This window comes from Microcoleus harperi Pol14_C6, assembly GCF_036701295.1.
GTDB lineage: Bacteria > Cyanobacteriota > Cyanobacteriia > Cyanobacteriales > Microcoleaceae > Microcoleus.
The window spans coordinates 1-57,671 of the sequence record NZ_JAUBQN010000001.1 but is presented as its reverse complement, the minus strand read 5'-3'; the positions used below and the strand labels follow the sequence as shown (position 1 = coordinate 57,671).

Annotated in this window: 46 protein-coding genes and 1 tRNA gene (1 of these 47 running past the window's edge); 22 read left to right on the top strand and 25 right to left on the bottom strand. The window is 44.9% G+C overall.

Annotated elements, in window-relative coordinates:
• Both QUA27_RS00230 and QUA27_RS00225 read left to right on the top strand, forming a co-directional pair.
• A protein-coding gene (locus QUA27_RS00230; protein ID WP_333065579.1) for a DUF5331 domain-containing protein crosses the window boundary here: on the top strand, window positions 1–585 show its 3' end. Its footprint begins 840 nt before the window's first position; 585 of the gene's 1,425 nt are visible here — the last part of the coding sequence; its start codon lies beyond the left edge, outside the window; the stop codon is at window positions 583–585.
• A 476-nt stretch (window positions 586–1,061) separates the two neighbouring features.
• Entirely contained in the window at window positions 1,062–2,471 is a 1,410-nt protein-coding gene (locus tag QUA27_RS00225) for a ferredoxin:protochlorophyllide reductase (ATP-dependent) subunit N (RefSeq protein WP_333065577.1), read from the top strand.
• A 98-nt stretch (window positions 2,472–2,569) separates the two neighbouring features.
• Here the strand turns inward: QUA27_RS00225 and QUA27_RS00220 are convergent, their stop codons facing one another.
• Both QUA27_RS00220 and QUA27_RS00215 read right to left on the bottom strand, forming a co-directional pair.
• Entirely contained in the window at window positions 2,570–4,453 is a 1,884-nt protein-coding gene (locus tag QUA27_RS00220) for an AIPR family protein (RefSeq protein ID WP_333065574.1), read from the bottom strand.
• Window positions 4,454–4,678: 225 nt separating this feature from the next.
• Window positions 4,679–4,840, bottom strand: coding sequence for a hypothetical protein (locus tag QUA27_RS00215; RefSeq protein WP_333065573.1), 162 nt, complete (start codon window positions 4,838–4,840; stop codon window positions 4,679–4,681).
• On the opposite strand from QUA27_RS00215, the gene QUA27_RS00210 reads away from it, so the two are divergent.
• From QUA27_RS00210 to QUA27_RS00190, 5 genes are all read left to right on the top strand, one after another.
• Complete coding sequence (locus QUA27_RS00210; protein WP_333065571.1) at window positions 4,839–5,894, top strand: hypothetical protein; 1,056 nt, start codon at window positions 4,839–4,841, stop codon at window positions 5,892–5,894. The genes QUA27_RS00215 and QUA27_RS00210 overlap by 2 nt on opposite strands.
• Before the next feature lie 814 nt (window positions 5,895–6,708).
• A complete protein-coding gene (locus QUA27_RS00205; protein WP_015178535.1) occupies window positions 6,709–7,377 on the top strand; it encodes a DUF3318 domain-containing protein in 669 nt (222 codons plus the stop codon).
• A gap of 396 nt (window positions 7,378–7,773) precedes the next feature.
• Complete coding sequence (locus QUA27_RS00200) at window positions 7,774–8,775, top strand: sugar transferase (protein ID WP_333065569.1); 1,002 nt, start codon at window positions 7,774–7,776, stop codon at window positions 8,773–8,775.
• Between the two features lie 547 nt (window positions 8,776–9,322).
• Window positions 9,323–9,760 (top strand): ATP-binding protein, encoded by a 438-nt coding sequence (locus QUA27_RS00195; protein WP_333065568.1) that lies wholly within the window; start codon window positions 9,323–9,325, stop codon window positions 9,758–9,760.
• Between the two features lie 161 nt (window positions 9,761–9,921).
• Complete coding sequence (locus QUA27_RS00190) at window positions 9,922–11,190, top strand: WcaI family glycosyltransferase (protein WP_333065566.1); 1,269 nt, start codon at window positions 9,922–9,924, stop codon at window positions 11,188–11,190.
• Between the two features lie 180 nt (window positions 11,191–11,370).
• Here QUA27_RS00190 and QUA27_RS00185 read toward each other — a convergent pair whose 3' ends face one another.
• The 3 genes from QUA27_RS00185 to QUA27_RS00175 all read right to left on the bottom strand — a co-directional run bounded on the left by QUA27_RS00185 (window position 11,371) and on the right by QUA27_RS00175 (window position 13,907).
• The gene (locus tag QUA27_RS00185) at window positions 11,371–11,562 is read right to left on the bottom strand and encodes a hypothetical protein (protein WP_333065564.1); all 192 of its coding nucleotides are present in this window, start codon (window positions 11,560–11,562) and stop codon (window positions 11,371–11,373) included.
• A 4-nt stretch (window positions 11,563–11,566) separates the two neighbouring features.
• A complete protein-coding gene (locus QUA27_RS00180; RefSeq protein ID WP_333065562.1) occupies window positions 11,567–12,460 on the bottom strand; it encodes a DMT family transporter in 894 nt (297 codons plus the stop codon).
• Window positions 12,461–12,584: 124 nt separating this feature from the next.
• Window positions 12,585–13,907 carry a Na+/H+ antiporter NhaC family protein gene (locus QUA27_RS00175; protein WP_333065560.1) on the bottom strand — a complete coding sequence of 441 codons (1,323 nt, stop codon included), beginning with the start codon at window positions 13,905–13,907 and terminating at the stop codon, window positions 12,585–12,587.
• Window positions 13,908–14,212: 305 nt separating this feature from the next.
• On the opposite strand from QUA27_RS00175, the gene yqeK reads away from it, so the two are divergent.
• The 5 genes from yqeK to QUA27_RS00150 all read left to right on the top strand — a co-directional run bounded on the left by yqeK (window position 14,213) and on the right by QUA27_RS00150 (window position 17,247).
• The gene (gene yqeK, locus QUA27_RS00170) at window positions 14,213–14,848 is read left to right on the top strand and encodes a bis(5'-nucleosyl)-tetraphosphatase (symmetrical) YqeK (RefSeq protein WP_333065558.1); all 636 of its coding nucleotides are present in this window, start codon (window positions 14,213–14,215) and stop codon (window positions 14,846–14,848) included.
• Window positions 14,849–14,986: 138 nt separating this feature from the next.
• Window positions 14,987–15,406, top strand: a complete 420-nt coding sequence (rsfS, locus tag QUA27_RS00165; RefSeq protein WP_333065557.1) for a ribosome silencing factor — start codon at window positions 14,987–14,989, stop codon at window positions 15,404–15,406.
• 2 nt (window positions 15,407–15,408) lie between these two features.
• Window positions 15,409–15,918 carry a CGLD27 family protein gene (locus QUA27_RS00160; protein ID WP_333065555.1) on the top strand — a complete coding sequence of 170 codons (510 nt, stop codon included), beginning with the start codon at window positions 15,409–15,411 and terminating at the stop codon, window positions 15,916–15,918.
• 180 nt (window positions 15,919–16,098) lie between these two features.
• Window positions 16,099–17,052 (top strand): asparaginase, encoded by a 954-nt coding sequence (locus QUA27_RS00155; RefSeq protein ID WP_333065553.1) that lies wholly within the window; start codon window positions 16,099–16,101, stop codon window positions 17,050–17,052.
• A 118-nt stretch (window positions 17,053–17,170) separates the two neighbouring features.
• A tRNA-Met gene (locus QUA27_RS00150) sits at window positions 17,171–17,247 on the top strand.
• Between the two features lie 26 nt (window positions 17,248–17,273).
• Here the strand turns inward: QUA27_RS00150 and QUA27_RS00145 are convergent.
• From QUA27_RS00145 to QUA27_RS00125, 5 genes are all read right to left on the bottom strand, one after another.
• The gene (locus tag QUA27_RS00145; protein ID WP_333065551.1) at window positions 17,274–17,489 is read right to left on the bottom strand and encodes a hypothetical protein; all 216 of its coding nucleotides are present in this window, start codon (window positions 17,487–17,489) and stop codon (window positions 17,274–17,276) included.
• 172 nt (window positions 17,490–17,661) lie between these two features.
• A complete protein-coding gene (locus tag QUA27_RS00140) occupies window positions 17,662–17,850 on the bottom strand; it encodes a DUF2949 domain-containing protein (RefSeq protein WP_015178546.1) in 189 nt (62 codons plus the stop codon).
• A gap of 86 nt (window positions 17,851–17,936) precedes the next feature.
• Window positions 17,937–18,071 carry a hypothetical protein gene (locus QUA27_RS00135; protein WP_333065549.1) on the bottom strand — a complete coding sequence of 45 codons (135 nt, stop codon included), beginning with the start codon at window positions 18,069–18,071 and terminating at the stop codon, window positions 17,937–17,939.
• Window positions 18,072–18,080: 9 nt separating this feature from the next.
• Window positions 18,081–18,464 carry a hypothetical protein gene (locus QUA27_RS00130; RefSeq protein WP_333065548.1) on the bottom strand — a complete coding sequence of 128 codons (384 nt, stop codon included), beginning with the start codon at window positions 18,462–18,464 and terminating at the stop codon, window positions 18,081–18,083.
• A 432-nt stretch (window positions 18,465–18,896) separates the two neighbouring features.
• Entirely contained in the window at window positions 18,897–19,091 is a 195-nt protein-coding gene (locus QUA27_RS00125) for a hypothetical protein (RefSeq protein WP_333065547.1), read from the bottom strand.
• Window positions 19,092–19,142: 51 nt separating this feature from the next.
• Between QUA27_RS00125 and QUA27_RS00120 the strand changes: the two genes are divergently transcribed.
• Complete coding sequence (locus tag QUA27_RS00120) at window positions 19,143–22,052, top strand: PAS domain S-box protein (protein WP_333065546.1); 2,910 nt, start codon at window positions 19,143–19,145, stop codon at window positions 22,050–22,052.
• A gap of 123 nt (window positions 22,053–22,175) precedes the next feature.
• Here the strand turns inward: QUA27_RS00120 and QUA27_RS00115 are convergent, their stop codons facing one another.
• Entirely contained in the window at window positions 22,176–22,766 is a 591-nt protein-coding gene (locus QUA27_RS00115; protein WP_333065543.1) for a rhomboid family intramembrane serine protease, read from the bottom strand.
• A 470-nt stretch (window positions 22,767–23,236) separates the two neighbouring features.
• Here QUA27_RS00115 and QUA27_RS00110 point away from each other — a divergent pair, with 470 nt between their 5' ends.
• Together QUA27_RS00110 and QUA27_RS00105 are read left to right on the top strand one after the other, a co-directional pair.
• A complete protein-coding gene (locus QUA27_RS00110; RefSeq protein ID WP_333048531.1) occupies window positions 23,237–23,614 on the top strand; it encodes a Mo-dependent nitrogenase C-terminal domain-containing protein in 378 nt (125 codons plus the stop codon).
• Window positions 23,615–24,346: 732 nt separating this feature from the next.
• Window positions 24,347–25,171, top strand: coding sequence for an SGNH/GDSL hydrolase family protein (locus QUA27_RS00105; RefSeq protein ID WP_333065542.1), 825 nt, complete (start codon window positions 24,347–24,349; stop codon window positions 25,169–25,171).
• Window position 25,172: 1 nt separating this feature from the next.
• On the opposite strand, the gene QUA27_RS00100 is transcribed toward QUA27_RS00105, so the two are convergent.
• The 5 genes from QUA27_RS00100 to QUA27_RS00080 form a co-directional block, all read right to left on the bottom strand.
• A complete protein-coding gene (locus QUA27_RS00100; RefSeq protein WP_333065541.1) occupies window positions 25,173–25,322 on the bottom strand; it encodes a hypothetical protein in 150 nt (49 codons plus the stop codon).
• 7 nt (window positions 25,323–25,329) lie between these two features.
• A complete protein-coding gene (locus QUA27_RS00095; RefSeq protein ID WP_333065538.1) occupies window positions 25,330–25,788 on the bottom strand; it encodes a hypothetical protein in 459 nt (152 codons plus the stop codon).
• Window positions 25,789–26,674: 886 nt separating this feature from the next.
• Complete coding sequence (locus QUA27_RS00090) at window positions 26,675–27,418, bottom strand: hypothetical protein (protein WP_333065536.1); 744 nt, start codon at window positions 27,416–27,418, stop codon at window positions 26,675–26,677.
• A 91-nt stretch (window positions 27,419–27,509) separates the two neighbouring features.
• Entirely contained in the window at window positions 27,510–29,036 is a 1,527-nt protein-coding gene (gene bchB / locus QUA27_RS00085; RefSeq protein WP_333065535.1) for a ferredoxin:protochlorophyllide reductase (ATP-dependent) subunit B, read from the bottom strand.
• Window positions 29,037–29,463: 427 nt separating this feature from the next.
• Entirely contained in the window at window positions 29,464–29,634 is a 171-nt protein-coding gene (locus QUA27_RS00080) for a hypothetical protein (RefSeq protein WP_333065534.1), read from the bottom strand.
• A gap of 320 nt (window positions 29,635–29,954) precedes the next feature.
• Here QUA27_RS00080 and QUA27_RS00075 point away from each other — a divergent pair, with 320 nt between their 5' ends.
• Window positions 29,955–35,468, top strand: a complete 5,514-nt coding sequence (locus QUA27_RS00075; protein WP_333065533.1) for a trifunctional serine/threonine-protein kinase/ATP-binding protein/sensor histidine kinase — start codon at window positions 29,955–29,957, stop codon at window positions 35,466–35,468.
• 372 nt (window positions 35,469–35,840) lie between these two features.
• The gene (locus QUA27_RS00070) at window positions 35,841–37,973 is read left to right on the top strand and encodes a sensor histidine kinase (RefSeq protein WP_333065532.1); all 2,133 of its coding nucleotides are present in this window, start codon (window positions 35,841–35,843) and stop codon (window positions 37,971–37,973) included.
• A 316-nt stretch (window positions 37,974–38,289) separates the two neighbouring features.
• Here QUA27_RS00070 and QUA27_RS00065 read toward each other — a convergent pair whose 3' ends face one another.
• Window positions 38,290–39,501 (bottom strand): acetate/propionate family kinase, encoded by a 1,212-nt coding sequence (locus QUA27_RS00065; RefSeq protein WP_333065531.1) that lies wholly within the window; start codon window positions 39,499–39,501, stop codon window positions 38,290–38,292.
• A 230-nt stretch (window positions 39,502–39,731) separates the two neighbouring features.
• Between QUA27_RS00065 and psaK the strand changes: the two genes are divergently transcribed.
• Window positions 39,732–39,992, top strand: a complete 261-nt coding sequence (psaK, locus tag QUA27_RS00060; RefSeq protein ID WP_333065530.1) for a photosystem I reaction center subunit PsaK — start codon at window positions 39,732–39,734, stop codon at window positions 39,990–39,992.
• 45 nt (window positions 39,993–40,037) lie between these two features.
• Here psaK and QUA27_RS00055 read toward each other — a convergent pair whose 3' ends face one another.
• Both QUA27_RS00055 and QUA27_RS00050 read right to left on the bottom strand, forming a co-directional pair.
• Window positions 40,038–40,676 (bottom strand): histidine phosphatase family protein, encoded by a 639-nt coding sequence (locus QUA27_RS00055; RefSeq protein WP_333065528.1) that lies wholly within the window; start codon window positions 40,674–40,676, stop codon window positions 40,038–40,040.
• A 220-nt stretch (window positions 40,677–40,896) separates the two neighbouring features.
• Window positions 40,897–41,100: a hypothetical protein gene (locus tag QUA27_RS00050; RefSeq protein ID WP_333065526.1), complete on the bottom strand. Its 204-nt coding sequence runs from the start codon at window positions 41,098–41,100 to the stop codon at window positions 40,897–40,899.
• A gap of 416 nt (window positions 41,101–41,516) precedes the next feature.
• Between QUA27_RS00050 and QUA27_RS00045 the strand changes: the two genes are divergently transcribed.
• Both QUA27_RS00045 and QUA27_RS00040 read left to right on the top strand, forming a co-directional pair.
• A complete protein-coding gene (locus QUA27_RS00045) occupies window positions 41,517–41,654 on the top strand; it encodes a hypothetical protein (RefSeq protein ID WP_333065525.1) in 138 nt (45 codons plus the stop codon).
• A gap of 791 nt (window positions 41,655–42,445) precedes the next feature.
• Window positions 42,446–43,537: a sensor domain-containing diguanylate cyclase gene (locus QUA27_RS00040; RefSeq protein WP_333065524.1), complete on the top strand. Its 1,092-nt coding sequence runs from the start codon at window positions 42,446–42,448 to the stop codon at window positions 43,535–43,537.
• Between the two features lie 986 nt (window positions 43,538–44,523).
• Here QUA27_RS00040 and QUA27_RS00035 read toward each other — a convergent pair.
• The 5 genes from QUA27_RS00035 to topA all read right to left on the bottom strand — a co-directional run bounded on the left by QUA27_RS00035 (window position 44,524) and on the right by topA (window position 53,135).
• The gene (locus QUA27_RS00035) at window positions 44,524–46,998 is read right to left on the bottom strand and encodes a phosphoketolase family protein (protein WP_333065523.1); all 2,475 of its coding nucleotides are present in this window, start codon (window positions 46,996–46,998) and stop codon (window positions 44,524–44,526) included.
• A gap of 473 nt (window positions 46,999–47,471) precedes the next feature.
• The gene (locus QUA27_RS00030; RefSeq protein ID WP_333065522.1) at window positions 47,472–47,906 is read right to left on the bottom strand and encodes a hypothetical protein; all 435 of its coding nucleotides are present in this window, start codon (window positions 47,904–47,906) and stop codon (window positions 47,472–47,474) included.
• Window positions 47,907–47,913: 7 nt separating this feature from the next.
• Complete coding sequence (locus QUA27_RS00025; protein ID WP_333065521.1) at window positions 47,914–49,203, bottom strand: AAA family ATPase; 1,290 nt, start codon at window positions 49,201–49,203, stop codon at window positions 47,914–47,916.
• Between the two features lie 535 nt (window positions 49,204–49,738).
• Window positions 49,739–49,999, bottom strand: coding sequence for a hypothetical protein (locus QUA27_RS00020; protein WP_333065519.1), 261 nt, complete (start codon window positions 49,997–49,999; stop codon window positions 49,739–49,741).
• A gap of 409 nt (window positions 50,000–50,408) precedes the next feature.
• On the bottom strand, window positions 50,409–53,135 hold the full coding sequence (topA, locus tag QUA27_RS00015) for a type I DNA topoisomerase (protein ID WP_333065517.1): 2,727 nt from the start codon (window positions 53,133–53,135) through the stop codon (window positions 50,409–50,411).
• Between the two features lie 399 nt (window positions 53,136–53,534).
• On the opposite strand from topA, the gene QUA27_RS00010 reads away from it, so the two are divergent.
• Window positions 53,535–54,293, top strand: coding sequence for a VOC family protein (locus QUA27_RS00010; RefSeq protein ID WP_333065515.1), 759 nt, complete (start codon window positions 53,535–53,537; stop codon window positions 54,291–54,293).
• A gap of 314 nt (window positions 54,294–54,607) precedes the next feature.
• Here the strand turns inward: QUA27_RS00010 and QUA27_RS27255 are convergent, their stop codons facing one another.
• On the bottom strand, window positions 54,608–54,847 hold the full coding sequence (locus tag QUA27_RS27255; RefSeq protein ID WP_445251458.1) for a transposase: 240 nt from the start codon (window positions 54,845–54,847) through the stop codon (window positions 54,608–54,610).
• A gap of 434 nt (window positions 54,848–55,281) precedes the next feature.
• Here QUA27_RS27255 and QUA27_RS00005 point away from each other — a divergent pair.
• Window positions 55,282–57,671: ATP-binding protein (locus tag QUA27_RS00005; RefSeq protein WP_333065514.1), on the top strand; the 2,390-nt coding region annotated here is incomplete at its 3' end.

Sequence of the window (57,671 nt, the reverse complement as noted above, 5' to 3'; positions counted from 1 at the left end):
ATGGGCGACGATGAGGAAGACGCCATATCTGACTTTGATATGGGCGACGATGAGGAAGACGCCGTATCTGACTTTGATATGGGCGACGATGAGGAAGACGCCGTATCTGACTTTGATATGGGCGATGATGACGAGGAAGAAGAAGCCTTAGCTTTGGGCGGTCTCGGCCTCGGCGATGATGACGAGGAAGAAGAAGCCTCGGCTTTGGGCGGTCTCGACCTCGGCGATGACGAGGAAGAAGAAGCCTCACAATTTGGGACTTTGACCTCTGGGGATCTCGAATCGGGAATATCCGATCCGTTTGGGGAAGAAGATGCAGAGTTTGTCGCCGAAGAAATACCTGATCCGTTTGGGACAGCGACCTCAGATGACCTAGACATGGATCTGGGTGACTTGGACGATGACGGTATTGACGATTTCTCTGTATCTGATGACGATGACCTCGACGATCTCGGACTCGACGATCTGGGGGAAGCAACTACCGGAGATCCCGATGAAGATGATTTAGATGCTCTAGGTCTCGGCGATTTGGATTCCGACGATGAGGATGAAGAAATTTCGGGCTTTTTGTCGGATTTTAAGTGAGGTTGTGGCGATCGCCCGCATCTCTTCTAGTCTTGAATTTTGCCGCTCTATTTGTGAGTTGTGAGTTGCGAGTTGTTAATTTTTTATTAGCTCCAACTCACAACTGCCAAAAGGCTTTTTTCCTTAGCGATTTGAAGTAAACTAAATCCCTGCTGTGAGGGATTGTATGCCCTCGCGCAGAATTTTTTAGCTCAAATTTTGGATGCTGCGGCTGCGGAAATATTGAGTTTGTTGCATCTATTTTTCAGAGGAATTAGCCCAAAATCAGGTATTTCTATTTATTGTTCGCTGCTTCAGCGCGATCGCAAAAAACAGATTTTTTTCGCTCCTGTGCCTGTTCGCGTTTGAGAGGGAAAACAACCTATTTCTATAGTCCGCGAGAGCAACGAGGCGATCGCAAAAAACAGGTATTTCCTCGCTTAGCGAGCCTGTCCTGTTCCAGACTAAAAACAATTTAAAGGGAGAAGATTTGAGATATGACTGCTATTACTACTAATGAACCGGAAGCTTTAAACTTTGAATGTGAAACAGGCAATTATCACACCTTTTGTCCGATTAGCTGCGTAGCTTGGCTTTATCAAAAAATTGAAGATAGCTTTTTCTTGGTAATCGGTACTAAGACTTGCGGCTATTTCTTGCAAAACGCAATGGGCGTGATGATTTTTGCTGAGCCTCGCTATGCGATGGCTGAGTTGGAAGAGGGCGATATTTCCGCTCAGTTAAACGATTATGATGAGTTGAAGCGGCTGTGCTTGCAAATTAAGCGCGATCGTAACCCGAGTGTAATTGTTTGGATCGGCACTTGCACCACCGAAATCATCAAAATGGATTTGGAAGGGTTAGCGCCGAAGCTGGAAGCTGAAATTGGCATTCCCATCGTCACAGCGCGCGCTAACGGCTTGGATTACGCTTTTACTCAAGGGGAAGATACTGTTTTGGCAGCGATGGCTGCTAAATGCCCTGACAAAGCTCCTGTTGTAGAAGCTCAGAAGCAAGAAAGAAATGCTATCTCTCAACTGCTGAATTTCGGGAAGAAAAAAGAGGAAGTTGCAGCAGATGAATCGGAATATGTCAAGCACACACCGCTGGTACTTTTCGGTTCTTTGCCCGATCCGGTTGTTACTCAGCTAACTCTAGAATTGAAGAAGCAAGGAATCAAAGTTTCCGGTTGGCTTCCTTCCAAGCGCTACACTGAATTGCCAGTCTTGGAAGAAGGTTATTATGTATCGGGTATGAATCCGTTCTTGTCGCGCACAGCTTCTACGTTGATGCGCCGCCGCAAGTGTAAGCTAATTGGTGCGCCATTCCCGATCGGCCCAGACGGAACTCGCGCTTGGATTGAGAAGATTTGCTCAGTGTTAGGAATTGAACCAAAAGGTTTGGACGAACGGGAAGCGCAAATTTGGGCTGGTTTGGAAGATTACCTGCAAATAATTCGCGGCAAATCTGTCTTCTTTATGGGCGACAATTTGCTGGAGATTTCTTTAGCACGTTTCTTGATTCGCTGCGGCATGACTTGTCCGGAAATTGGCATTCCTTACATGGACAAGCGCTATCAGGCAGCTGAATTGGCGTTGTTAGAAAAAACTTGTCACGAGATGGGAGTTCCTACTCCTCGGATTGTGGAGAAACCAGACAATTACAATCAGCTTCAGCGGATTTACGAGCAGAATATTGATTTGGTGATTACTGGTATGGCTCACGCTAATCCTTTGGAAGCGCGGGGGATTAATACTAAGTGGTCTGTTGAGTTTACTTTTGCTCAGATTCACGGCTTTGGTAATGCGCGGGATATTTTGGAGTTGGTGACTCGTCCGCTGCGCCGGAATAATTCGCTGAAGGATTTGGGTTGGGGTGATTTGGTGAAGAAAGAAGCGAAGGTTTAATCGTTTTTAGGAAGAGAGTAAGGTGGGCGTTGCTCACCTTATTTTTTTAGGAACCGCTGATCTAGACAAATTAACGCAGATGAACGCGGATTAGTTATTTATTTTATTGCTGCTAAAATCAAATCAAAATGTGATTCCTGACCGCCTATGCTTCGTTTCATAACTCTTTGGTGAAGTGCTAACAAATCTATCAATATAGGTGAAGATTCTTTATTTTTGCCTAGCTTTTCCCATCGCATATAACCTTTGACATCCTTAGAGTTGTTTAAAACGTCAGGCTCGTTGTCCACTGACTCTTGTTTGCCTGGTGTCATATACTCATCTATGAGTTGTATTGCTGTCTCAAATAGTCCATTACAAGCTAAATTATTATGAGGATCGAAAAGCTTCAGGAATGCTTGTGTAACAAGTACATTGGTTATTTTAATCTGTGCATCAATCATTACAGATTTGAGGAGTTCAATCACAACCATGTAAAATAAGAAACGAGTAAAGCGACGACTATGTATCCCCTCGCGTCCAAATTTATATTTTTCAGTGGCAGTTTTTTGCAATAGATATGCTGCATACAAATCATCAACTCCAAATGGGACTGTACCGTCTTCTTTTTGCATGATTTTTTTAAAAATCTCTCCATCTGGCAAAAAGGGTGGATTTGTACCAAAAGCTAGTCCTGCTTCTTTAAGCCAACCAGCACCATACACTTTGAAGAGGTCAAAAGCATTGGCCCACTCCTTAAACTGAGGATAAGTAGGATTTTGCCTTTGCAAAGCTTTTCGCGAATCCCAACCACCACGCTGTATTTCTAGAAATAGGTTGTATTCCTCCGCTATCTTCTTTGCCCAAGTACGAAAATCCGATGTCAAGGTAATAAAGTCTTTTTCGTTAACAGCATTTTGACTATTTGTATAGCGTGTGATATCATTTAATAGTTTTTCATTTTCAGCATCTACTTTAACAACCTTCATAATAATTACTCCTTGCTCTAGTTTTTGATGCCATTCAGTTAGTTCTTTACTAGGAACACCAGTACCACCTGACTCAAGTTTTTTAAATAAAACATCCCAAATTGTTTTAGTTGTTTGACAGCCGTTGACGACATAAGGTTCAACCAACTCAAAACCTTTCCTAAGCTTTTTAAAATCTTTAACAACAATCGTAACCCCGTTGTTATATAAACCAAAATTTTCTGGTTCTTGCTCTAGCGTCTCTTTTATGGCTTTATTAACCTTTCTTCGAGCCCCTAAAAAACGGCGTACATTCTTTTCATATAGCTGATCCAAGTCACCTGTTTGGTCGCGGTATGCTTTCATAAAGTCATACAACTCCCTGAGTTTTACTGCACCTACAAGTAACTTATCTCCCCTGGCATCTTGCGCCTTTACTGAAAGTTTGATTCTGGTAGCACGCTTATTTAATATGCGCTGGTGAATAGTGGCTATCGACACTGATTCAACATCAAATATTCCTCCGAGTCGGCTTATTCCCATTGCCCGAACATCATTAATTGCCCGTTTTTCTTCCTCATTTAATGGTTCTTGTGTTGCAAAAATTACTATTAGTTTATCGCGTTCTGATGCTTTTAATTTAAAGTTAATTAACCGCTCTAATAAATCTTGAGCTAGAGAAGAAAGATTATTTCGTTGCTCATCAACTGTCTCAATTATTTTTTCAGCTTCTATTAATAGGGTTCCTGTACCAGCAAATGCTTTGCCATATTTGCTTTGCACTAAATACCAAGTGTCTCCCTCTTCTGTGCCTTCATCGACACTTTCACCTCGATTAAGATATGCAATATCAATTCCGCCGTCTCCGCTGCCATCACAATAAACAATATCATCAGAAGATTCATCTACGTCTAACCACTGAGTAATCAACTTTCTAGCAAAACGCTTTCCTATTTCGACCGTAGAAGGATTTCCTTCGATTACCTCCGTAAGCCACTGTGTACGAAAAGTTTCAAAGTCAACACTTTCGTTCATAATAAATATTTCATTGTGGTATAAAAGCATAATACAGTAGTTGGCGGTCAAAAGCAATATAGGAATATACCTAAGTTTGAACAGCGTAGTAGCATAATTATCGAGAGAGTTAGCGAGCGTCTATCCATTTGCGAGAGCGCTATTTTATTTTACCAACCACTTCAAGACCAGAGGATGCAGAGGACGGGTGGGATAGCTGGAAATCCGATAGGTTGAAACCTATCGCTACACAAACTCTCGACCGCCTGCGCGGGCTAGATATTGAGATCGCTCGCGCTTTTTCTCTCCGCAGCAGAGAATCTCAGGCCACAGGCCCGTAAAACGATCGCAAGTACGATCGCCTATAATCGAAACTAGCCCAACTCTCATCAGTTGAGAAACCGCCATGAGTCAAGACAAGGAAAAAATTAGCTATTCAGAGAAAACAGAACGTCTCAGAGTTATCGGTCAGTTTATCAAAACTGTGACACCGATGATTTGGACGATCGTAATTTTAGTAGTCATCATTCCCCTATTAGGTAACTTTCTAATTTCCCAATCACTAACAAATACGGGAACCACAGCCGTTGTAGTCTCGCCCCCACACGATTTTAGCAAAGTCAACCAAGACATTAAAAACGCTATCCAACAATCCCATACAACAGCCGAAACTTTCGCATCTAAAGAATTGGACAAATGGGAAACCGAAGTAATCGCACGAGTAGACAATAGCTTCCTCGATTGGTACTTCGATTACTTCAATCAAAAAAAGATGGAGTTTACCGTACCTTTTAATTTCGTAAAATCTGCCGTACTCAACAGATTTGATATGACAGCAGCATCTCGTGCTGTTTCCGAAAAATTAACCGAAGACTTTCAAAGAGAATTTGCTAACCGCGTGCTGGTGCCAAAAAATGCTCAACTGCGCTTTCAATTAATCACTCAAGATACTGCTAATTTGTACATAGCCGAAGTTAGCAAGAATGTGAAAGTAGTTCAAAACAATTATAATATACCGCAAGTACATTGGGACAAATATCTGAACGATATTGCCACCACAATTAGCGACAAAGGAAACGTCTCGAATTTATCATTAAAAGTATTAGTTGGTGGCAGTGGCTACTTAGTTGCTAAACCATTAATTTTGGGAGTAGCAGCTAAAGTGGGTAGTAAAGTTACCGCAAAAGTTGCCAGCAAAGCCGCCGCCAAAGTTGCCACAAAAACAGGCGGTACAGTTGCTAGTCAGTTGGGAGTAAGTTTAATCGACCCGATTGTCGGCATCGGGATTATCATCTGGGATTTGTGGGATTACAATCACACAGTCAAAGTAGAAAGACCGATTTTGCGGGAACATATTGTAGAATACTTGAAAGATGTTAAAAAGTCCCTGCTCACAAATCCTGAAAGTGGAATCATGGCAGCAATTTATCAGTTAGAAAGCGGTCTTCTCAAGTCACTTTAAATTTGCCGTTGCTTAATACAGGTATGAGTTGAAGAGAGCGGAATTGCCATAAGCCAAGTTTGGTGAGTTTTGTAAGTTCCGAAAAAAGTTGGTTCATACCGTTAATCAGCAACGTAAAAAAAAGATAAGATAGAGGAACAACTAGAAGAGTGGCAAGATTTAATCGCCTATAAAGATCTCATAAAACGGCATAAAGCGCAAGCTATTTAACTCAGCTCACAATGATTTGGTTATAGATAAATATAAAAACATGAGAAATTTCAACAAGTTTTATTGCCCAAACTCACAGAAAAGACTTAGCCGGGATGTCGGAATTAAAGTTAAAATATCACGGCTAAACAGCTCTCCACAACCCCTCGACTTCCTATCTCAATCAGCAGCTTAAATATATCAGAACTAGAAAGATATTTGAGGTAGAATGATGATGTAATATTTAAATCCTAGTCAAGTTACTATCGAATATTGAAAGCTGTTAATTAACCTTGCATAAAGCCAAGGTATAAAAATCGAGAAAACAGTAATAAGTTATTCACAAAAAACGCTGTTTTTGCCAAAAAAATTGTCAAAGCCGAAGCCAGAAATAGCAGTAGGATAACTGGTACTTTATGGCTTAGATGATTGTCAGTCCGCCGCTCAAATACTCCAACGGAAATGATCGAGCAGGCAGTTGCGATCGCCCCCTGAGACTAAAATCAAGTAAATTTGCAAGTATTGGTCGATCGACCCCCGTTACTCGACTAGATTTTGATTAAAGGTTTGCTATACTCCAGAAATAGACATATATTAACCTTTGGAAAATCAATAGGCCGGAGCTATGACATCCTATGCAACCTCTACAGCAAGAGCCGAGATGAGTGAGATCCGGCGCTTGAAAAACATACTGCCCCCAGAACTCCAAAGTTGGGTAACAGTAGAAAAAACAATAGAAGTTAATCCTACCCTGATCCGCAGCGAAGAAATAGGCAAAGACCAGGTAGAAATCCAAATAGACCTGATCCGCTGGGAACAGCTAGCAATGGATCAGCGGAACCTCCTATTTTGGCACGAAGTCGCCAGAATCCAAAACGACACCATCCCCAGAGACGGTTGGGAAATGGCAGCCCTCGCCATTGGTTTAGGCGGCGCTGTCGGCGAACTTTGGGTGCAAGACGGCTTGCTGCTGTTACTAGCCCTATCCTTGTGCGGTGTCTCCGGCTGGAGACTTTACCAAAAAAACAACGGCGAGAAAAGTTTAAAAGAAGCAGTAGACGCCGACGAAAAAGCCCTCGCCCTCGCCACCCGCTTCGGCTACACACTCCCAAATGCCTACAAAAGCCTCGGCAGCGCCTTAAAAACCTTAATCGAGCAAACCTCCAAAAAACAGCAGCGGGCTAAATACGAAGCTCGTCTCCAGGCCCTCAAACGCAACGCAGCCAAAGCCAAAGCCAAAGTCAAACCCATCACCCGCGAAACCTCCCAGTCAGAAAACGTCTACAATTCTTAACCTCATCCCCCGACGCTGGTTACGGGGGTTTTCCAGTTAACCGTTAACTGTTGACTTGTGGGTTAGCTGTTAACTGTTAACTGCGATGGCTATCTGGTGCAAGACAGCTACGAAAATTATTAACGACAAGATTAATCGGCCTGAATCCACAAAAATCTTGATTCCGATGTCAAAGTTTGCCCGCGACTGCGTTCAAAAATCTTTGGGTCAAAACTGGCGCTGGTAGACTTAAGTCTATTTTTGCCTTTGATATCATTCTCGGCGGGCGAGTTTGCAGGCGTTTTTGTAAAGTTTGTATAAAGCTACCCTTTTGTTAACCATAATATTTGGTAAAGGTGGAGCTGCTAGGACAGAATAGGCTAAAGACATCAGCTTGAAATTTGAAACCAGGACTTCATGGTCAGTCAAACCCCAGAGGCAGATTTTCGGGTAACGTACTCGGACGAGATTCCCTCAGTTCACATACCCGTGCGCTTGAGCGTACTTGAAGCTGTAAACTTCAAGACAACCTGCCAGCAACTTTTTTCGGAAAGCACCACCGTTCCCAGCAAGATTGTCCTAGACTTCAGTCAGACGACATTCATCGACAGTAGCGGGATCGGTGCTTTAGTCAGCAATCTGAAATTTGCCAAACAGCGTGGTAGCGACTTGGTGCTCCGAAGCCTCAAGCCGCAGGTGATGGCAGTATTTGCTCTCACCAGCCTAGATCAAGTGCTGACGATCGAGCAGCCCTCTGCAACCTCAACTCCCACAGAGACCAACCCCTCGGACAATCAGCTACCGATGACCCACCCCTCAGTGCAATCGTGGGTGAAGCGGCTGATAGACATTGTTGGGGCAATAGTTGGTTTGATGATTACAGGAATTTTGCTCGTACCCATAGCTGCAGCAATCACTATCAACGATCCAGGCCCGATATTTTTCGGTCAAACCCGCTGTGGCTGGATGGGCAGACAATTTCGGATTTGGAAATTTCGATCGATGTGTACCAACGCCGAAGCCATGAAAGCCCAAATCAAAAACCAGGCTTCTGGCGCATTTTTCAAAAATGACAACGACCCGCGGATTACCAAAGTCGGGCGCATCTTACGCAAAACCAGCCTCGACGAACTGCCGCAGTTTTGGAACGTGCTCAAAGGCGAAATGAGTCTAGTCGGCACTAGACCGCCTACCCCTGACGAAGTTGAGCGCTACGAAGTCCCTCAGTGGCAGCGTTTGGATGTCAAACCCGGGATGACAGGGGAATGGCAAGTCAACGGTCGCTCTCAAGTCCGCGATTTTGAAGATGTCATCCGTTTAGATTTAAAATACCAACAAAACTGGAGCCTTGTGTATGACCTCAAACTAATTGTCAAAACTGTAACAGTCCTGTTTAACAAAAATAGTGGCGCTGTGTAGGAACCCTCAACAACCAACCGCTGAACTTTGAGGTGCTGTTGCCGACGGGGGACGGGAACTCGAACTCGATACTTAGTCAAGCAGACGATCGCTAGCGATACCTACGTTAGCATTAAGTGTTAAAATTCACACGCCCAGAAAATGCGCAGCTAGTTGCCAGCTCTGCAATCAGAGCATTAATAATTAGCAATTGGCGAGTTCGAGGTCATACTCGAATTATCCCAGCATGATTTTCGAGGACGAGAAGAACTCACCTGTGTTTAGAAAAGTACCGACTGCTAACACGATCGAAGCTTAAATCACTTCCTCGCAAGCTGACTCGGGAATTTTCCCTATTTAAACGCCCTACCGAGGCGGGTTACAGTATCGGAAGTCTCTCATTTGCTGTGCGAGTAAATGGTGCGAAAGGAATGCTCACCTTGAGGCAAAACGGGCTTCTTCAACTCAAGCTTGACTTAACTAATATGTTGCCAAGACCTTGCCCTCCTTTTTCTCTCTCTCCGGCGCTGAGTACAGCGGTGGTGGGGGCCGACCAGGGGGAAGAAAGATGAAAGACAAGCAACCAAAGGCTGAGCAGCACCTTCAGGTTGAAACAGACTTGAATGCTTTAACATCCGTTTTGGAATGGTTGGAGAATATCGTTTTGCCCCTGCTGCCAGCGGATTTCTGGTGGCAGTGCCGGCTGATAATCAACGAAGGCTTTACAAACGCTGTCCGCCACGCTCACCAGAACTTGCCCCCCGCGACGCCCATAGACATTGAGGTAAAAGTGTTTGCCGATTACTTAGAAATTAGGATTTGGGACAGGGGTCAACCGTTCAACCTAGAAGCAAAGCTGCATTCGATCATGCAAGAGCAGCGCGATCCTTTGGACAGAGAAGGAGAAAGGGGACTGGTTTTCATGTACAAGCTCACAGACGATCTGCGCTATATCCGTACCGACGATCGCCGCAACTGCCTGGTAATGCGAAAAAACATTAGCTGAGGGCGCGATACCCGCCCGGTAAGGGCGGCTTCTTTCCCAAGGAGTGGAAGATCCCCTCACCCCCTATTGTCCTACCCGGAACCCAACCACATCCTCTGCAATTCTGCGGGTGCAGGCTCGATGCACGCGGCTGGAGGACAATTTGCTTCAAAATAAATATTATGCGTATTCTAATTTATTCCTATAACTATTATCCAGAGCCGATCGGCATTGCCCCTCTGATGACAGAACTAGCGCAAGGCCTAGTCAAGCGGGGCCACCAAGTCCGAGTCGTCACAGGAATGCCGAACTATCCCCAGCGCCGGATTTATCCGCAATATGAGGGCAAATTGTACCTCACCGAAGAACACAACGGCGTCACAATTCAGCGCAGCTATCTGCGCGTCAACGGCCCCCACCCCAGCCTCCTAGACCGACTTGTGCTAGACGGCAGTTTTGTCGTCTCCAGTGCCGTCCAAGCCTTCAGAGGCTGGCGTCCCGACGTGATTTTCTCGACAATGCCCCCTTTACCGATTTGCGTCCCAGTCGCCTTTTACGGCTGGATTCGCGCTTGCCCGATCGTCCTCAACGTTCAGGATATCGTCTCAGAAGCAGCCGTGCGCGTCGGCTTGGTCAAAAAAAACGGACTGCTAGTTCGCATTGCTGACGCTTTAGAAAAATTGGCCTACTCCACAGCTAGCCAAGTCAGCGTCATCGACAGCGGTTTTATCAAAAAATTGCACTCTCAGGGAGTACCCCCGGAAAAAATAGTTTGCGTTCCCAATTGGGTTGATGTCAATTTTATTCGCCCCTTACCCAAGGAAAGTAACTCATTTCGAGAAACTCACAAACTCAAGGGAAAATTTGTCGTTCTCTATGCAGGCAATATTGCCCTCACTCAAGGCTTGCAAACAGTTGTCCAAGCAGCGGCTCGTTTGAAACACCTAACCGAAATCGCTTTTGTAATTGTGGGGGAATCAACAGCCTTGGCGCGCTTGCAACAAGATTGCGAAACTTACAAAGCTAATAATGTAATGTTGCTACCATTTGAACCGCGAGAAAAATTGCCAGAATTGTTAGCTGCTGCTGATGTTAGTTTAGTAGTACAAAAGCGCCGCGTTACTAACTTCAATATGCCTTCAAAAATTCAAGTAATTCTCGCCAGCGGTCGGGCAATTTTGGCTTCGGTTCCAGAAACCGGTACGGCTCAGAAAGCAGTGCAGCAAAGCGGTGGCGGGGTGGTGGTAGCGCCGGAAGATCCCCAGGCTTTGGCTGAGGCTGTTGAGGATTTGTACTTGCACCCTGCTAAGGTGGATGCCTTGGGCGAGCAAGGCAGAAATTATGCTGTGGAGAATTACGGATTTGAGGAAGCTTTGAATCATTATGAAGCTTTATTTGCGGCGGTGGCAGCGAGTCATGCTGAGAAAATATTGGCACCGCTGCCAAAGTAATCAGATAATTAGGTTATTGAACACCCACAATTATCTGTTGCTTGGTCAGCCCTAGACGCACTCGGACTCCTAGGGGCAGTTTTATTCTCTCCAGCCTCGTCTTTTAGCGAATCTACGGGCTGCAACCAAGTATTTTGGTAAAAAAAGCGGTTTCTGCCTACCCGTGCCTCCACGGCTGATTTAGCACAAAAAGAGGCGATCGCACCCAACAAGAATTAGAGCAGTTGGGGACTCAATAGCGATCGGCTGGAATTGAACCGGAATTGTCGAAATATTGACGGGGCGGTGACTGATGTCATGTCCATTTAAATTATTATCATTAAGTTTGTAGTAACGCAAGTCTTCAAATCCCGTCCATTGTCGATCGCCCATAATTTCATTGTGACTCAGTGCAGTTAGTAATAATAATGCCGGAGACGATCGCCAACGTACTAAAAATATGCACCAACGAAATCGCTTCACCTAGAAACAGCCGCCCAGAAATACCGCTAAAAACCGGAATCAGGTAATAGATTAAGGCAGTGCGGTTCGGGCCGATGAGGGCGATCGCCTGATTCCATGCTAGAAACGCCACTACCGACGAAAGAACCCCAACATAAAGCAACGCCAGGGCGATCGAAGGATTCAATACCACAGGATGATAAATCCAACATTCCACTGCATAGAATGGCGATAAAAACAACAGCCCCAAGCTAAAAGTGCATAAAGTGAAAGTTGTCATCCGCAGCTTGGGCGGCTTGCGCTTTACCAGCATAGTATATGCAGCAAAGATTATAGATGCCAACAGCATATACAGATCGCCGATCGCAAACGAAATACTCAGCAGCTTTTCTAACGACCCTCCCGCGATTAACAATACAACACCGCTGACTGCGATCGCCATGCCTGTGGCGCGCGTTAACGAGATAAGTTCGCCGTAAAAAAGACGAGACATAAGTACAATAAAAACCGGGGATGAAGTGGCAATTAACGCCATGTTCACCGCTAAGGTTGTGTGACCCGCAACGTAGATTAAAGTGTTAAAAGTTGTCACCCCTAACAGCGCCGATACAGTCAAGTATGGGAGGTATTTTTGAATCAATTTCCAGTCGGCAACTGCCGCCCGCACGGTGAATGGAGCCAAAGTTGCCACAGCAATCGCCCATCGCCAGAAAGCTAAACTCACAGGCAAAATCTCCTGATTCAAAGCTCTAGCAACGATGAAGTTGCCTGCCCAAATAACCGTCGCAACTACTGCCATAAAATAACCCATTGACATTTTATTATTCATGAGATTTGGATTGCATAAATCTTTGATTGAGAGAGCGACCGCAGATGAAAGGCAGAGCGACACAGATAAACGCAGGTAATTTTAGACAGGAGAGAGAATGAATGCAAGAGGTATTTTTATTTGGTTACATTTTATGATGTGGTTTAGCCACTTTTATTTGAACTAAGTTAAATAAGGGAATGAGATACAAATAAAAGGCATAGGGGATAAAGTCTGAATTGACACCCAAGACAGTAGCAGGCACTAATCCGGCAATATTCCAAGGAATTAATGGAGAAATCACAACAGCGGTATTTTCCAAATCTACGGCAAGTTGATAATCATCTAATCCCTCTTTTCGGTATTTCTCTTCAACTAGCTGATGAGTCAGGAGGATGGCGATTGTTTGGGTGCAGCCAAATGCTGCTGATAAAATGCTGATGACTGTCGTTCCCAAAAATAAATCGCCTCTCGATCGAGCTTTGTTTAGATACACTTCAATAAATTCTAGGGTTCTCGTTCCCGCAAAAATGCCTGCAAATGCTGTCGATACAATCACAACTATTGAAACTTTGACCATCGACAAAATCCCTCCTCCTGCCACAATATCTTTTAAACTAGAAGTTGATTCTAACTTAAAGCCGGTGAGGGCGAATTGCAGAATTTCGAGCGGCGAATAACCTTGGACGAAAATGCCGATCGCACTTCCAGCAATTACACTAACAGCCATTGCAATTTTGACTTCAACTCGCCGCACACAAAGAATTAAAATTGTCAAGGCTGGCAGCCAAGTTATCCAGTTAAGATTGAAGGCTTTGGCCATTTCAAAAGTCAGGTTATTGCCAACAAGTTCAACGGGATTGGCTAAGGATAAGATTAAATACAAGATGCTGGAAACTATCAGCGGATAGAACGTTGTTACTGCCATATTTTTGAGGTTCGTATAAATTTGTGTGCGGGTAATGGTAGCAATCAAATTAGCGCTCGAAGACATCGGAGAACACCGATCGCCAAAATAAGCTCCGGCAACAATTGCCCCCGCAACCATATTGGGATTGACACCGCTGCCCCTTGCCGCGAGCGTTAATGCGATACCGATCGTGCTCGCAGTCCCAAACGAAGTTCCCAGCATCACAGAAACAATGCTAGTTAAGATAAACGCCGAAAATATAAAATACTGAGGGCTAATCAATTTAATTCCCCAATACACGAGAACCGGAACGGTTCCCGCAGCCATCCAGACAGCCATGACTGCACCGATTAAAAGTAAAATACCAATTACTGAAAAAGACTTTTGACTTCCAGTCACAGCCATTTTGATTAAGCTTTTTAGTTGAAATCCTCTGTGTAACAAAATGGAAATAAAAATTCCCAGAGAAGCAAGCAGCGGATAAACGACAAAATAACCTTTGATGGCACTAACTAAAAGTAGAACAAATGAGATAATTACAAAAAATAGCAAGTCCATTAGACTATTTGTTCTGGTAGGGATAGTTTTGAAGATAATTGAATTGGCAGCATTCGCAAATAATCATGAAAAGCATCTGCGTTAATCTGCGTTAATCTGCGGTTTGAAAAAGTGTATCCAAGATTTATGCGATTCAAGTCTAATATTTAAGCAGTTACCAGAAAAGATAACGTATCTCCCCAAAAGCCGATCGCCCCCTTCACCCCTCCCCATCCCAGAAGCCACCACACCCCTGCGTGTCCGACACAGCAGCCGATCGAAACAAAACGCTAAAATAGTAGCTCATACAATTTTGGAGTTAATATTTGACACTTGCACCCGCGCGCGAAAACGTTCTAGCTTGGCTGTCAGACAGAGTTCCTGCTGCCCGCATCAAACACATCCTCGGAGTCGAACAGACAGCAGGTGACTTGGCACGCCATTACGGCCTCGACGAAGCAAAAGCCCGATCGGCCGGTTTGTTGCACGATTTGGCAAAATACTTCAAACCTCACCTGCTGCTGCAAATGGCCCAGAAGGAAGGTTTAGAGTTAGACTCAGTGTTGGAAGCACACCCGCATTTGCTGCACGCAGACGCGAGCGCGATCGTCGCCAGAGACGAATTCGGGGTGGTCGATCGAGAAATTTTGGACGCAATCGCCAATCACACCCTTGGCAGACCAAACATGAGCCAGCTCAGTTGTACGGTATTTGTAGCAGATACCATAGAGCCGAGCCGCGGCAACACAGCCCAACTAGAAGCACTGCGCGAGGCAAGCTTGCAAAATCTTTATGCAGCCGTGTGGCAAACTAGCGATTATTCTCTGAAATATTTGCTAGAAACTCGCTGCTACATACACCCCCGCACTGTACTTACGCGGAATTGGGCGCTGCAAATGGCCCGCGAATCGCCGGAAACAGGAAATTCGACGAAGAAGTCGATCGAAGAAATCACAAGTTAAAAGTAAAATTTACCAGAAATCCTGTCCTTACTTTTAGCTTCAACCTAACTCCTATTTCCCGTCTCAAACTGCCAAAAACCGAAAGCGAATAGCGCACCCCTTTCCCCTTACCCTATCACTTAGGAAATTAAACACTTAATGTCAGATCTAACTCAACTCGAATACTCCAGGGCTCAGTCTACAGCAACCGACGGCACCTCCTCAGACGAAGCTCGTGGCCTGATCATGACCGTTGCCCAAGCAGCCGATGACCGCAAAGCAGTAGATATTGTATTGCTCCGCGTGTCAGAAGTATGCTACTTGGCAGACTACTTTGCGATCATCACCGGATTTTCCAATGTGCAGGTACGAGCCATCTCCCAAGCGATAGCAGACCAAGTGGAAGAAGAGTGGCAACGCTTGCCACTGCGTACACAAGGCCTATCAGACGCTAGTTGGGTGGTCATGGACTACGGCGACGCGATCATTCACATTTTGAAGCCTCAAGAGCGGGAGTTCTACAATTTAGAAGCGTTCTGGGGACACGCCGAACGCATTGACTTTTCCCCCGCGCCGTGAGGATGGCTAATGTGAAAAACGTTTCTGCTTCTATTTGTCCCGTTCCGCAAGAACAGCGACCGATCAATGAATACCAAGAACTTAAAGAATCCTGGTTTTTTAGCTGGGTAACACTCAATTGGCCCGGATACCTGGCCAAACTAGCTTGGGTGTGGGCTTGGAGTTGCTTGGTATCGGGGCCGATAGCTGCTTCTAGCTTTGCTCCTGTCAAGTATCCAGCTCAGTTTGTCCTCAGCAGTGCCGCAGGTGCCGGTTTTATTCTAGGATTAGCTTTGCTGCGGCTCTACTTGGGTTGGTTCTACGTGCGATCGCGCCTTTCAAATCCCACGGTCGTCTACGAAGAGTCTGGTTGGTACGATTGTCAATCTTGGCCTAAAACTCCAGAAGTTTTGCTTCAAGATCAGTTGATTGTCAACTACCAACTAGAACCAATTCTCAGGCGTCTGCGGCAGACATTTTATGGTTTGACAGTATTGCTGGTTGCCGGGGGACTAACTTGGAGTTGTTTGTAATCGGGAATGCAAGGGAGTTTTGAGTTTTGAGATTGCCGCGCACAGCCAACAACACGCACGGAGTGCATGAGTGAGAAACGATCGCAGAAAGATTAACTTTATAACTCTTAACTGGCAGCTCGCAACTCCTAACTTCCTGAACCCCAATCTAAAATCTAAAATCTAAAATCTAAAATTGATATGACAAGGGGAAAACGAACCCAAGCTCCCGAACTGGAAGTCACATTGCTGCGCGAAGGTATTGTGGAATCGAGGCACCGCGCCCAGGCCGCTGTCTGCGACAACCGCGGGCGCGTTCTGTCTGTTGCTGGTAACTCGGAAACGGCCTCATTTGTCCGTTCTTCACTCAAACCTTTTCAAGCTTTGGCGGTGACGGCCACTGGCACTTTAGAACGCTACGAATTGACCGATCGAGATTTAGCGATTATTTGCAGTTCCCATCAAGGTACGATCGAGCAATCGCGACAGGTATTTAACGTCCTGTGGCGCTGCGACATTGACCCCTCTAAACTTCAATGCCCCATTCCCGAAGGCAAAAAGAGCGCCCTGCAATACAACTGCTCCGGCAAACACGCCGGAATGCTGGCTGTCTGCCAGCAACTGCACTGGCCTCTGGACACTTATTTGCGCCGCAAACATCCTGTCCAGCAGCTTATTTTGGGCAAAGTGGCTGACTTGCTGGCAATGCCTGCCGAAGAGTTTATCAGCGCTCGCGACGACTGCGGCGCTCCTACCTATCTGTTGCAGTTGGGGCAAATGGCGTCTTTGTACGCTCAGTTAGCCTCCGGTAACAATGTGGATATGGAACGGATTGTCCGCGCCATGACTCATCACCCGATGATGGTTGCTGGTGAGGGCAAATTTGACACGGAACTGATGCGCTTGACTCAAGGGGAATTGGTGAGCAAATCCGGCGCCGAAGGGGTGCAGTGCATTGGCCGCGTTGGCGAAGGCATGGGCTTGGCAATTAAGGTGACGGATGGGGGAAAGCGTGCTCAATTTGCTGTGGCGATTCACTTGCTCAAGCAGTTGGGGTGGATTACTCCGACGATCGCCGAAACTCTTTCGGAAACTTACCTCACTCTCAGCGAGTTCAAGCGCTTGGAGGTAATCGGGGAAGTTTCGATGCTTTAGGGCGATCGATACTCTGAGCCGATTTCAGCAACCCCTCCCACAATCTAAAAAGTTTTTTTGATTGTGGGGTTGCTATTTTCAGAAAGATATGTTTATATTAGAAAGAGAAACAAAGCAACGCGGGATAGAGCAGCCTGGTAGCTCGTCGGGCTCATAACCCGAAGGTCAGTGGTTCAAATCCACTTCCCGCCACCAAATTAAACAAGACAAGCCCCGGCAACCTAAAAGTTGCTGGGGTTTGTTTTATGCCGTCTGTTGTATGCCATGCCGTCGGCGATCGCATCTTCGACAGATTGATAGCGTTTCCGGTTGCACGAGCGACATGATATAGAGGAGACGCCACTGCCGTCTCGAAATCTGTGGGCAATATTAATTCCTATGCTGCCACATTTGATATGAAAGCAGTTTATTTTAGGCGGCAAAAAAAATGAGGACACAGCACTGCTGTGTCCCTACTGTATATTTGTATTTTTCTAATTGGGAAAAAATAAGACCCACCCTCAACCTAAACACTCAACCCTATACTTTTCGACGACCGTTTGTGCAAGCTTTATTTGTCAAAAAATTGCAATCCGATATCCATATTTTTTAACTCAGGATTTTAAATTGCTAAGTCGGCTGAGCTTCCAGCCAATCAAAAATTAGGTTTAACTGTTCGAGTGTTACTAACCCGTACTGCCACAGAACCATCGGCAGTTCGCTGGCATCTTGTTCACCGTGTCGGAGAGCAACGGCGATCGCCGAATTCGATATCGCCAACTCCCCCCGCAAATAATCGATAAGTTGAGCCTTTCTCATCACCTTCACCGCCAGTTTTATGCGCTATTGTAAAGATATGTATCTAATCGGTCTGTATCGGAAGTTTAATTGGTCTAATTTTAGGTTCACAATAGAGAACCTTGTGTGATGGAAACCGCACAAAACTTGTGATAAAACTTTGATAAAAAAGCGATCGCAGTCACAATAACTCCGAGAGTCAAAAATTGGGTTCCGCGATCGCTTGCTTTAAATGAATTCATTTAAAATTGCTAAAGTCCTAGCTGAAGCTGAACTCCCGCTTCTGTACCGCTGTCGGTTTGTTTTGGAGGTAAAGGATTTCCTTGACGCTGGGCGTCCGAAGGAGTAGTAATAAATTCCAATGGACCATCGATTTTGAGGCGAAAGGTGTCGCCCAAGCTGCTTTCCCTTCTAGCAGAATTAGCCGGCGTTTCTGGTTCACCAATCAAGTTTTGGTAGTCCGAGTCTAAGGTTCTGTCCTCCACAGCCCTCAATGAATCCCCAGATAAAGTCGTTTCCGAATATTGGGGCGCTGGTTGCAGTCTTTGTTGGGCGAGAACCGCCGGGGTCAAACCGATAAAAATTGAGCTCAGTCCGAGAGCAGTGCCAAGAGTAGCAATAACTGCGTTCATCATCCATACCTCCGCTAGTTGCATCCTACTATGCGCTTATTGTACCGAGTCGGCATTAAGTTGCACTCTATCCAAAGTAGCTGCTTGTGGAGATATCAATTGCAGTTGCTGTGAAAACTTATAATTTTCGATCGCGCTATCGGAAAAATACAACTAACCCAGCAACCCGGTTGAAACCCCTGACAGGAATGACTCAACCAAAAACTCGATTTGTTTGATTAGGGCACCTCAGAAGTGGAAAAATATTTAGTGGTGGATGGACGGGTGGCTATTCACCAATTGGTTTGTTCACGAGAATAGTTAGTGACAGCCCGCCAAAATGCTAAAAAAACCAGGTTTCAGAAATCGGTTAAAAAAAAGAATGCAACAGCAGGCAACTTCTAAACCCTTACAGAATCAGTTTTTCCCAATTATTCAATTCTTTAATCTCAAAATCTATAATAGTATGAGCGTGTAGACTGCATGGAGGATTGATACTGCATTCATCTCGATCGCCAATGTTCCCAAAGCTCGCGATCGCGCTAAGATGGCGGTGGCAGTCGTTGAATATTCAGTTGCCACCAGCAGATTCCGAGTTATTAACAGCACTTTGCCGACTAAAACCCTCTCAACTTCAAAATCTGCGCTCATCAGGTTGTACTTAACCCGAATGTTGTGGGTTCATAATCGTTCTGCTTTACCATGCCAATCAAATATCTGACCGGCCCGATTTTAAAAATGTCGGGCAAACTGCCAATTCGCATCGTCCTTGTTGTGCCTTTTGCCCTCCAGACTTTCGCTGCAGTAGGGTTGACGGGGTGGCTGTCGCTGCGGAACGGGCGCATAGCCGTCAACGATGTTGCCGCACAACTGCGGGCAGAAGTCACATCGCGTATCCAGCAACATATTTATACTTATCTCAAAACACCCCACCAAATCAATCAGCTCAATCTCGATGCCATCCGTCTCGGCATTTTGAACGTGCAGGGTGGTGATAATTTGCAACGCTACTTCTCCCAACAAATCAAAACATTTGATAAAATTAGCTACATTCAATTTGCCTCTCAACAAAAAGATTTTATTGGAGTTGAACGCCTCGACGATGGCAAGTTGCAAGTTCAAATTTCTAATCAATCTACTGGCTATAACTTTCAAAGCTACGCGCCGTCAGAGTTCGGGGAACCAACCAAGCTCTTAAAAACTACTCTCAACTACGACCCCCGCGTCCGACCTTGGTACATAGCTCCGGTGCAGGCAGGGAAACCGACTTGGAGTAAAATTTATACTTATTTTGACGCTCCCAAACTAGCGATTACGGCGGCTCAACCAGTTTATGGCGAGGATGGAAAACTGATTGGCGTCCTGGGTTCTGACTTGGCACTTTCTAAGCTAAATCAATTCTTGGAAACTCTAAATATTGGCCAATCAGGACAGACTTTCATTGTAGAAAGGTCGGGGCAATTGGTGGCTAATTCTACTCTGGAACCGCCCTTTATTGTTAGCAACGGCGTGCCGAAACGGATTATGGCAGCGAGCAGCAAAAATGTTCTAATTCGATCTACCGCCCGCTATTTGACAGAGCGCTTCGGAGATTTGCACAAAATTGACAGCTCTCGCCAGTTAGATTTTACCATCGACGGTGAACGACAATTTCTACAGGTGACGCCGCTCTCAGACAGCAGGGGCCTCGATTGGTTGATTGTGGTGGCGGTTCCTGAAGCCGATTTTATGGAAAGGATTAATGCCAACACTCGGTATACTGTGGTGATGTGTCTGGGTGCTTTGGTGCTGGCAACGGCGATTGGCGCTCTGACTTCTAGGTGGATTGTTGTACCGATTCAGCGTCTGAGCAAGGCTGCGGAGGCTTTGTCGCGGGGAGAATGGGACGGGATGGCGGTAGATCCCCGCTTGATGGCGTCTGTAGATCGGGAGGATGAGGTGGGTGTCTTGGCTCGCTCTTTTAATAGGATGGCCTGTCAATTGGAAGAGTCGTTTACTACTCTCGAAGATCGGGTAGAATCTGCGATCGCCGACAAAAATGAATTAATTCTTTCTCTGAAAAAATCGCAGCAAAAACTGGCTCTCCATCTTCACCAAACTCCTTTGGGAGCGATTGAATGGGATCTCAACTTTGAAGTAGCGGAATGGAATTTGTCAGCCGAAAGAATTTTTGGATACAACCGCTTGGAAGCAATGGGACGCCACGGAGTCGATCTAATAGTCCCTGAGAGTGCTAAGGAGTATGTTAGACAACTATCTATAACTTTGCTCACTAATCAAGGAGGAATTAGTAGCATTAACGAGAACATCCGAAAGGATGGCAAAATTATTCTTTGCGAGTGGTACAATACGACTTTGGTTGATGCTGACGGCACGATCATCGGGGTGGCATCGCTGATTCAGGATGTGACTGAATTTCACAGTGCTGTGGAGAAGTTGCGGGCCAGCGAGGAGCGGTTTCGTCAGTTGGCAGAAAATATTCATGAGGTATTTTGGATTAGAGAACCCAATCAAAAGCAGCTACTTTATGTGAGCCCTGCTTGCGAAAAAATATGGAATTTGAGCTGTCAGAGTTTGCAGTCAGAACCGGAGGCTTTTTGGGATGCTATTCACCCGGAGGATCTCGATCGCGTCAAGGCTGCTTTTGCGAAACAGGTGCGGGGCGATTATGATGAGGAGTATCGGGTAGTGCGATCCCATACGGGGGCTACGCCAACGGAAGGTTCAGTTTGCTGGGTGCGCGATCGGGCTTTTCCAGTCCGCAGCCAAACCGGAGAAATTTACCGAATCGTCGGTATTGCCGAAGATATTACCCAGCGCAAATTAGCAGAAGAATTCCAAAAAGTCGCTCAAACCGCTCAAGCTGCAAACCAAGCCAAAAGCGCCTTTTTAGCTAATATGAGCCACGAATTGCGAACTCCCCTCAACGCGATTATTGGTTACAGCGATATGCTCAAAGAAGACGCCGAGGATTTAGGCTGCGAAGATTTTATCCCCGACTTGCAAAAAATTCAAACAGCGGGCAAACACTTGCTATCTTTAATTAGCGATATTCTAGATATTTCTAAGATTGAAGCGGGTCGGATGGAACTTTACTTAGAAACTTTCAATCCGGTTAATTTAATTGACGAGGTAGTTTCTACTGTCAAACCCTTGGTAGATAAAAATTCTAATAAGTTTGAAGTTGATTGTGGTAGCGACTTGGGAATGATGTATGCTGACATTACCAAAACTCGTCAAATATTGCTCAACCTGCTGAGCAATGCAGCCAAATTTACGGAAGGTGGCACTATTACCCTCTGTATTGAAAGAGTTAAACATGACAGCTTAACAACTCAAGAAATAGCAGAACCTTCGGACTCAATAATTTTTCGCGTAGCTGATACGGGTATTGGGATTCCCCCCGAACAATTGCAGCATTTATTTCAAGCATTTATGCAGGGTGACGTCTCAACTACGCGCAAGTATGGCGGCACGGGTTTGGGATTGACTATTAGCCGTCACTTTTGCGTGATGATGGGTGGCGATATGCACGTTGAAAGCGAGTTAGGTTGCGGTTCGGTTTTTACTGTGTGCTTACCGGCCCGCGTTGAATTGTTGGTCAGCAGTTAGTCTTGCTATCCGGGACGCACTTGTTACACAAGAAACCAGGTTTATTCACAAAAAACCTACGGTTTCAGATAAGTTCGGGGCAATAAACTAAGGTGATGATAGAATACACCACAAGTCCTAATCCTAGCTAATTTCCCGTTTCCGCCGCCCCAAAAGTTGAGCTGTTAATACCCCGCCGACAAAGCCAAAGAAATGCGCTTGCCAGGAAACTCCCGGCTGCGATGGCAAAACTCCCCAAATTAAACTGCCGTAGAAGAAACCGACAATTAAAGATAACAAAATAGAGGTAAAGCTGCGTTCAAAATAACCCCGCAGCAGCAAGAAGCCGAAGTAACCAAAGATTAATCCGCTGGCACCAATGTGAACGGAATAGGGGGCGCCAGTCAGCCAAACTCCGAATCCGCTGACTAGCACAGTGACGGCACTCACGATAAAAAAGTCGCTAATTTCTCGCAGCATGATCAACCAACCCAATGTCACTAAAGGGAGGGTATTGGCGGCTAAGTGAGCAAAACTGCCGTGTAGGAAAGGCATCAACAGGATGCCTTGAAGTCCGTCGATGCTGCGGGGGCGGACTCCGTAGGCATTCAGCCTGCCTCGGAATACGAATACATCGACAATTTCGATAATCCAGAGGAGGGAGACGAAGCCACCGAGAATGGCGGCGTGGCTTTGCAATTCGCGGGTGATAGCTTTGGTTTCTGGGTTACTCATGGGTTGTGAGGGCGGTGATACCGATTATTTCTCATTGTAGAAGTTTCTGAGCGATCGCGAGCAAAGATTGTTGGGGCGAGGTTTGAGGGTTTTTTGCAGCAGAGCTTATTTAGAAATATTATAAGTTTTATTAAAAATTCCGCATTTTCACGTATAGGATAATTCACCTGCATGCCTCACAATAGTAATTGAACTACAAAAGGAGAGTCAACCGAAGGTTGAAGCTAAAACGTAGAAGACAGAATTTTTACCCTATCAATCAATTGTTGGGCTTGAAATGAGGACAGTTTTTAGAGCGCACACCGTCTTTAAAAAAAATCAGGAACTACTTTTCTCGCCCTAAGTCATTAATTTTAGAAGTTCAATCCGGTAAAGCAAAACGAGATGCTGTAGATACTGATTGTAGATAATATCGCACAAGCTCTACAGAGAGTTCTTGGCACCTCGTTATACAAGAGGAACAGAGCAAAATGAACGTATTTGAGCATACAGTCTCCTACCGAACTCTGCCAAATTGGGTAGGATTTGGCAAACAAGAAACAGCCGTTAATGTCGCTACAAATTCTCAACCTTACGGTCAAAAGCCACACTTTGACCCCTTGCATCCGCTAAAACAATGGCTTGATAACACTGCAATTAAAAGTCAAAAGTTGGCTCGGTTGCTGTGTAAGTTTATTCCCAGCCAGTGTCCGTTTGAGCGAGAAGTCAAAATTGGCGATCGCACCTTATTATCCATTCCGCCGCTGTGCAAGTTAAATCCCCTTTACGAGCAAGTCGTTGGGCTGCGCTTTCGAGCTTTGTGTTATTTGGCTGACGAGTGCGGCGAAGATGTAACTCCTTATTGTTAATTCTGCAAAAACTTAAATTTTTTCACTGTCTTTTCACCCTCCCTTCTCCTTGTTGGGGAGGGTTTTTGTTTTGTGTGGGCTTTCAAGGAGCAAAAGTGTGGTCAATTTCTCGATCGCCCAGTAAATAATTTTTGAATCAATTCTTTTTTTCGTGATTGACAGTTATCTCAAGGGTGGTTGTTTGGGAGGCTTTTGTAGGGAGGAGCCCGGTTAGATAAAACAACTATCAATAGAGGAGAATACTTAAGCCCCAACAGAAGCGTAAACTGCATTGGTAGGAGGAGTGGCTATCACCCCTGAACAAAAGGAGCGTTTTAAAACTTGTGCTAGCTTAACACCGGGATGCTGCTGGTTCGCCTCTTGCCTAACATTATTGGGTAATCTCCCAAAAGATGTACGGTTTTATCCCCTCTAGAGCGCTATGAGCTAGATACCATGAGAAAAGTGTCAAGGACATCACCAATCTATGTAGATTTAGCAGTGGAGTGAGGCAACCCACAATTAAAGTTCAGTTTTACTCCTCACATTTTTCCCAAAATTGATAGATTAGTAATTGAGCCAAATATTTAAGCTATTTCAAGAATATAAGTAACACTAAATGTCACAATCCCGAATTCGGTAATGATAGTAGACACAAATTATCAAATGTTTTACGAATATAACTAATATTAAGTGTTGAAAAGAACGTTTTTTGCAGTAATTATTGCGCTTTTATCTTTTATGGTTGCACTCATGCTATCAGCTCAAAGTTCTGAGGCTGTCAATGAACTATATGTATTTGGGGACAGTCTTTCGGATATGGGAATGGTGTTTCGAGCAAGCGGGGGTCAATATCCGCCTCGTTCCACTTACTTTCAAGGGCGTTACTCGAATGGTAAGGTTTGGGTAGAATATCTTGCCGATCGCCTGAAGTTGCCGCCTGAACGAGTCACTAATTTTGCCTATGGAGGTGCAACAACGGGGAGCGATCGCAATAGCCTTGTCCCTGGTTTGTTAACTCAAGTTGAGTCATGGACTAAATCCCAAAAACAGGCAAATCCTCATGCGCTGTATGTACTGTGGGCGGGTGCGAATGACTATTTGCAGGGGGCAAATAATGCGAATATTCCCGTTGAAAATGTGGCGAGGGCGATCGCGTCTCTTGCTGGTGTGGGTGCCAAAAATATCCTGCTGGCAAATTTACCAGATTTGGGGCAGTTACCGGCGACGCGAACAGGCGCTAATTCTGCAAGGCTCACTGCATTAACACAAGCACACAATCTGGGTTTGAGGCGAACGGTTAAGGTATTAAGTCAACAGCATTCTGACTTAAAGATTGCGACTCTGGATGCTAATGCGCTTTATCGGGAAGCGATCGCTTCTCCGGCTAAATATGGCTTGACTAATGTGACGAGTGCGTGTTTATCGGGTGGAGGTGTTTGTGGTAGTCCCGATCTATTTTTGTTTTGGGACGGCATTCATCCGACGACGGCCGCACACAAAATTTTGGGGGAAGCAGCGTCTGCGATTGTGCAGGAGAGCGGGATGATTAAATCTGAATTGGGGACGCTTCGGTAAACTATTTTAAGGCTGGACGGGCGATCGCCACAAGAGCGGGATGCTCCCAGGTTAAATTAGACAAACATTCGTCTGCCTCAGCAGAAAAGCCAGATATTCTGTTATATCCCCGGCTTTTTGAAGAAGTCGGGGCTTGAAAGAGCGATCGCATTTAAATACTAAAGCGAGCGAATCACTCGTTGTTCGAGAATGCGTTTGCCTTTGTTATAAATACTAAGGCTGGCTCCTGTAACAATGTAATCGTAGGTGCCATTTTTTGCGACGTAACCAGTTCCCTCTTCAGTACGAGCACGCAGGGCGATCGTGCTGCCGTTACTCTTTTTAACGCCGTAGTAATATAGTTGATTGGCGTGGTTGTAGCAAAGATAAATCCGAAAGTTGCTGGTCTCGAAATAGTTTTCCACTTTCTGTCTTTTGCGAGCACAAAAATCTCTCACCAGTTTTTGGGGGGTGGATACATTAGCTATTTGTATGGTTTCAATCGGAGACTGAGTGCGAGACGCTGTTGGTGGAGTGCTTGTGTTCGATTGTCCTAGAGCAAAGGTTGCCGCGGGATTGCTGGCAAATAGCATTAAACCGAGTAAGCTGGTTTGTGTGAGTCTTGCTGTGAAGTTCATAAGTCATTCCTTTAAAAGATGTTGATGCGTCTAATCTAGGTAAGTTGGATTGATTAGGGCGATCGAACAGTACAGTTTTCACAATTGGCCTCAAGGAGGAAATGCTGGGATGCAATTTCCGTTTCCCCTGAGATCGGGCACTATTCTCAATAAGCTTTTAGGGGCAGGCTAGAAGCTCGCCCCACAAGAGGATTTAATGTATAGTCGAAAGCTGGTTACTGAGAATGATATTTTTTTGTGAGTTTCCCTGCAACTGACTAGCCGACGGACAATTAAAAAACTGGCACTTTGGATTGCTGAGAGGACTTATGTACTAACAGACGATCGCGAGGACAAAGCAGAGAATTATTTTAAATATTGTGCGCCAACTGCGGGCGCGGATGCTAATTTTCATCAATTTCGATAAGTGCGATCGGGTAGTCCTGACTATGGAGGACTACCCTCTCTAAAAAGATTTAATAATACCATCAGACAAAGAATATCTCGATAGACCAAAAAAACTTTTTCATTCTCTAAAACAGTCTCCAATCCCATGGGCTGCTTTTTGATATTTTATTGATGAGTATAACCCCAGTTTATCTATCAAATAAAACACCTAATTATACTGACTATGTAGGACTACCTAAAATGGTTAGTTTAAACCTGCCGCGGGGAGGGATTTACGATGGTTTAATTGCTCAAGCTGCTGTGAAAGCAGGTGTGGATGTGTTGTTGACTGCTTAACCCTAATAACTTTACGCGATTGGGAGAAGATGTAAGACAGTTGGTGCAACTGCCAGTTTAAGGCAGCGATCGCTCTTCAAGTTTGACAAGGGCGATTCCCTACGAGATAGCTACCCTTCTGGAAAGCTTCGCGAACGCTTTACGATTAATTTTTGATATTTAGCTAAACTCTAGGTGATGCTAATGTCTGCAACCCAAAAACAACTAGATCGCCAAGGTTTTTAACTAGAATTTTAATTGCTGGTTTTAAACCCCAGTCTTCAACTTTACTAGGTGAAAGCGCACCATGTGCAGTGGCATTTCTTAAAGCCTTGGCTAATCTAGTAGCATTAGCCCAATCTTGTATCGAATTGCTATTAACAAGCCAGTCTTTAATTTGATTTCTATCGCCATTTGTGAGACCCAGAAAATCTAGAAGTTCATCACCTGTTTCCGTAGGTGATTTTGTAAGCCATTTATCAAGATTTCTTCTGTTGGTATTAGGTGGTATTAAGGGAATATAATCAGGGAGATTGCATTTAGATGTAAACTTTTCAACGTGATCTATAGTAAGACCTGACTTGTTTTCTCTGAGATTCATTAATGTCTTTGTAACACTTTCAAATCCACCGTAGGCCATCACCAGTTGCCACTGAATGCCTCTTGCATTAGCGGTAGAAGGGTTTGCTAGAGTCTTACCTGCCACAGGATTCTCCCATTCAACAGCAGCTTTGGTCAGGTGAAATCCTATTGCTAGAGCTTTTATCACATTATCAATATGCTGTGGATCTTCCTTATGACTTTGATTGAATATGGAAAGTCTCTCTTGTATTTCTGAACACTTAACTGGATCGGTTAACCAAGATTCATTAGGGTCAACTATCGCCCATATTTCCTTCCAGCCATCGTCTTGAGTAATATCTGGCATTTTTCCTAAGTCAACTTTATCGTAAATTAATCTATTTGTTTGATAAGCTGATAAGCAAGGGCATCCACAAGAGATGCCCTTACCCAACTAACTACGCGCCGACAGATTCCTTCGCTGCGTAAAGCACCTCAACGGTAATCTTATCAATCCCCCGATCGCGCGCAAACTTCTCAGTATTCCGCTTCACCTTACCCCGCACAAAACCAGGGATTTTATTCAATTCTGCTTGTCCATCCTTCGTCCAACCCATATCAGAATCAGCCGAAATACCCTTCGTAATCACTTCCTTGGTATCGTGGCCGCCGAAGATTTCCAGCAAGTGGTCTTCCATTCCCAAAGTGAAGGAATTGTAGACCAAATCTACGCACTGATTCGTACCTTCATAACCCAAAAATGGCTTGTAGCCGATCGGGAAATTTTGGACGTGAATCGGTGCAGCAATTACGCCGCACGGAATATCCAACCGCTTACCTACGTGGCGTTCCATTTGAGTGCCGAAAATTGCCGAAGGTTCGGCTTTGGCGATCGCATCCCCGATCGCCCCGTGATCGTCCGTCACCAGCACTTCATCGCAATACTCGCTAACCTGTTCCCGGAACCAATCAGCATCGTGTTTGCAGTAGGTTCCTGCCCACACAACGTGGATTCCCATCTCGCGAGCCAAAATCTTCGTCATCGCCGCAGCGTGGGTATTATCGCCAAATACGACGGCTTTTTTGCCGGTTAAGTTTTGGCAGTCGATCGATCGCGAAAACCAAGCTGCCTGGGACACAAATCGAGTTTGTTGGTCGATGAAATCTTCGTAATCAACATCCGCACCTTGATCGTTCAACACTTGCTGAATCTTGCGGATACAGCGCGCAGTTTCTACCACACCCATCGGCGTAATATCCACCATCGGCGTGCCGAATTCTTTTTGCAAATACTCCCCGGCCATCATCCCCAATTCCCGATAAGGAACCAAGTTAAACCAAGCGCGCGGCAGTCTTTTTAAGTTGTGCACCGAAGCACCTTCGGGAATAACTTCGTTGACTTCAATGCCCAAATCTGCCATCAAACGCTTCAACTCGGTGCAGTCGTGCTGGTTGTGGAAACCCAGGGTAGACATACCGATAATGTTGACAGATGGTTTTTCGCTTTTGGCTTCTACTAAATCGCCTTTTTTGCGGGCTTTGTTAATGTAAAATTGGACGATTTGATCCAAAGTGCGATCGGCAGCTTGCAGTTCGTTTACCCGATAATGGTTAACATCCGCCAGCAATACATCGCCTTTGGCATCTAATTGAGCACGCTCCACGAAGTTTTCCAAGTCTTCTTGCAGAATGCTGGAGGTGCAAGTCGGGGTGAGCACGATTAAATCTGGGTGTTCTTCTCTGTCTTTGCGGGTGATGTTGTCCACCACCCGTTCCTGCGAACCCCGCGCCAGTACGTGTCTGTCAACGACGCTGGTAGTTACTGGGGTGAAATCCCGTTCCCTCTCCAGCATGGAACGCATGACGTTAAAATAGTCGTCTCCAATCGGTGCGTGCATGATCGCATGGACGTTTTTGAAGGAACTGGCGACGCGCAAAGTGCCGATGTGGGCTGGGCCTGCGTACATCCAATAAGCCAATTTCATAGGTATTTTTCCTGGTGCTGGTTGAGAATTGCCCGATCGGGCGATTACTGCTAAATTTTAAGGTTGTTTCTGATTTTCTCACCCGATGAATCCTTTAGAAATACTAAGTTTCTGAGGATTTACCGATTTTGGAAATCCTCAAACGCTTTTGCTGCTTGGGATTTGACTTGCTATTCAAACAACTTTACCTGGGTTTTATGGCAATAATTCTTAATCTTTCCTCAAATTTTCTTAAGAGTTAGGCAAATTTAATTAATGTAGGGTTCGCTGCCGCGCACCAGACAAGGTGCAATAATTCTGCATTTTTTGTCAAATTTACTCGGGTCAAACGGTCAGTTAGTATTATTAATCGATCTGTCAAAATAGATAGAACTGAAGGAAATTGCAGCTTCCGAAGCAACACTTAACTCCCTCCGCGCCTCGGTCGCTAATTATAGTTAAGATTTGCACCGCCAGGTTTTTTTAAAGCACCCCAAATTCCTGCCCGATCACCGGAAAAAACAAGTCTTTCAGCACTTGCGTATTTTCCCAAGATGTGGTGACTCTCCACTAAAATCAAGCGATTGCTTGGAATCTGAGATGATTTAGTTGTCAGCATGGCGATCGAGCATTAGAGTAAATGGTTGCACAAATCCTGTATTTGTGATTTTGTTTACATAACTGCTGAGGTGACGAAAGCTCCAGGGCGCTTTTGTCAGCAGTACCTCTTTGCTGTCAAGGGTTGCCTTCCCACACATCCCAAAAGATAGCTCTTGAGCGATAATGAAGAATAACAGAGGATTTACGAAAAGAAACCCGGTTTATACGAAAAAATCTTGGGTTTGTCAACGACTAGCAACGAAGAAACCCGGTTTCTAGCCCGCCGCGCGTAAGTCCTGTAACATTGACCAAGCACACCTAATTTGAGAGAACCCAACTATGATGGCAATTCCCGGCGTTGCAGTTCTCGCTCTCATTTATGAAAGCAGCACTTCCCTGGTTTACCGCGGCCACAACGAGCAGAACAACCAACCTGTTATTATCAAACTTATCAAAGAAGACTATCCGACTCCTGAAGAACTGAATAGATACAAGCGCGAATATGAGATCACTGCCAACTTAAGCCTGTTGGACGGAGTTGTGAAAGTGTATAAGTTGCAACAGGTTAGAAATAGTCTAGCAATGATCTTAGAAGATTTTGGCGGGGAATCTTTAAAAATATTTATGGGTTCTCAAAAATTTACCATTTTAGGATTTCTGACTACGGCCATCAAAGTTGCTGAAACTTTGGGAGAAATTCACGGAAAAAATGTAATTCATAAAGATATAAACCCTTCTAATATAGTTTTTAATCCTGCTACAGGACAAGTGAAACTCATAGATTTCAGCATTTCAACAGCATCCAACTTGGAAAATGTTCCCAGTAAAAATCCCAATTTTTTAGAAGGCACTTTAGCCTATATGTCGCCCGAACAAACCGGCAGAATGAACCGGGTAGTCGATTACCGCACCGACTTTTATTCCCTCGGCGTGACCTTTTATGAAATCCTGGCAGGACAACTCCCTTTTCCCACTACAGATCCCATGGAGTTAGTTCACTGTCACATTGCCAAACAGCCAGTACCTCTCGTTGAAATTGCACCAGAAATTCCTCAAACTGTTTCAGATATTGTGATGAAATTGTTAGCAAAAACTCCTGAGGAGCGCTATCAAAGTGCTTGGGGACTAAAAGCAGATTTGGAATCCTGCCTGTTTCAGTGGCAAACATCTGGGGTTGTTTCTGAGTTTCCTCTCGGCCGCCAAGATATTTCCGACAAATTTCAAATACCTCAAAAACTTTACGGCAGACAGCGAGAAGTTGAAACTCTTTTAGCGGCATTTGAACGGGTAGCAGCAACAAATAATCGAGGCTACCGCACCGAAGATTCCCAAATTTCTGTCATCAAAAAAGAGAGCAAATCGAAAAAAGAAAGTCCATTGTCAGTCCTGGCGAGAGGACAGCATAAATCCCGCAGCGAGATGATGCTGATTGCCGGTTATTCCGGCATTGGCAAATCTGCAATGGTGAAGATTTTAGACAAACCTATTACCCGCAGGCGTGGATATTTTATTTGGGGAAAGTTTGACCAGTACAAGCGGACTATTCCTTACTCGGCCGTTGTCAGCGCTTTTTCGGAGTTGGTGCGGCAACTGTTAACTGAAAGTGAGGCTCAATTAGCAGTTTGGCGCGAAAAACTCCGCACTTCCTTCGGTCAAAACGGACAAATTATTATTGATGTCATTCCCGAAGTTGAACTAATTGTCGGAGCTCAGTCTCCTGTAGCTGAATTGGGGCCGACGGAATCTCTGAACCGCTTTAATTTAGTATTTCAAAATTTCATTCGGGTATTTTGCCAGCCCGAACATCCGCTGGTCATTTTTCTCGACGATTTGCAGTGGGCTGATTCGGCTACTCTCAAGCTGATCGAATTGATGATGACAGATGAAGCTACGCAATATCTGTTTTTAATTGGTGCTTATCGGGATAATGAAGTTAGTCCTACTCATCCTTTAATGATGACAGTGGAGACACTGCGAAATCAGGAAGCTATCATTAATCAGATTGCTTTGTCGCCCCTGGGGGTAGAAAATATAACTCATTTGATTGCAGAGACTTTACACAGCGATCGAGAATCTGTCAAACCGTTAGCTGAATTGGTAATCAGCAAAACCGACGGGAATCCTTTTTTTGTTAATCAATTTCTGCAAACATTGTATCAGGAAAACCTGCTAGTTTTTCACCCGCCACAGTCGGGTAGCAAGGGCGGCTGGCATTGGGATATGACTCAAATTGAGCAGTGCGCTATCACTGACAATGTAGTAGATTTGATGGTACAAAAATTGAGGAAACTGCCCAGTTCGACGCAGCAAGTTTTGCGTTTAGTGGCTTGTTTGGGTAACGAATTTGACTTGAATACTCTTTCTTTAATTCATGAAAAAGAAGCCTCGGAAACTTTTTCTCACCTGTTGCCCGCCATTAAGTCGGGACTGATTCTGCCAACTTCGGAATTGGAAAGCAAGTCATTAGATTACGTGCTGTTTCCGCTATTAATTCTGAATTATAAATTTTTGCACGATCGCGTACAGCAAGCAGCTTACGCTCTGATCGACGACTCGCAAAAAAAGGCTGTTCACCTGAAAATAGGCAGGCAAATCCTAGAAAACACCCCGGCGGAATATCGCGCGGACAGAATCTTTGAATTAGTCGATCACTTGAATGTGGCTCGATCGCTAATTAAAGACGATCGAGAATTAATTGAACTGGCAACGCTGAATTTAGACGCCGCCCGCAGAGCCAAAGATGCCACTGCTTATGTTGCTGCCTTGCAGTATTTGACCGCAGGCATGGACGGTTTGAGCGCCGATATTTGGGATGCCCACTACGATTTAGCCTTTGCCTTGCACATGGAGCGGGCCAATGTTGAGTATTTAAACGGTTTTTTTGAGAACTCCGAAGAATTTATTAATATAACGTTGAAAAAAGCGCGATCGCCCTTAGAAAAGGTAGAAATTTACAACCTGCTGATCGTGCAGTACACCCTGCGGGCGAAGTACGAAGAAGCCGTTAAAGCCGGAATCACAGCTTTAGACTTGCTAGGCATTGACTTGCCGCTAGACGGGCTACAAAAAGTCATATCCGAAGAATTTGCAGCAGCCACAAATATTTTAGCCGGTAGAGAAATAGCTTCCCTAATTGACGCCCCCGAAATGACTGTACCCGACAAAAAAGTTGCAGTCAAATTAATTACAAACTTGCTGACATCCGCGTACCTCAAAAATCCCGACTTGTGGAAAGTCAGCGTTTTAAAAGGAGTCAATCTTTCTCTACAATACGGTTTAGTACCCGAAGCCTCTCTTTGCTATGCTGGCTACGGTATGTTCTTAAACGCAGTTTCGGGAGATTACAAAGCTGCGTATCAATTCGGCTTGCTCTCGCTGAATCTCAGCGAAAAATCTGGCAATATCGGTTTGAAATGCAGAGCTTGTTCATCCCTGGTCAGTATTTTTTATTACTGGTTCAATCACATCAAAGATTCCCACGCAATCAGCAATGAAGGATATCAAGCAGCTTTAGAATCAGGAGATTTAGAGTATGCGGGTTATATTCTGTCGAATCGCATAGCTAACTCATTTTTTCAAGGTAAAGAAATCTCGCAAATTCTGGCAGACACGAGCAGATATTTGCAGTTCAGCCAAAAAACCAAAAATCAGCTCGTAACCGATATATTATTAGGGGTAGAGTTAATCCTGCGTAACTTGAGCAAACTAACTCCTGAAAAGTTTGTATTTGAAAGCGAAGATCTCAGCGAAGCTGAATACGTACACAACTGTCAAGTTCATCAAAATTTGTACTCGCTCTGTCTTTATCAGATTCGCAAATGCCAGGTAATGTACTGGTACGGCAACTTCAACGAAGCGCTACAACTAGCTTTTGAAGTAGAAAAACAGCTATCTTTTATTACCGGAGCGATACCCGCTACCGAATGGAATTTTTTCTTTTCTCTAACTTTAGCGGCCGTTTTCCCAAATGTTTCCGAAGACAAGCAAAAGGAATACTTGGAAAAGTTAGAAGACAACCAAAAACAGATGAAAATTTGGTCAGATAACTGTGCCGAAAATTTTCTGCACAAGTATCTTTTAGTACAAGCAGAAATAGCCAGAATTTCCAAGAAAGATTCAGAAGCTGTAGAACTGTACGATTTCTCTATAAATTTAGCCCAAGACAATGAGTTTGTCCAAAATGAAGCGCTAGCTAATGAACTAGCAGCTAAGTTTTGGTTGAGTAAAGGCAAGTATCAATATGCCAAAATTCACTTGCGCGAAGCTCACTCGTGCTACTTGCGCTGGGGTGCAGTTCGCAAAGTAGAAGATTTAGAACAGAAGTATCCGCAGTTGCGGGAAATGACGCCGCTCAACGGAAGTTTTAACAACAATCAAACTACCACAACTATTCATACTTCTACTGGCAGCGATGCGAGAGTGCTGGATTTGGCAACGGTAATGAAAGCATCTCTGGCGATTTCTAGCGAAATTGTCCTCGATAAGTTGCTGGCTTCTTTGATGAGAATATCCTTAGAAAATGCGGGTGCTCAATTAGGTTTTCTGATTTTAGTTAGAGATGGTCAACTGTTGATTTCAGCTAAAGCGTCAGTATTTGCTGAAGATGTAGCTGTCCTGCAATTTACGCCTGTTGGAGACTATCATGATTTACCTGTGACGGTGATTAATTATGTGGAAAGGACTCGCTCGGATTTGGTCTTGAGCAATGCGGCGGCTGAGGGCCTATTCACAGCCGATCCTTACATCGCTAAACACCAACTGCAATCTATTTTGTGTACTCCAATCATCAATCAAGGCAAACTAATCGGCATTCTTTATTTAGAAAACAATTTGACTGTCGGAGCATTTACTCCCCACAGATTGGAAGTTTTAAGGTTGCTTTCTTCCCAAGTGGCTATTTCTTTGGAAAATGCTCTGCTTTACAATTCTGTGGAACAGAAAGTGCAAGAACGGACGCAGGAGTTAAATGAAAAGAACGAGCGTTTAGAACAAACTTTGCGCGAACTTAAACTAACTCAAGCTCAATTAATCCAAACGGAAAAGATGTCGAGTTTGGGGCAAATGGTCGCTGGTGTCGCTCACGAAATTAATAATCCTGTAAGTTTCATCTACGGCAATCTTAATCCGGCTAGCGAATACGTTAAAGACTTGCTAAAATTGATTGAGCTTTACCAGCAGCACTATCCAGAACCTGCGGATGAAATTCTCGAAGAAATAGAAACAATTGAGCTGGAATTCTTGAGCGAGGATTTGCAAAAGCTGCTGGATTCTATGAAAGTAGGAGCGGAAAGAATCCGGGATATTGTGCTAAGCTTGCGGAATTTCTCGCGCCTCGACGAAGCGCAAATGAAGTCGGTAGATATCCATCAAGGCATCGACAGTACGGTGATGTTGCTGCAACCGCGTCTGAGAAAAGAGGGCGGGCGTTTGGGAATTGAGGTGGTTAAAAATTACAGCACGCTACCACTAATTACTTGTTATGCGTCTCAGTTGAATCAGGTATTTATGAATATTTTGACAAATGCGATCGATGCTCTCCTCGTAGCAAGAGATTGCCCGGAAAACTCTCATCAACAGCCTACGATTACAATTTCTACAGAGGTGACAGACAGGAATTCTGTCATAATTAGAATTGCCGACAGCGGGCCGGGGATGAACACTGAGGTGCTGCACAAAATATTCGATCCATTTTTTACAACTAAGCCCGTGGGTTCGGGAACTGGTTTGGGATTGTCTATTTCTCACTCGATTGTTGTGAGTTCTCATGGCGGAAAATTGACTTGCGTTTCTGCACCCGGAGAGGGGAGCGACTTTATTATTGAAATTCCGATCGCCCCCAGGCAAGTTTTGTAATCGGCGCAACCCTCAACTCAAATCCCCAAATCAATTCCAGTTAGCGACCCTTAACAATCGGACCACGCCTTTACTAAACTTTGAATTCGCAATTCAAGCTCGGCGAAAACTATGCAGTAAAGTCGAGCGCTCGAATTTCGACAAAAGGACATCGCCCTTTTGCAGCCGCACTGAGGGCTTTTCATCACGACGAGGTGGCAATGCTCCGATAAAGCATAAAAAGTGTCAGATTTTTAATTAAAAAAGTAAATATTGTGTGTAGCTTCACGATCGAACTGTAGATAGTAGATCATACTAAAATAAAAGTAATTTTAGATCATGAATATACGTCACTTCGGCCAAACTCAGACGCTCCCATTGCAGCTCATACTGATGGTGCCATTTGTTTTGCAAATCTTTGGAGCAGTGGGTCTGGTGGGATATTTGTCGTTCAAAAATGGACAAAAAGCGGTAAACGACCTGGCGGATCGGTTGATGGATCGAACCAGCAGTACGGTGAATCAACATCTGAATGCTTATTTATCTATTCCGCATCAAGTGCTTCAGATTAACGCCGATGCGATTCGGATGGGATTGCTGGATGTGCGCGATCGCCAAACCGTCGGTAAGTATTTCTGGCACCAAATCCAGGCCTATGACCTGACTTACATCGGCATTGGACTGACCACGGGTGAGGGAGTAGGAGCCGGATACTACGACGGCAAAACCGTCGTGATTGATGATTGGAGTCCCAAACCGCCGAATAATGTCACCAGCTATGCCACCGATAACAAAGGCGATCGCACTCACGTCCTGACTATTTATGATTGGAACAACTTCCAAGAACCCTGGTACACCGAGCCCCTGAAAGCAGGTAAACCCATCTGGTCGCGGATCGTCACCCTAAATTATCCCAATTATCCCTACATCGCTGCCTCGGCGGGTCGCCCCATCTATGACGCAAATAATCGCTTGCTAGGAATGGTTGGAGTCGATATCCATCTGTTGAAACTGAGCGATTTCTTGCGGAATATAGATGTCAGTAGCTTAGGGCAGATTTTCATCATGGAACGAAATGGGTTGTTGATCGCAAATTCTGGAAATGAACAGCCCTTTACCACCGTCAAAGACGAGATTCGGCGTTTGAAGGCGATCGACAGTGGCAATCCCATAGTGCAGGGAATTGCCAAACAAATCCAGCAACGCTTCAAAGGGTTTCAATCCATTTCTGGAAACACCGATCTCCGACTTGATTTTCAGGGAGAACTCTACTATGTGCAAGTCACTCCCTGGCGCGACCAATATGGATTGGATTGGTTAGTGGTGGTGAGTGTGCCAGAAAGCGAGTTCATGACACAGATTGATGCCAACACTCGCACCACAATCTTGCTCTGCTTAGCAGCATTGGGGGTAGCTTGTGGGATGGGCGTTCTCACCTCCGGCTGGATTGCGCGTCCGATTCTGCGACTGAATCGGGCGAGTGAGGCAATAACATCTGGCAACTTCGACCAAGCTGTAGAAGACAGCCGTATTCAAGAACTCAACGCCCTTGCCAACTCCTTTAACCACATGGCAAGACAACTGCGCGAATCGTTTACCGCCTTAGAAAAAAGTAATGCAGAATTAGAAGACCGGGTGGAAGACCGCACCGTTGAACTCAAAAACGCCCTAAGTGAGTTGCAACGCACCCAATCACAAATAATTCATAGCGAAAAAATGTCTAGTTTGGGGCAACTGGTTGCTGGAGTCGCCCACGAAATTAACAACCCGGTCAACTTCATTCACGGCAACCTCGTCCATACACAGCAATACGCCCAAGATTTGTTAAAGTTGGTGCAGCTTTATCAACAGCACTATCCTAACCCTGCTGACGAAATTCAAATCACAGCCGAAGAAATCGACCTGGAGTTCTTGCAAGAAGACCTGCCAAAAATGCTGTCTTCGATGAAAATGGGTACCGATCGCATCCGCCAAATTGTCCTGTCGTTGCGGAACTTTTCGCGGATGGACGAAGCAGATTTTAAGGCAGTCGATATCCATGAGGGTATTAACAGCACCCTACTGATTTTGCAACACCGCCTCAAAGATAGACCGGAACGACCGTCTATTAAGGTGATTCAAGACTACGGTTCTCTACCGCTGGTGGAATGCTACGCCGGACAACTCAATCAGGTGTTTATGAATATTCTCACCAATGCGATCGATGCTCTCCTCGTAGCAAGAGATTGCCCGGAAAACTCTCATCAACAGCTTGCTATTACAATTTCTACAGAGGTGACAGACAGGAATTCTGCCATAATTAGAATTGCCGACAGTGGGCCTGGGATGAACACTGAGGTGCTGCACAAGATATTCGACCCATTTTTTACAACTAAACCCGTGGGTTCGGGAACTGGTTTGGGATTGTCTATTTCTCACTCGATTGTTGTGAGTTCTCATGGCGGAAAATTGACTTGCGTTTCTGCACCAGGAGAGGGAAGCGAGTTTATTATTGAAATTCCGATCGCCCCCAGGCAAGTTTTGTAATCGGCGCTACTATCAACCCACATCCCCAAATAAATTCCAGTTAGCAACGATTAATAATCCGGCCACGCATTGCGTTGTCATATCAAATCTGTTAGGATCAAAATTATTAATATATCTCTTCTTTTCATCTGCGTGAATCAGCGTCAATCCCTTGTCATCTGCGGTTAATACATTCTCTTTTTTTAACCGCAGATGAGGGCAGATCAACACAGATTAACGCAGATGAATTAGAGAAATTCCGGTGGCACCGTCTGTGATTGTTGACGCTTCGGCGAAGCTAATCTGCCATCGCTGTTGAAGGAATTCATAAAATAAGTTAGTGATAAAGTTTCCAGCATTCTCGCGCAATTTCCCAATCCTCCTGCGTGTGAATGACCAAAATTCTCACCGCTGAATCCACTGCCGCAATATCTTCATCCACTGGCGACTGTTGATTCTTCTCCCCATCCAATTTTAAACCCATAAATCCAAAAGATTCGCAAGCAGCCGATCGCACAACAGGCGAATTTTCCCCAACTCCCGCCGTAAAAATCAAAGCATCCAACCCTCCCAAACTCGCCAGCATCGCGCCAATTCCAGCGCGCAGACGGTGAATGTAAATATCCAAAGCAAGTTGAGCTCTCTCATTACCTTGGGCGATCGCATCTCCAATCTGCCGCATATCGCTAGATACCCCAGAAATCCCTTTTAAACCAGAATTTCGATTGAGAATATTATCTAATTTTTCAGAGGTTAAATCCCCTTGCCTTAACAAATGAATTATAATCCCAGGATCGATCGCACCAGATCGACTTCCCATCATCAAACCATCCAAAGGCGTAAAACCCATCGTCGTGTCAACACTCACGCCGCCGCGAATCGCCGCCAGAGAACATCCGTTGCCCAAATGACAGCTAATCAGCCGCAAATCGGTTAAATCACGGTTCAGAATTTGAGCCGCCCTGCGCGCGCAATATTGATGGCTAATGCCGTGAAAACCGTAGCGGCGAATCCCGTTTTCGAGCCATTCGTAGGGGCCGGGATAAACAAAGGCGGCGGGCGGCAATTGTGCGTGAAAAGCTGTATCGAATACTGCTACTTGCGGCACATTTGGGAGGATGTTTTCAAGGGCTTCGATGCCTTCGAGGTTGACGGGATTGTGTACGGGGGCGAAAACAGATAAACGGGCGATCGCCTCTTTAACATCCGGCGAAATTAACGTACTTTGCTGATAGTCTTGTCCGCCGTGTACGACGCGGTGGCCGACAATATCAATCTCCTTTAAATCATTAATGGTTTGAGTTTTTCCCCTCCAAAGAGTCTCCAGCATTCGAGAAATAGCATCTTGGCGAGACTCTGAGGCAAATTCCTCCTCAAGCCGATCGCCTTTTGCTGTTTTGACTTTCAACTCTGCTATACCCTGCTGGTGAGTCCAGTCTATTTGAGCCTCCCAGAGGGGTTCCAAAGGTCGATCGGGCAGGACATCGTTTAACTCGTAAAGACAGCTCTTTTGACTGCTAGAACCCGCATTTAACACCAGTATTTTCATGCTTTATTATGTCCTGTTGATTCGTTCTTTCGATCGCTAGGCGATTGAAATCGCGTTTTGTCAAACTTTCGTCCCAGCAGAGAGGGACTAAAAAATCTTGAGACTCAGGGAAAATTATTAAGAAAAATGTCGAAAAATTAACTGTTAATGCAATCTGTAGCTAACAGTTGCATTTTTTTGATATATCTTCTAGGCAGATTTTCATTTACTAAAGTTTAAGGAGCCGATCGATGTTTACACCAATTTTACTTGCCACTGTCGCCAGAACCGTAGAGTGGAGCCCCACGACTGGTTTGATTATGATTATTTGCAATATTTTAGCTATTGCGATCGGCAGATCAACCATTCAAAAGCCTCACACAGGCCCAGCCGCGCCCTCATCAGGTTTGGTCGGCGGCTTGAGTTTGGGTGCACTTGTGGGAAGTCTCTGCTTCGGTCATATTTTGGGAACGGGTACGATTTTAGGATTGTCTTACATAGGCGCGATTTAGTTTCAGACGCTCCGGGTAGGCAGTGCGCGCAGCCTACCCGCAATTTCAAGTACCGGGTAAATTGCGGAGAGTTTCATCCATGTACGATCGATCGCCCAAAACCTCCAACATTGGCCCGCGCACATCAAACTTGACAACACTCACAGAAGCTGCTAGAGCGGCAATGCGATTGCGGTAACTTCCCAAATCGATCCCCAACAAACTGCACAGAATAATCCGAATAGTCGCCTTGTGGGAAACCACCAAAACATTACCAGTCTTGTACTTTTCCTGAATTTCTGCGATAACTAAGGACGATCGGCTAGAAATTTGTACAGAAGTTTCCCCCTCTGTCGGTGGATTCCAAGCCGGTTCCGTCAACCAATTAATGTAATCTTCAGCATATTTTTCGCGAACCGATTCAACTGTTTCACCCTCCCACTTGCCGTACTTAATTTCCCTCAATCCATCGCGCAGTTGCATTTCAATTCCCACAGCATCGCACAGAGGTTTAGCCGTAGCGATTGTGCGTTTCATGGGACTGACATAAACAGCATTCCAAGGCAATTTTGCGTAAGTTGCAGCAAATTGTTCGGCCATCATAGAACCTTCCGGTGTTAATTCTGCGTCGAGGTCGCCGCAGTAGCCGCCAGTCTTGCTGTAAGTTGTTTCACCGTGCCGTACAAAGTAGATTTTTAAGCTCATGAGTTAATTGTGTGTGAATTTTACTATGTTAGCAAAAGAGTTTAAAAAACTCCTTCAAATCATCGACAGTAGAATTATCCCAATCCCAAATATCTTTTTTGCGTTCCATAACATAATCAAACCCAGACATAGTGCATTTCCTTCCAGCTTGTTGCTGTTCCTTATCTGAGCAAGTATCATACCTGAGATAGATGCTCACCCAGAATTTATCAAAACCTTTTCAGTCGATTTGCTTTCCCTGGTTTTCTATGCAATAATTTTTCCAACTACCCAAACAATCAGCATGAGGTGATTCTCTCGCCTTGATTGCCTTTAAAAGCGTTTCCAGTTCGCCTTTACCTCCAACATTTGTAAAGTAACAAGCCAATTTTGCCTTTGTTCCATTATCTCCACAAATATCTATAAATTGTTTAGTGTTTGACAAAGTTTCAGATTAAAACACCTGTTGTATACATTTATTTACTCATTGTAACCGTTCAGGCTCTGAATAGTTATCAATATCAATAATAATCCACATCTTTTCTATATCTCTTTTTTGAATCTCGGCTTCTAAAGCTTTTAAAGTAGTGATTAACTTTGTTTCGCTAAAAGTTTATTTTAATGAAATATATTTTTCATGTCGGCACTTTTTCCTGGGGCTAAGCTAGCTTAATTTTTGGTTGATTTGCCTTGCAGTTTGCTTTTTTATTATGGCATTTCCACTTTATCAAAAAAATAGCAATTCCCCAGTGAACCAGCCTGCACGTAAGCTCAGAAAGATAATTAACATGAAGGTAGCAAAGGCGCTCAAACTGAATGGTTCATTAATGTTTATTACTCCCGGTTTCTCCTCGATACAGTATGGGCGCTAGCTGCTACTACTCCGGCTACACCTATTCCTGCACCTACTACGGCTATGGTAGTTTGCAGGTTGCGATCGTTCTCTGTTTGTTCGATTTCTACTATTCCTCGGATGGAGGCGATCGCGCGATAGAATAAGTTTTGACCAGGTTCTAAATATCTTAAATCTGCTTTAATTTAACGCTGGTATTTATTCGATCGGCTTGACATCTGTTAGAAAAAAAGTCGTTCGTCTTTTAGAAGTTTTGCTAGCTCATTAATAGTTATAAACTGTAAGACATTTGAATGGTATCCAAAAGTTATATCATGTCCGGTTGTATCAGTTGCGTGTAGGGGAGGGTTTAGCCGACAATTGTTTCATCAAACAACTTTTCGTCAAAACCCGCCCTTACCAAGCGTGACCAATGCTAACGGACATGATATTATTGGCCGATCGCACAAAAAGCAGCCCAATAAAAAGGCGAAACAAAGGGTACATCTCAATCTCTACAGCACATGCAACGTCTCTACAGCTACACGAACTTTCGGTGTACCTCCTACGGCTGCAATGCTCTACCCAACCTACGAATGATTAGATCGATAGCCCTAAGTACGGAAGAGCCGCGTAATTTACGTAAATTTACTGTAAAATCGCTCAGTTTCTAAGTAAATTGATACTGGGAGAAAACGTATCCGAAGCGTAACAAAATGAACGCAGCTACACGAACCTCCGGTGTAACTCATACGGCTGCAATGCTCTACCCAACCTACGAATAATGAGATCGATTGATCACCCTAAGTACGGGAGATCCGGGTAGTTTGCGTAAATCTACTGTAGAAGATCACTCAGTTTCCGAGTAAATTATTAATGTTGGGAGAAAACCTATCCGATGCGTAACAAAATGAACGTAGCTATTATAAAGTCTCCTTTAATAAAAATTACAAATCTTGTGAATGAAGACACAACAAGCCAGTACAACCTAGGAATGGAAAAACTGCTCGTCGTTGTGCAAGAACTCTCGTTAGCCCACAGCCTCGAAGATGTCATGGCGATCGTGCGAGTTGCCGCACGCCAACTCACAGGTGCTGATGGTGCTACCTTTGTCTTGCGCGACAAAGATCAGTGTTTCTATGCCGACGAAAATGCCATTGCACCTCTGTGGAAAGGGCGGCGGTTTCCAATGAGTATATGCATCAGCGGTTGGACAATGTTAAACCGTCAATCAACCGTCATCCCAGACATCTATCAGGACGCTCGTATTCCCCACGCCGCTTATGAGCCCACATTTGTCAAAAGTCTGGCAATGGTTCCAATTCGGACAATAAACCCAATTGGCGCGATCGGCAACTATTGGGCACAGCCGCATCAACCCACTGACCAAGAGGTGAACCTACTCCAAGCACTGGCAGATACAACAGCCGTTGCGCTCGAGAACGTGCAGGTGTATGCCGAACTGGAACAACGAGTGCGCGATCGCACCGCTGAGTTAGAAGCTGTCAACGTCAGACTGATGCAGGAAATTAGGGATCGGCAACAAGCAGAGGAACAGGTGCGGCAATTGTCGTTGACAGACGAGTTGACACGGTTGCACAATCGACGCGGTTTCTTTGTCCTGGCACAGCAGCAGTTAAAAGTAGCCCGCCGCCAGCAAGGTTCATGCTGTCTCCTGTTTCTCGATCTAGACGGTTTGAAACAACTTAACGATAATATGGGTCACGAGGTAGGCGATCGGGCAATTGCAGATGCGGCTGAGATTTTGAAACGAACCTGCCGCAGTTCAGACATCGTTGCTCGTTTGGGTGGAGATGAATTTGTCATTTTTGCGCTCAACTACTTAGAGAGTGCCGAAGAGCTTGTAGTTCGCTTGCAAGCCAACATCGCTCGTTTCAACCAGGAGAGCAACCGCTGCTATCAACTGTCTATGAGTATTGGCATCCAGTGCTGTATTCCAGACGGTGAAACCTCGCTGGACCAATTAATAGCCCTAGCCGATGAATTAATGTACGCTCAAAAGCGCACAAAGAAGCGCGCAAATCGTTAAGCGGATGTATGAACTACCTACGCGCAAGCTTGCTGTGAGTGCAGGCTTCTAGTATTCCTGAGAATTACTAGAACTTCCTTCGAGGTACTATTAGTAGTAGAGTCAGCTACTACCGGATTCCCTTTAAGGAATGATTGCTACTTCGTCAGCATCATCAGCAATAGAAATTCTATCAATATTTATTAAACCGCGGGAACTAGCTATTAAAGATGACTGGAAACGTTATTTTTTATTACCTACTTAATTCTACATATTCAGACTAAACGCCCCAACCATAAAACAGATAGAAATTAGTAATAAACCACCTATTCTAATTCTTGGTTTATGGATAGTGCTGGTGTGTCAGAGTTGATTGAGAAAGCAATGTAAACTAACAGGGCAAGAACACCAATCTCAATCAATGAATTTAGGTAAAAATAATAGTTGAACGGGCTTAAAAAACCAGCACTGGGAAGCAGACCAAAAGAAAGTTTGAACGTTTCGGTGCTGAACGGTCAGATTACAGGTAAGCTGTTAACTCCCGTAAGGAGATCGAGAGCGAGATGGGAAAGCCCTGCTAAGATGACTTGTTGACTGCGAGTGATGAGGGTACGTCCTTTGCAACCAAAAAGTGCCAGCACGAGAATTGTGCCAAATGGTAGCAAAAGGCTGAGCAAAAAAGAGTGAGTAATTCTTATTTCTTGATAATTAACGGTTAACCGCAAAGGCGGATGCAATAACAATTAGCCAGCCCAACCAATACCTCTTGTTATGTGATGTTGGCTGCTTGTCGACAGAATACGCGCACATAGCAGCTAGACTGTGACCCAAGAAAGAAGACGTTTTTATTCTCTATCAACGTTATGCCAGTTTAACGCCAGCATCCGATCGCATCCCTCTCACTTCACTGCGTCGCCCCACTAAGATGACTATTACGGCAGATTTATTCTAATACAAATGGAATCCCGTCGGGACACGGCAATGCCGTGTCCCTACCCAGAATATCGCTAGCCCGGTGCACCCGATCGCACTGTTTGTTCTGCTGTCGCCCCTGGATCTTTCGTTTCCTTCGGCGCTTCCGGCGAAACCGGGCCCGCGTGCGGCCACTTCCAGTCGCGGATTTCCGGCATATCATCGCCGTGTTCGGTGATATACTGCCTGTGTTCGATCAGCTTGTCACGGATAGCTTGTTTGCCGTAAGCTGCGACAGAACTCAGTTTTGGAACGCGATCGAGTACATCTGCAACTAAATGGAATCGATCGAGGTCATTAATCACCACCATATCAAACGGCGTCGTAGTCGTTCCCTCTTCCTTGTAACCCCGAACGTGAATATTCGGGTGATTTGTCCGGCGATAAGTCAAGCGGTGAATCAGCCAAGGATAGCCGTGAAAAGCAAAAATCACCGGCTTATCTTTCGTGAACAAAGTATCAAAATCCTTGTCAGACAAACCGTGGGGATGTTCGCTAGCAGGTTGCAGCGTCATCAAATCCACCACATTCACCACCCGCACTTTTAAATCAGGATAATCTCGGCGGAGAATGTCAACCGCAGCCAAAGTTTCCAGCGTCGGAACATCACCCGCGCAAGCCATCACCACATCCGGTTCGCCGCCTTTATCGTTGCTGGCCCACTCCCAAATGCCGATGCCGGCGGTACAGTGTTTAATCGCAGAATCCATATCCAAGTACTGCAATGCCGGCTGCTTCCCTGCAATAATCACGTTGACATAGTGGCGACTGCGGAGACAGTGATCTGTTACTGACAGCAAAGTGTTCGCATCTGGCGGCAAATAAATCCGCACAACCTCGGCTTTCTTGTTAATTACGTGGTCGATAAAACCCGGATCTTGGTGAGAAAAACCGTTGTGGTCTTGTCGCCAAACGTGAGAAGTTAGCAGGTAGTTAAGAGAGGCGATCGGTCGGCGCCAAGGAATGTCGTTAGTAGTTTTCAACCACTTGGCGTGTTGGTTGAACATCGAATCGATGATGTGAATAAACGCTTCGTAACAAGAGAAAAAGCCGTGGCGTCCCGTCAGCAAATAGCCTTCCAGCCATCCCTGACATAGATGTTCGCTGAGGACTTCCATCACCCGGCCGTCTGGGGAGATGTGGTCGTCTTCGGGCAAAATTTCCCCCGCCCACACCCGGTTCGTCACTTCAAACACCGGATCGAGGCGGTTTGAGGCCGTCTCGTCGGGCCCGACAATGCGGAAATTGGCGTTTTCCTGATTCAGTGTCATCACCTCTCGCAGGAAGCGGCCGGAAACGCGGGTTGCTTCTGCCATTAGAGTGCCCGGTTTTTGCACATCAACGGCGTAGTCTTCAAATTTCGGCATTTTCAAGTCTCGCAGCAGCAGGCCGCCGTTAGCGTGGGGATTTGCCCCCATCCGTCGAGCTCCCTTGGGTGCGAGTTCGGCCAATTCGGTAATTAACTTGCCATTTTCGTCGAAGAGTTCTTCCGGCTTATAGCTTTTCATCCAATCTTCCAGGAGTTGGACGTGTCCCGGCTTAGAAGCCATTTCCGAAAGTGGGACTTGGTGCGATCGCCAATAATCCTCTGTTTTCTTACCGTCTACTTCCTTCGGCCCCGTCCAGCCTTTGGGAGTTTTCATCACAATCATCGGCCACTGGGGACGGCCGGAATAGCCCTCTGTCCGGGCTTTTTCCTGAATCGCCTTAATTTCGCCGATCGCGGTATCGAGAGTTGCAGCCATCAACTGGTGCATGGTTTCCGGGTCTGAACCTTCCACCCAATAAGGTTTGTAGCCGTAACCGACCATCAAACTTTCCAATTCCTCGCGCGGAATGCGGGCCAACAGCGTTGGATTGGCAATTTTGTAGCCGTTCAAGTGCAAAATCGGCAACACGGCCCCGTCCCGAACCGGGTTGAGAAACTTGTTAGAGTGCCAGCTAGCAGCTAGCGGGCCGCTTTCAGCTTCCCCGTCGCCGACAACGGCCGCCACAATCAAATCGGGATTGTCGAAGGCCGCCCCGTAAGCGTGGACGAGGGCGTAGCCGAGTTCGCCGCCTTCGTGAATCGAACCAGGGGTTTCCGGGGCAACGTGGCTGGGGATACCGCCGGGAAAGGAGAACTGTTTGAACAGCCGCTGGATACCCTCTTCGTCTTGGGAAATGTTCGAGTAATATTCGGTATAAGTGCCTTCGAGATAGGTGTTGGCGACCAAGCCCGGCCCGCCGTGTCCAGGACCTGCGATGTAGATGGCGTTGAGGTCTTGGGCTTTGATGATGCGGTTGAGGTGAACGTAGATGAAGTTTAGGCCTGGAGTGGTGCCCCAATGTCCGAGGAGTCTCGGTTTGACGTGTTCGATTTTGAGGGGTTCTTTGAGTAGGGGGTTGTCCAGGAGATAGATTTGTCCGACGGATAGGTAGTTTGCCGCCCGCCAGTAGGCGTTCATTTTGTGTAGTTCTGAGTCGGAAAGCGGCTTTAATTGCGGGATCTCGGTTGTTCCTAGCATCATCAGCGATTGACTCCTGAGTTTGGATTGTTTTGTAAAGTGCGATCGAGAAGTGCGATCGATATTAATTTGTTATTTGTGACATTTTGTATTTAAACTCCATGTCTTCCACGCAAACTATTGAATTCTAGCTCGTTTATGTCTCCATTAAAGTTTAAATCAATGTTAATTTCTGGCTAAACATCGCACCACTTTAATGCAATAAAGGCCACTACTTGCGGGGATCAAGGAATTTAGCAATACATAATAGGATTTACACAATAGTTTTTGTAGGCTGTGTACTGCACACTGATCCGTAGTATATGTTGGGAGCGGTGGGATGTGTTGGGGAAGTCCCGAAAAGATATTTCTTAAGGTAGGTGTCAGAATTAATTATAATAAATGCGAACTCAAATTTAGTTGAGGCCGGGCGATCGTCCGCTGGCTCCTTTTCTGCTAAAGTTTTGTATGTTCGTCATATCAAAGTTCTCGTTAGCTTAGCTTGTGGACGTACTTAAATCATACTCATCTTGAATATTCTTGATTCGGAAACTAGCATTAAATTTTTTCTTAAACTGACTTTGGAGCTGTTGTATACTTGGTGTTTGTTTTGGCACACGTGTAGACACGACAAAACATAGCTTCTTAATCTTTTGGGGATTTGCCGAAAGTAAATTAATAGTTGATTCTATTTGTTTAACCGCCTGTGCAATATCGCTTCCTTTCAACTCTACATATATTTCTACTGCATCAGAAGGAATGAGTGCGTAGTCGCAACGCAAAGTCTCATTGTCACTAATAACGCAGCCATCAACCTTAATTATTAATATTTCGTCTTTATTCGGGTTGAGGAACGTTATTTTACTTTTGTTTTCCTGCAAGACAATCTTGGTGTCGGCTCTATGTTCCTCACACTCTGGAAGACTTTTCATATACGATTCAAACTAAGTTGAGAAGTTGCTCGAATTCAATAGCTAGTTCATCAGAAACAGAATCAATGACTCGCGCATCAATCAACCCAGTATCAGGACACACAATACTCTTGCATTTTCCATCGCTCAAAACATAGGCTGAGAGATCGTCAACATCTAATGATTTGTATCTAGATACAATCTCTTCTAGTTGATGTTGTATATCTTCGCTGGATTCTTCATAAAGAAGCCCAGCCTGGAGCAGATTATTAAGTGCTGTCAGGACATAAGGACTATGGGTAGTTATAAAGAATTGAAGTTGCTCTTTGCGATAATTAAAGACAGTAGCGATCAACTCGACAATATTACGCTGTGCGCTTGGAAATAAATGCGCTTCCGGCTCCTCAATATACACTGTGTGACCGGCTGGAGGGGAAGCTATAAAAGGTAGTGCAGCTAGAATAATTGTCAGAGGCAATGTTTCCTGTTGACCGGAAGATGAGTTCGCAATACTAATACGTCTTCCATCTGCCACCTCCAGAAAATCTTTGCCTTTTTCCTGTATATGCTTACCACATAAAGACTGCTCTATTAGCCTGTTTATTTCCTCTAGTATATCTTTTGTATATTTATCTGCAAGGTAAATATTATATTGTATACGCCAATTTTTTATCGTTTCGTATGTTGAGCCAAACGATCTTAGAAATGGATCTAAGGTATTATTGCTTGAAAGAAAAGAAAAAATATTGCTCTGAAGATTAGCGAAAAATGAGCGGCCAGCAGGAATAAAAAGCTGATTGAAGGCTGCCTCTCGACCAATGGAGTTGCCTAAACTTTCTACTAAGTGCTCTTTTAAAATTTTATGGCCAAACAATGAACTATTAATAATATTATTACTCAAAGTTATTTCAGAGCTTTTCTCTCTTGCTTTTTTGAGTAAATTGCGTAGGTCTGCCAATTGTTTCTTGAAAAAATCTGAATAGCTGAGGGAAATTCTACCTTTGGTATCCTGTTTTCTACTAACTTCTATAAAAACATTGGAAATTTCATACCTGATGAAAAAATCTTGTTTTCCCCAACAATCAGGAGGAAAATATTCCTCAAACGTCTTGGAATAGTTTGAATCTAGATTGCGTTTTGTCTGCTCATTATTTACAACCGATAAAATTTCCCATACGAAGTTCTTAAAATAAAATAGAAGTTTAGCGCAAACGCTTTTACCGCTGGCTTGAGGGCCAATAAGTATATTTATTCGCTTGATTTCAATCTCTAAATCCTTGATGCCAGCAAAGTTTTTAACTATTAATTTTTCAGCCATAATTGAAATCAAGTATGGTAAGGGCTTGTGTCATCTTAACATACCAATTTAATTTTTATGGTTAAAGTTGTCACTTTTGTGTTAATAAACCGAATGAGTCACCCTAGGAAAAACCTCAAACAACTCTCATTAATATCAAGATGGATTTCTACCCTTTGTACCAATATACTTTTGGATTACCGCAGTTTTTTCGTGAAAGTCGATCGCCCATATCGCCTTTCTGGTCGTTGAGGAGATTTTAGACCCACGTGCGGTTATTGATAGGGAAAGGAATTACCGAAACCCTAAAATAATACCATTTTTACAAAGTTTGGCTAGAAAATAAGTGTTGGGTTTGTTTACATCGGCTCTCGATGGCACAGGTGCGGATCTGTGAGATTGTCGATATGCTGCGTTAGGGGTTGTTCATGGCGGCCCACCCTACGACTACTTAGCCGATGCCACAAAGTAAACTCAAGCAATCTCAATCCGAAAATCACTGCATCGGTTTGATTGCTGGCTAGATGCCATCGCCAATATTTCCCGCTGAAAAAACTTAGGAGGCGACTAAAACAGGGCTCTCTGAAATCCGGCAAACATTGGACACAGTTGGCTGGTGGGAAACGACTCGCAATTCGTGAGGATAGCGGGGACGGGGGTCATTTTCTAACCAGATGGGCGGTACCATCATCACTTCATAGTAAGCGATCGTATGCAAAACCCCAGGCTGGGACTTCAGCTCCACTGTTAAGCCCGCTCGGTACTCAAATGCTTCTTCCCAGTCTAGGTTTCCATTCATATCCATATTCATATCCATAGCGATCGCGCCTCTTAATCTTGTTTCTTTTGTCCATTGTAGAGCGCTACATAAAACATTGGGTACTTTCTGTTGCTTAGGATACAATTTGTAACCTTATATATACGTTTCCTGACAATTAAACAGAGAAGAGCAATTGTCAATAAGTAAATAGGATGATTTTGCTGACGGGTGACAAGTAAGCCTAAAAGCTAGGCTTGACAAGAGTTTGAGTTGATATGTCTCAAAAAAAATAGGGGCGATCGAACCCCGCAGAGGCTGATGACAAATACCTAAGAGAAGAAAATTGTCAGGACTAAACTCCTTACTACAAACCTATTTTTGTCATGTTGTCTAGTTTTTGATAAATAAAAAAACCCGGTTTTTTGAATAAACCGAGTTTTGGGAATGAGAAAAAACTCAACTAATTTTACTTAGTTGTTTTCTTGGCTGTTGTCGCAGTCGCCGTCTTTTTAGCAGTGGTTTTCTTCGCGGCAGTCTCCGTCTTTTTAGCAGTGGTTTTCTTCGCGGCAGTCTTCTTCGTTGCAGTTTCCGATTTCTCCGCAGTTGCCTTAGTTGACTTCTTCGACTTGCTGCTAGATTTACCGCCTCCCGCTGCTTCCTTCGTTGCTAACAATTCCAGTGCTCTTTGCAAGGTGAAATTCTCCACAGATTCATCCTTCGACAAAGAAGCATTGATATCGCCGTGTTTCACGTAGGGGCCGTAGCGGCCGTCGTAAACATTGATCGGTTCTCCAGACTCGGGATGCGCGCCCAATTCCTTCAAAGGTGTGGCTGTTTTGCTGCGGCCGCGGGCGGCTTTCGGCTGCGATAATAACTCTAAAGCGCGATCGAGCGTTATCGTCAAAACATCATCCGGCGGTTTGATCGATCGATAATCTTTCCCCACCTTACCCTGGTCATGCACCACATAAGGGCCGTACATCCCCAAATTAGCTTGCACCTTCGCCCCCGTCTCCGGGTGAGTACCCAGCAACCGGGGTAAAGTCAACAAACTCACCGCCATATCCAGCGTCACGCTATCCTTATCCGTCCCCTTCGGTAAAGAAGCCCGCTTCGGTTTCTTGTTCGTTTCCGAAACTTCTCCTAACTGAACGTATGGCCCATAACTGCCAATCAGCACATAAATCGGTTCCCCAGTTTCCGGGTGAAGACCCAATTTTTCCGGGCCTTCGGTTTTTTGCTTTAACAGAAACTCCACTTGTTCCGGATCTAAATCTGCCGGCGTTAAATCTTGGGGAATCGATGCTTTTACCAGACCTTCTTCGCTTTCAGATTCCAGGTATGCGCCGAATTTGCCGATGCAAACTTTTGCTGGCAAATTCTCCAATACCACAGTTCGGGCAACTTTCGCATCAATGTGACTTTCCTGTTCCTTAACTTGGGTTGCGAGCCCGGTTTCCCCTGTATAAAACTTTTGCAAATACGGCAGCCATTTCGCCTCGCCGGTGGCAATTTCATCGAGGGTTTGTTCCATTCGGGAAGTAAAACCGGTGTCTACTAAATCGGGAAAATGTGTTTCCAATAAAGTGGTGACGGCGAAAGCGGTGAATGTTGGAATTAGGGCGTTAGCTATTAATTTGGCATATCCCCGATCGACAATTGTACCGATAATACTCGCATAGGTACTAGGACGGCCCACACCTTCGCTTTCCAGCATTTTGACCAGAGAAGCTTCCGTATAGCGGGCGGGAGGTTGAGTTTCGTGGCCAACTGCCTCTAAATCCTTACAATTAGGTTTATCCCCCACCTTCAGCGCCGGCAAAATCACCTCTTGGTCTTCCAACGCCGCATTCGGATCGTCGGAACCTTCCACGTAGGCCCGCAAAAAGCCTGGAAAATCAATGCGTTTGCCGCTGGAACGGAAACCGGCATCTTCTACCTGAGTTAATACAGTGACGTGAGTTTGGCGGGAATCGGCCATTTGAGAAGCCACAGTCCGCTTCCAAATCAAATCATAGAGGCGGAAATCAATCCCATCCAATCCCGTTTGCTGCGGAGTCCGAAAAGTGCTGCCGGCGGGACGGATAGCTTCGTGGGCTTCCTGCGCGCCTTTGCTTTTCGTCGTATATTTGCGCGGTTGGGGGCTGAGGTATTCGCTGCCGTAAAGTTCTTGTACGCAACTGCGCGCCGCTTCGATCGCCTGTTCGGACAAATGCACCGAATCCGTCCGCATATAGGTGATAAAACCGCGTTCGTAGAGACCTTGGGCAATTCGCATTGTTTCCCGCGCACCCAGCCGCAGCTTACGGTTAGCTTCCTGCTGCAAAGTCGAGGTCGTAAACGGCGGCGAGGGTTTGCGGGTGACTGGCCGTTCTTCGATATTGCCGACAGTCCAGGGTTTGTTTTGAATGCGTGCCAGTAAAGCCCGCGCCTGTTGTTCATTCAGCAAAAGTACGCGGCGGCCTGCGATAATTTGCCCGGTATTTTCATCAAAATCGCTGCCGTTTGCAACTTTCACATTGCCGACAGTCACGAGTTTGGCATCAAAAGAAATCTTGCCCTTTTCCAAAAAAGCTTTTAAATCCCAGTAGCTACCTTGGCGGAAAGCGCGGCGTTCGCGTTCCCGGCGCACCAAAAGCCTGACTGCGACTGACTGCACTCTACCGGCAGACAAGCCCCAAGCGATTTTTTTCCACAGTAGCGGAGAGAGTGTGTAACCGACGAGTCTGTCGAGAATTCGGCGAGTTTCTTGCGCTTGTACAACTCGATTGTCGATATCGCGGCAGTGAGTCAAAGCGTCGCCGATTGCTTCGCGGGTGATTTCGTGAAACACCATCCGCTTGATGGGCACTTTGGGTTTGAGGATTTGCAGCAAATGCCAGGAAATGCTTTCGCCTTCTCGGTCTTCGTCAGTAGCTAGTATCAGTTCTGTGGCGTCTTTGAGGGCGTCTTTGAGTTCTTTAACAATTTTCTTTTTATCTTTCGGGATGACGTAGAGGGGTTCAAAGTCTGCTTCCACGTTTACGCCCAGTTGCGCCCATTTTTCTCCTTTAACGGCTTCTGGTATTTCTTCGGCGGAGGATGGTAGGTCGCGGACATGGCCCATCGATGCCTCTACACGGTAGGTGGAGGGCAGGAAGTTGCGGATGGTGCGGGCTTTGGTCGGAGATTCGACGATGACTAAGGTTGACATGGCATCTTTTAAATATGGATGGCAGCGCAGCTAGAGGGTCTAAGTTAGAGAGTTTAGGTCAGATGTCAAGGCTTCTTTCAACTTTGGGCGATTATTTTCAAACTACCTTAATTTTTAAGTTATTGCCGATCGGGTTGCAGGTGACAAGCTGATGGGATTTTACTGCTTTCGGGGCAGAGGCTGCGAATCGCCTCTCTACAAGATGCACTCCTTGGATGACCTGACTTTAGCAGAATTGTCGGTAACTGGATGTTGAGACTGCTGGATGCGGGCGGATGGTTCCTCAATCTGGTTGTAACTTGAAGGTTGAGGAAGGTTGGGGCGATCAATTTTAGATTTTAGATTTTAGATTGGGAAAGATTTACTGAGTATAGGTTTTGGACTTTGGTACAGTAAGCTGTGCAGCATAAGCGTGGCGATCGGAAAAAAAGCAATTACAGGGGATTAAAATTACTTGAGCGATCGATCAATTCTATGAACAATGCTATGACATTTGAATTCGACCATCTTTTCATCCTTACTGATATTGGTGCTTCGGAAGCCGCTCGTTTATCCTCATTTGGTTTAGTTGAGGGTGGATCTCGCATTCATCACGGACAAGGTACAACCAATCGCTGTTTCTTTTTCCATAACGCCATGTTGGAATTGTTATGGATTCACGCTCCAGAAGAGGCGAAGTCTGAGCCAATTCATCAGACTCGTCTTTGGGAGCGATCGACAAATCGGAATAATGGTGCGTGTCCATTTGGCATCTGTTTGCGTCCAGCCAAAGGTTCTGAGGACACATTTGCATTTTCTAGTTGGGCATATCGTCCACCTTATTTACCTGAAACAATCAGTATAGCGGTCGCTACAAATAGTGATGTGTTGACTGAACCCATGCTTTTCCAGATTCCCTTTGGTAAACGTCCAGATCAATACTCGGCTGATAAGTCACAGCCTTTGGATCATGGTGTTGGTTTCCGGGAAATTACTCGCGTAGAATTAGTCAGTCCTGCTGCCAATAATCCGTCACCTGAACTTCAAGCAGTGCTTGAGACAAATCAGCTCAAGTTACGGATAGGAAGCGAGTATTTTGTGGAGCTTGGTTTTGATGGAGAAGTGCAGGGACAACAGGTAGATTTCCGACCTGGATTGCCGCTTATTATCAGTTGGTAATCTAAACGCGCCAGCTAAAAATGAGTCCGAGAGAACCCATTTGCTATCTAAAACCCTGCCGGCCTTTTAACCCTTAGCGTAATAAAATAAATATTCATTGCCGATATAGTATCTAAAGTTATCCGAAAATTAATAGGCGAGGGTTGTGTTCTTTTCCATCCAAGAATTTGATATTTCAATTACCTACCTTGCCACAACCGGAACCAATCCCGACTTCCCCTATCCTTTCGCTCCGATACTGGCATTACAGGTATTTTTGAGCGCCTGTAAGTCAATAATCATCAACTTAGTCCACTGCATTTTGGTTGACCTGCTCAGGGAGGCTCGAATATAATACTTTCATCAGTTGTTGAAGCACTTCTTATTCTCGCCACTGCTGGTAATACCACTATACGGTAGAGCATGGAAGTAAATACGCAGGGTAAGTCTGCCCAATAGCAGCCATTCTTGAGTTGATAAAAGATGCCATCCAAGATTTCTCTTTTTGTCGAGTTCGGAGGTAGAGTTTGCTTTTTAAGGGGCAATATTTGGTGTAGTAGGGGTTCTTCAAGCATTTCCCAGGAGCGAGTTCGTTAGGTCGCTAGAAGACGGCATGAGGGCTGCCCTTAAGTATTTTTACGGTAACTTTACCTCAAAACTATCAAGGGGGAACAACCAACTTGAAAAGCTATCCACGCTTGGGTTTAAACTGAACTACCTCAGAAAATAGCTGTTGGGGGCGATCGCCTCCTGTGAGCTTCACGACTGCTAGACGCGATCGCCCTCAATATCTCAAATGAGTTCTATAAACATACTTATGGATAATTTCCGCTCCAGTGCAGACAAGTTCTAAACAATTAATAATATGGCTTCAGTATCGAACTAGCTGCGAGCGTTCGTACAGAACGCGGACTGACAAGTGCAGGAACATTAGAGGCCATTGAGAATTTACCAAGTTTGCTGAGTAAACTAGAGATATAGTAACCCCGAATTTATTGAGGACTGGACAATGGAGACAATCACTGACGTACCGGGGTATCGCATAACAGAACAACTCTATGCAGGATCTCGCACTCTAGTCTATCGAGGTATTCGGGAGTGCGATCGCACTCCAGTCGTCATCAAACTGCTGCGAAACGAATACCCTAGCTTCAGCGAACTGGTGCAATTCCGCAACCAGTACACCATTGCCCAAAATCTCAACCTCCCCAGTATTGTTAAACCCCTCGATTTAGTACCTTACAAAAGCGCCTATGCTTTGATAATGGAGGACTTTGGAGGAGTCTCTCTGTCTACTTATATCCAGACCCCAACTGATAAAAACCAACCAGCTCAATCTAGATTTTTAGAAAACTTTCTCGACCTAGCCAGGAAACTAGCAGATATTCTTCACTCTTTGTACGAAAATAAAGTTATTCATAAAGATATCACACCGGCTAATATCCTAATCAACCCCGATAGCAAACAAATTAAGCTCATTGACTTTAGTATCTCTTCCCTGCTGCCGAAACAAACCCAAGAAATCCAGAATCCAAACATTATCGAAGGAACCTTAGCTTATCTCTCCCCAGAACAGACAGGAAGAATGAATCGAGGCATTGACTATCGGAGTGACTTTTATTCCCTGGGTGTGACCTTCTATGAATTGTTGACAACACAGTTACCCTTCGAGTCAGAGGACCCAATGGAGTTAGTGCATTGTCATCTCGCCAAACAGCCGATTCCGGTACATCAAATCAAGCCAGAAGTTCCCATAGTTTTATCCCAAATTGTTAGTAAACTGATGGCAAAGAATGCGGAAAATCGCTATCAGAGTGCATTAGGACTGAAACACGATTTAGAAATTTGTCTGGCTCAATTACAAAACACGGGTAACATTGAGACGTTTGCATTAGGGACGCGGGATATTACAGACCATTTCCTCATCCCCGAAAAACTTTACGGGAGAGAAACAGAAGTTGAAACCTTATTAACAGCCTTTGAGCGAGTCAGCAGGGGCAGCACCGAAATGATGCTAGTATCCGGTTACTCTGGCATTGGAAAATCCGCCTTAGTACAAGAAGTTTATAAACCAATTACTAAAGCCAGAGGTTATTTTATTGCCGGAAAATTCGACCAATTTCAACGAAATATCCCTTACGCGGCCGTTGTCAAAGCCTTTCAATCATTAGTCAAGCAACTCTTAACAGAAAGCGAAAATCAACTCAATACCTGGAAACAAAAAATATTAGCAGCAGTTGGCGCTAATAGTCAAATCATTGTAGATGTCATTCCTGAAGTAGAATTAATCATTGGCAAACAGCATACTGTACAAGAATTAGGCGCTAGAGAAGCACAAAACCGCTTTAATTTAGTATTTCAAAAATTCATCCGCGTGTTTTGTTCAGTTGACTATCCCTTAGTCATCTTTCTCGACGATTTACAATGGGCTGATGCCGCTACATTGAAATTGCTACAAGTAATGATAGCAGATGAACAAACGAACTATCTGTTTCTAATTGGTGCTTATCGAGACAACGAAGTTAACCCATCTCATCCTTTAATGATGACTTTGGATGAGCTGCAAAATCAAGGTGCAAGAATCGAGCGAATTACTTTAGCTCCTTTACACCTTCACCAAATAAGTAACTTAATTACTGACACCGTGCGTAAAGACCAAAAATCAGCGCTCCCCCTAGCCGAGTTAGTGCTCAGTAAAACTCAAGGTAATCCTTTTTTTGTCAATCAGTTTCTCAAAACTCTCTATCAAGAAAATCTGCTGCGATTCAATTTTCAAGAAAGAAACTGGGATTGGGATATTTCTGAAATTGAATCAGTAGGTATTACTGATAACGTCATTGAATTGATGCTTGGTAAATTGAAAAAACTGCCAGAATCAACTCAGAAAGTTTTGCGTTTGGCTGCTTGTGTGGGTAATAGTTTTGACTTAAACACTCTTTCAATTATTAATGAGAAATCGTGGCTAGCCACGTTTCAAGAACTATTGCCAGCCATCCAAGAGGGATTAATCTTAACTACTTCTGAGTTAGGTGCTACCGAATCAGAAATAATTAACTCAGACTTGGTAATTACTACTTATAAATTTTTGCACGACCGGGTGCAGCAGTCAGGTTACGCTTTGATAGACTCAAAACTGCAAACAGCAATTCACCTACAAATTGGTCGCCTCTTACTGGCAAATATTTCTCCTGAGCGACGAGCCGAAAGAATTTTTGAAATTGCCGATCATTTGAATTCTGGTCGGCATTTAATCATTGATGCTCACGAGAAAATTGAACTAGCTATTTTAAATTTAACAGCCGCTCGCAAAGCCAAAGATGCCACGGCTTATGCTGCTGCCAGAGATTACTTAAAATTTGGTCGAGAAATTTTACCGGGCGATATTTGGCAAGACTCCTA

Excerpts from the sequence above, each read along its gene's own strand:
- QUA27_RS00020 (WP_333065519.1), bottom strand. The coding sequence starts at position 49,999 with ATGGATATGAATATGGATATGAATGGAAACCTAGACTGGGAAGAAGCA.
- QUA27_RS00185 (WP_333065564.1), bottom strand. The coding sequence starts at position 11,562 with ATGGGCGATCGACAATGGACGGGATTTGAAGACTTGCGTTACTACAAA.
- QUA27_RS00215 (WP_333065573.1), bottom strand. The coding sequence starts at position 4,840 with ATGGCGGTTTCTCAACTGATGAGAGTTGGGCTAGTTTCGATTATAGGC.
- QUA27_RS00075 (WP_333065533.1), top strand. The coding sequence starts at position 29,955 with ATGATGGCAATTCCCGGCGTTGCAGTTCTCGCTCTCATTTATGAAAGC.
- QUA27_RS00180 (WP_333065562.1), bottom strand. The coding sequence starts at position 12,460 with ATGAATAATAAAATGTCAATGGGTTATTTTATGGCAGTAGTTGCGACG.
- QUA27_RS00045 (WP_333065525.1), top strand. The coding sequence starts at position 41,517 with ATGGGCGCTAGCTGCTACTACTCCGGCTACACCTATTCCTGCACCTAC.
- QUA27_RS00140 (WP_015178546.1), bottom strand. The coding sequence starts at position 17,850 with ATGAGAAAGGCTCAACTTATCGATTATTTGCGGGGGGAGTTGGCGATA.
- QUA27_RS00220 (WP_333065574.1), bottom strand. The coding sequence starts at position 4,453 with ATGAACGAAAGTGTTGACTTTGAAACTTTTCGTACACAGTGGCTTACG.
- QUA27_RS00055 (WP_333065528.1), bottom strand. The coding sequence starts at position 40,676 with ATGAGCTTAAAAATCTACTTTGTACGGCACGGTGAAACAACTTACAGC.
- QUA27_RS00125 (WP_333065547.1), bottom strand. The coding sequence starts at position 19,091 with ATGAGCGCAGATTTTGAAGTTGAGAGGGTTTTAGTCGGCAAAGTGCTG.
- QUA27_RS00205 (WP_015178535.1), top strand. The coding sequence starts at position 6,709 with ATGACATCCTATGCAACCTCTACAGCAAGAGCCGAGATGAGTGAGATC.
- QUA27_RS00065 (WP_333065531.1), bottom strand. The coding sequence starts at position 39,501 with ATGAAAATACTGGTGTTAAATGCGGGTTCTAGCAGTCAAAAGAGCTGT.
- QUA27_RS00105 (WP_333065542.1), top strand. The coding sequence starts at position 24,347 with ATGCTATCAGCTCAAAGTTCTGAGGCTGTCAATGAACTATATGTATTT.
- rsfS (WP_333065557.1), top strand. The coding sequence starts at position 14,987 with ATGTCAGATCTAACTCAACTCGAATACTCCAGGGCTCAGTCTACAGCA.
- QUA27_RS00225 (WP_333065577.1), top strand. The coding sequence starts at position 1,062 with ATGACTGCTATTACTACTAATGAACCGGAAGCTTTAAACTTTGAATGT.
- QUA27_RS00090 (WP_333065536.1), bottom strand. The coding sequence starts at position 27,418 with ATGCCAGATATTACTCAAGACGATGGCTGGAAGGAAATATGGGCGATA.
- QUA27_RS00210 (WP_333065571.1), top strand. The coding sequence starts at position 4,839 with ATGAGTCAAGACAAGGAAAAAATTAGCTATTCAGAGAAAACAGAACGT.
- QUA27_RS00095 (WP_333065538.1), bottom strand. The coding sequence starts at position 25,788 with ATGAACTTCACAGCAAGACTCACACAAACCAGCTTACTCGGTTTAATG.
- QUA27_RS00080 (WP_333065534.1), bottom strand. The coding sequence starts at position 29,634 with ATGCTGACAACTAAATCATCTCAGATTCCAAGCAATCGCTTGATTTTA.
- QUA27_RS00120 (WP_333065546.1), top strand. The coding sequence starts at position 19,143 with ATGCCAATCAAATATCTGACCGGCCCGATTTTAAAAATGTCGGGCAAA.
- QUA27_RS00200 (WP_333065569.1), top strand. The coding sequence starts at position 7,774 with ATGGTCAGTCAAACCCCAGAGGCAGATTTTCGGGTAACGTACTCGGAC.
- topA (WP_333065517.1), bottom strand. The coding sequence starts at position 53,135 with ATGTCAACCTTAGTCATCGTCGAATCTCCGACCAAAGCCCGCACCATC.
- QUA27_RS00030 (WP_333065522.1), bottom strand. The coding sequence starts at position 47,906 with ATGAAAAGTCTTCCAGAGTGTGAGGAACATAGAGCCGACACCAAGATT.
- QUA27_RS00190 (WP_333065566.1), top strand. The coding sequence starts at position 9,922 with ATGCGTATTCTAATTTATTCCTATAACTATTATCCAGAGCCGATCGGC.
- QUA27_RS00025 (WP_333065521.1), bottom strand. The coding sequence starts at position 49,203 with ATGGCTGAAAAATTAATAGTTAAAAACTTTGCTGGCATCAAGGATTTA.
- QUA27_RS00155 (WP_333065553.1), top strand. The coding sequence starts at position 16,099 with ATGACAAGGGGAAAACGAACCCAAGCTCCCGAACTGGAAGTCACATTG.
- bchB (WP_333065535.1), bottom strand. The coding sequence starts at position 29,036 with ATGAAATTGGCTTATTGGATGTACGCAGGCCCAGCCCACATCGGCACT.
- QUA27_RS00115 (WP_333065543.1), bottom strand. The coding sequence starts at position 22,766 with ATGAGTAACCCAGAAACCAAAGCTATCACCCGCGAATTGCAAAGCCAC.
- QUA27_RS27255 (WP_445251458.1), bottom strand. The coding sequence starts at position 54,847 with ATGCTTGAAGAACCCCTACTACACCAAATATTGCCCCTTAAAAAGCAA.
- QUA27_RS00130 (WP_333065548.1), bottom strand. The coding sequence starts at position 18,464 with ATGATGAACGCAGTTATTGCTACTCTTGGCACTGCTCTCGGACTGAGC.
- psaK (WP_333065530.1), top strand. The coding sequence starts at position 39,732 with ATGTTTACACCAATTTTACTTGCCACTGTCGCCAGAACCGTAGAGTGG.
- QUA27_RS00070 (WP_333065532.1), top strand. The coding sequence starts at position 35,841 with ATGGTGCCATTTGTTTTGCAAATCTTTGGAGCAGTGGGTCTGGTGGGA.
- QUA27_RS00135 (WP_333065549.1), bottom strand. The coding sequence starts at position 18,071 with ATGAATTCATTTAAAGCAAGCGATCGCGGAACCCAATTTTTGACTCTC.
- QUA27_RS00110 (WP_333048531.1), top strand. The coding sequence starts at position 23,237 with ATGAACGTATTTGAGCATACAGTCTCCTACCGAACTCTGCCAAATTGG.
- QUA27_RS00175 (WP_333065560.1), bottom strand. The coding sequence starts at position 13,907 with ATGGACTTGCTATTTTTTGTAATTATCTCATTTGTTCTACTTTTAGTT.
- QUA27_RS00100 (WP_333065541.1), bottom strand. The coding sequence starts at position 25,322 with ATGCGATCGCTCTTTCAAGCCCCGACTTCTTCAAAAAGCCGGGGATAT.
- QUA27_RS00195 (WP_333065568.1), top strand. The coding sequence starts at position 9,323 with ATGAAAGACAAGCAACCAAAGGCTGAGCAGCACCTTCAGGTTGAAACA.
- QUA27_RS00035 (WP_333065523.1), bottom strand. The coding sequence starts at position 46,998 with ATGATGCTAGGAACAACCGAGATCCCGCAATTAAAGCCGCTTTCCGAC.
- QUA27_RS00160 (WP_333065555.1), top strand. The coding sequence starts at position 15,409 with ATGGCTAATGTGAAAAACGTTTCTGCTTCTATTTGTCCCGTTCCGCAA.